The organism is Anabaena sp. CCY 0017 (genome assembly GCF_963920885.1).
In the GTDB taxonomy this organism is placed as follows: Bacteria; Cyanobacteriota; Cyanobacteriia; order Cyanobacteriales; family Nostocaceae; genus Nodularia.
Genome location: NZ_CAWUDG010000016.1, coordinates 1 through 55,575, shown reverse-complemented (window position 1 = coordinate 55,575; position 55,575 = coordinate 1). Strand labels below are relative to the sequence as shown.

Genomic DNA, 55,575 nt, shown 5'->3' with positions numbered 1-55,575 from the left:
CTTTTTGCGCGCTTTGAGGTTGTCGCTGTTTTTGTAATAAGGCTTTGGCTTGTTCTAGATTTTCTTTGGCTTTTTCTGGTTGGTTTTCTTCCATGAAGATATTTGCGATCCGCAGGTAAGCATCAGGATTTTTCGGACTGCTGCGAATTACTTCCTGGTATAATTCTGTTGCTTCTTTGATATTGCCTTTCTCTTTTAAAATATCTCCCAATAACAAGCGAACTACGTCATTAGTCGAGTTGTTAGAAATCACTTTGCGAAAAGCTACTTCAGCAGCAGGGTAATCTTTTTCTTCATAAAGTTTTACTCCTTTTTGGAAAGAGTTTAAACTTACCAAGGTTTTCCAAGAGAAGTAACCGAGAATTGTCAAAGCGATCGCCACTGCAATTATGGCGAAAATATCTGTGGTTTTAAAAGTTTCTAACATAGATTTAGGCTAAAAGACAGGCGATGGGGAACATAATATATTCGAGGTAAAACAGTTTCCAGATAAATTGGTAGAAATCAGCGATCGCACTTTTATTTTCTAAGTCTACGCCTAAACTTCTCATCCACATTCCAGCCAACACAATTAGATGAGTAATGACTAAAAATGCTGGGTTAATGTCCGGGAAATTCAGCACACCAACTAGCATGATTCCCAAATAGCAAACAGTTAGCACCCACAGCGCCAAATTAAATACTGCTTGTGGTCCGAGTTGGATGGTGAAAGTAGTGATATTGTAAAGGCGATCGCCTTCCATATCGGGAATATCTTTAAAAATGGCGATCGCAAAGGTAAACACCAAAACAAATATGGTCAGCACCCAAACCGCAGGCGGAATGGCTGGGGTTTGTTCTAATGCCCAATTAAAGTGTAAAAATAGCCCCAAATTTACAATAGTTCCCCGCACTGAAAAGATACACAGTGCCGCCCAAAAGGGAAATTGCTTCAAGCGAATCGGTGGTAAAGAATAAGCAGTACCAATAGCCAAACTCGAAGCCACCAAGCCCAACAAAAAAGGTCCAGTTAGCCAAGCTACAACCAGAGCCAAAACGCCCATAATTATGACAATTAACTGCCCTTGCTTCTGAGAAAATTCCCCTGATGCTAGCGGTAAGTGAGGTTTATTAATCTTGTCAATTTCAACATCTTCTAATTGATTCAACCCCACAATATAAACATTGCCACATAAACAGGCAATCCAAGCACCCAGAACAGGAATCAGTTGTTCATTAGAGAAACCAGTCGCGGAGATAGCAACAGCAATTAAATACAAACTCCACACACTTAGACTCGTACCAATAATCGTGTGAGGGCGGGAAAACTTCCAAAAAGCATAAAACCAATTACTTTGAAAATTAGAAGACTGACCAGAAATTTGATTCATAAAAATTGTAGATGAACGAATGGGTAGCGGCGGGTTCAAGCAGTAAGTCTGTGGGGCGACGAGATTCTTAATAAACCCGCCCCTACAGGAATGGGGAGTGGGGACTTCCAAAAAAACAAAACATCCAAGAACCTAACGTAAAAAACCTTTCTATTCCTAATTTCTCTGTGTCCTCTGCGTCTGGTGTGGTATGCGCTGCGCGCACGCTACGCGTTAGCGGAGCTTTCGCTTTAGCGATACGATTAAAATATTTTATTCCTTAGAAATCCCCTGCTTCTATTTAGTCCCAGACAACAAAGCAAAGCGAATTAACCCACGTTTATAACCGTCACTCATTAATCCCAGAGACAACGCGCCTTGAATGGTTTCCCAACCGGAAGTGAGTAAGCCGAAAAGCGCCTGGGGAGTGAAAGCCGAATCAATCACAAAATCCCAAAATGGGGCTACAGCCGTTGACCAATCAGCCGTGCGAAGATTGTTTAATGGAAGTTGACGAGCGATCGCCTCATATTCAGGTAACGAAATCACGTAGGGTAGACAATAGACCCGATAAATATCTTGTAAATGCTTTAGTTCATCCGCCGTCAATGGAGAGACATCAGTGGGACGATGACACCAAGTCACCACAATCAGCTTCCCACCAGGCTTTAAAACTCGATAGCACTCCTGCAAAAACTTCGTTTTATCTGGCATATGTTCACCACTTTCCAGTGACCAGACCAAATCAAAAGAATTGTCAGCAAAAGGCATTGCTTGAGCATCTGCGACTTGAAACCGACATCTACCACTCAAACCAGCATATTGGGCGCGTTCATTGGCTCTAGCGGCTTGTACTGGACTTAAAGTAATCCCTGTAGCCTCAGCCTTAAACTTACCTGCTAAATAAAGAGAACTACCGCCGATACCACAACCCACATCCAGAATGTTTTCTGCTGTTTCCACCTCAGCCCATTGGAGTAATTCTTCGATTAAATCAATTTGAGCTAGTCGGCGCTCTTTTTTTTGGCTCCCATCAGCGCCGTAATAGCCGTGGTGCATATGTTCCCCCCAAATCTGTTCCCACAGACCAGAGGAAGCATCATAAAATTGTTGTATTTGCTGGTATAGTGTTTCGCTCATGAAGAAAGCAGTGTTAAAACAATGCCGAATTTAAATAAACATACTGGTAGGCTACCATGTGTGTTTTTAATTGAATAAGAGTGTTTTTGCTTCCAGGGGTGTTAACTGATGTATCGTACCTGGAATAACTTGTAAGTATTTATCTTGTTATGACCGTTTCTCGCACAGTTTGCTTGGGATTTTTAGCTGTCATCACCGTGGGGACTATCCTGTTGATGATGCCTTTCTCTACTAGCAGTGGTAATTGGAATGACCCCATTGTGGCACTATTTACAGCCACCTCTGCCGTTTGTGTCACGGGGTTAGCTGTAGTTGATACTGGGACTGATTTTTCTTTTTGGGGTCAGTTGTGTATTTTGCTGTTAGCTCAAATTGGTGGCTTAGGGTACATGACAACCACCACCTTTCTGATTATGCTCGTGGGGCGGAAATTTAACCTGCGGCACAAATTAGCCATTCAACAAACTCTAGACCGACCGGGAATGCAAGGTAGCGCTCAAGTCATCCGGTCAATTATTGCCACAACGATGATTTTTGAAATTACAGGCATTTTGTTACTTCTTCCGGCATTTGTTCCCGAATTTGGCTGGAATCAAGGACTTTGGATGGCGATTTTTCATAGTATTTCCGCTTGGAATAATGCCGGGTTTGGTTTGTTTCCAGATAGTTTAATCAGATATCAGTCCTCTTGGTTAGTAGTTTTCACTATTACCATGTTGATAATTTTTGGCGGAATTGGTTATCAGGTAATATTAGAAATGTATCTTTGGGTGCGCGATCGCCTCCTCAAAAAAACCACCAATTTCGTATTTTCTTTGGATTTTAAAGTAGCATCTAGCACAACTTTAATACTTCTCTTCGTCGGCACAATCGCATTTTTTCTCATAGAGACAAAAAATAGAGTAACATTTGGTTCACTGAATTTACCCACCCAGTTACTAGCAGCTTGGTTTCAATCAGTTACTACCAGAACTGCTGGTTTTAATAGCATTGATGTCGGTCAAATGACAACGGCTGGTTTATTTATTACCATTGCATTTATGTTTATTGGTGCCAGTCCCAGTGGCACAGGAGGAGGAATAAAAACTACAACTTTAAGAGTTCTCACCAGCTGTACAAAATCAATTCTCCAAGGCAAAGAAGACGTTTTATTATATGAACGCAAAATCGCAATATCTTTGATATTAAAAGCTGTTGCGGTTTTAGTTGGTTCCGTCGCTATGGTGCTGTTGTCTACAATTTTAATTTCTCTCACAGATCCAGAATTAAATTTTATTCAACTCCTGTTTGAAGTTGTCTCAGCCTTTGCTACTGTAGGGCTTTCCACAGGAATTACGAGTAGCGTCTCAATACCAGCCAAGCTGATTTTAATTGTCACCATGTATGTAGGACGAGTCGGAGTTTTACTGCTGATGGCTGCTGTACTAGGAGACCCCCGCCCCACGAGAATTCACTATCCTGAAGAAAGTTTACTTGTGGGATAGCTGATCAGGTAGTGAGGTGTTAATTAATAGCTAATTAATCCATCGATGCCAGTAACATCAACTGATAAAATATGAATGATTAGGCAAAAAACTAAAACTTGTCACAAATTTTAGTGTATCGCTTTTACCCTGGAAGCAGGCAGTGAAAAGAAGGATAACAAATGTGAATCTGTCATCGATAGGCTTTTTTCGCAGTTTACGTCGAGATAACCACCAATTTGCGGTAATTGGGTTAGGACGTTTTGGGAGATCCGTATGTTCAACGTTACACCAATTGGGTTATCAAGTATTGGCAACAGATGTTGATGAAAAGCTAGTATCAGAGGCATTACATGAAGAAATAGTTGGTCATGCTTTACAGCTAGACTCAACTGAACCAGCTGCACTTAAAGAAGCAGGAATATTTGAATTTGATACGGTAATCATCGCCATTGGTAACTACATTCAAGAAAGTATCATTACCACATTGAATGTTAAAGAGGGCGGTGTACCTCATGTAGTGGCTAAAGCTTCTAGTGAAGTTCACCGTAAGCTATTGAAACGAGTGGGTGCAGATCATGTAGTATTTCCCGAATATGAAGCTGGTTCGGCCTTGGCGCGATCGCTCACCAAACCAGCTATTTTAGACCGATTTGATCTCGATCCAGAGAACAGTATTGTGGAAATGATTGTACCTGATGAATTTCACGGTAGAACCATTTCTGAACTGCAACTGCGTAACCGCTATGGCTTGAATTTACTAGCCGTGAGTCAGGATGGTAAATTTAAAATCAATCCCGAACCCACTAAGCGTCTAGAACGGGGTACAGCAATGGTAGTGATTGGCCATAACAAAGATATTAATCGCTTGCCAATTTGAATCAGATCAATGGAAGATAGGAATTACACTTAATATGGGTGTAAAAAACCAGTAGAAAAAAGTTTGCTTTTTTGAACGTTTATGGATTTAATACTTGAAGATTTAGCGGCAATTGATAATAAGCTTTCTCAACGATATATTGAGCTTGATCCCGGCGGATATTTCATTATCTATTTGGATCGAGGCGCAGGGTTAATTTACGCCAAGCATTTCACAAATGTGATTGATGAGAAAGGTTTAGCCGTCGATCCCGAAACCGGTAAGGTAATTCCTGCTAGGGGGAAAGTGGAACGAACTCACACAACGGTTTTTAGTGGAAGGACAGCTAAGGAACTGGGAATCAAGATTTTTGAACAAACTCAGCCCTGTCCAGTTACTCAGTTAGACCATGCGGCTTATTTAGGGCGCGAATTTGTCCGGGCTGAGGTAGCTTTAGTGTCAGGGCAAGAGTATATTCAAGATTGAATCAGTGAACAGTTAGTAGGTAATTGTTAACTGTTAACTGTTAACTGATAAAGTTAGCCTTCAGATGATGGTTGGTTGATCTGGTATACAAAGTAAGTAGCCATCGGGATCACGGTAGCGGCAATTAAAAGTCCTACTACCCAAGCAGTAGCGTTACCTTGATCCGTATCTTCGGCTTTGGTGAAAGTACCTTCTACCTGCACAGTTTCAGTAACTTGCGGTGGTCCTGGATCTGCTTCCCCAGACAGGACAGCGACCAGGCGATCGCTGGCATCCACAAATGCTTGGTTGTATTTATTACCGTCTCGAATGGGTATACCCATAGTTTCTGAAACCACACTTTCGGCGATAGAGTCAGTCAACAAGGGCTTAACTTCTTCACCAGTGACAATAGCAGTACCGTTAGTCACCGTGTCCAGTACCAACAATGTTTGATTAGCTTGTGCTGCTGGTGTAGGAAACCATTTTTCAAAAAGTTCTTGAGTAAAACTTTCTGGTGTTTCACCATAATCAAGGCGACGAATGGTCACAAATCTGACTTCGTTACCTGTTTTTTTTGCCAAATCCTCCAAGGTACTGCTGATTTTACCTTCGTTGACGCGACTAATAATGTCACTTTGATCTAAAACCCAGTTGCTTTCGGTGAGGTTGGGGATTTGATATACACCTGTAGCTAATGCAGGTGAGACAAACACGGAAGCACCCAGAACTACCATCAGTAAGGGTACAACTAGCCGAAGTAGGTATTTTTTAAGACTAAATATTTCGTTAAGGATCTGTTTCATCGGATGATCTCTTTAAGACAGGCTTGCACCAAAAATACTACAGAACCACGGTCAAAATCACCTGATTTACACATCTATTCAATTTTGCCTATATTCAGCAGTCTATTTTTCCTGTCACCATATATCTTACAGCTAGTCTTGGCGATGAGCGATCGCGCGCCAGTCGCTTTTCCTGTGTCTAAGCTAAAGTATACACACAAATGATTAAATTTACTCAAAATCCTTATTTGTAGGGTGTGTTGTCGCGTAGCGCAACGCACCATCATTTGTTTCATCTAATTAAAATAAGAAAACCTAATCAAAATAGATAGAGGTTTTTAAATTATATCGCAGGCAGGTTTTAGCTCGGATGGACTCAATGCAATTTATACTGGATTAATTGTATTCATTATGGCAAAGAAGATTTATGGTTGTGTTTAATCCATTCAGTAGTTACAAAGCAACCGCATCTAAATGGATTACTATATTTGACTCAGCATTCTACCCAGATTCTTTAGATGAAGCTAAAATACTCTATGAAAAAGTTCTAGAGCGCTTTACAGAATTGGTAAATCAAGCGGAAAGTTCTGCAAACTTACTTCAACTTATTACAGAAGATCCAGATCCGCTACGAATTCAACTTCTTAGAATATTTCGCAGATACGTATCACCTGATACTTCAGTTGAGATGATTAAGAGGAAGACAAAAATATTGAGTATAATTGATGATTTTGGTGATAGATTCCGTAATTTACATGAGGTTAGGAAAAAATTAAAAGCTCGCCCAATCCCTGATGAAGCTCTGATGGCAATTCTTTTAGAACAGAAGACACGAGGACAAAAAGGTTATGACTTGACAGAAGCTTTTTTCTCACATTTTCGTAAAACTTTTGGAGAACATTACCTAATTCAAGGACCGATTCGGGGTGGAAGAGATGTAATGCTTAATGAGGTTTTAGACAATTGGGAAACTAAAACTCCAGCTGATATTCTGATATCTCGATTAGATGGAACTCCATTGGTAGTTGGATTTGCTCGTTATGACTCTGACAGAGGAGGTTCGCAAGAAGATGATCGAACAGGTGGTAATCGAGATAAAATAACAGATATTTTTAAATATGCTGATACCTATGAAGTCCCTTTAAAAGTTTTTTTTCTGAATGATGGACCAGGATTACTTCTAGGTTCTATGTGGAATGATTACGCTAGCCTGGAAAGCAACGGTAACGGTAGAATAATGGTGTGTACCTTGAAAATGCTTGACGATAGATTTACAAAAGATTGGCTTGACAGTTAAGTTGGCTATTCCAATTTTTTATCGCAGTATCAGAGATTAACTCTAACTCAGGTGTTTCCTCAAAATATAAATCCAGACCAGTATGTAAAATTCGATTTGTATTAATTAAGCTTTGTTGTTCATATTTCGTAGGATTATTTCTATTAACGAAGTCGCCCATTGCTTCAGTTCCTTTAACTAAACGTTGAACTATTGTAGTTATAGCTAGTGATGAGTTATCAATGGCTATCCATTTTCTGCCTAGCTCTTCAGCTACGGCTATAGTAGTTCCACTTCCAGCAAAAGCATCTAGAACAAGGTCTCCTGGGTTAGATGAGGCTAGAATGATTCTTTTGATCAAATCTAAATTTTTTTCTGTGGGATAACCAGTAATTTTTATATTTTGATTGTGAGCATCCTTAAAATTCAGCCAGATATCTTGAACGGAAATACCTTGACTATTATCTAAATAAACTTTTCTTCTGGGATTTCCTGTAGAAGACCAGTAGATTTCTCCTCGTGTATCCATTTCATCTAAAGTTTGAGGAGTATACTGCCAGTGTTTACCAGGAGGCGGCAGCATTCCTCTCCAAGATTGGCCTGTTGCGCCTTTTCTTACACCTGGCGCATGAATAGGAACTTTTTTATAAATTCTTCCTGTGTGTTCTTCAACATATTGATACTCCTTCTTCGCAGTATTTTCAGTCCAAGGATCAAATTGCTGATTCCATATATAATTATCTGTTTTTGTATAAAACAGAATATAGTCTGCAATATTTCCATACTGGTTACGTGTATAGTTTTTAGGATTACATTTTTTTCTAGTAATCCAATTGCGAAAATTTTTAGAACCAAAAATTTCGTCCATTATAATTTTTACAGCACAAGCCATATTTTCATCTAAATGCACATATATGGAACCTTCGTCAGCTAAAAGTTCTCTTAATAAAATAAGGCGCTGACGGAGAAATTCTAAATATTCCGCACCTTCCATTATGTCATGATAAGCATGGTCTCTTTTTCGTGACTCAAAACTACTACCAGTTGCGTAAGGGGGATCAATATAAATTAACCCTACTTTACCAGCAAGAGCTTCATTTTTTATTAATGAACTAAGAACCCTTAAATTTTCACCATAAATCAATTGATTTATTGGGTTTTTATCTACGCTAATTATACGCCGAAGTCTTGCAGGCTGAGTCTTGAGGATCTCTTCTACAGGGATTTTTCCGTCATATTCTAGGCGGAATGAGATTGTATTTTGTTTTTTACTTTTATTACCATTTTTTTTTGTTATACCTGTTGCCATTTCAACTCCTATTTTTACTGTCATTAATTTTCATGGTGGTCAATTCCCATAAAATCGTCTAAATCTTGTTTTTTAATCCGCCAAACTCTTGGTCCTATTTTTGTAGCTTTAAGACGATTTGATGATATCCATCGTTGTACAGTCCTTTGGTGAACACGAAGAAGATTAGCCACTTCATTAGTTGTCAGAAATGAGATTTCATCTTCATTATTGTTGTGTTGTGCATCTTCGAGCATTTGTCGCTTTTGTCGTTAGAGTCGTATAGTATCGTTAATTGTAATGTTTGACAAGGCCTTGAGCCACCACACCAACGGCGCGTTTTTGGATAGATACCCTCAAATCAGGACAATCATGGTAGTCCTGCAACAAGCATAATGATTGTGTATAAATTGGGCTGAGTGAAGTTTGAGAGCGATCGCTCACCCAAGTGAGAAATGCTGCAAAATATAGATATTGGATTCAACAGATAATTAACCATGACTGAAGCCAAGTCAACGCGTACAGTATACCGGGGAAGAATTTTTCCAGAAATTCAGTGGACAGAACACCAGAAAACTCAATGGAAAGCTGAACGCCAAGCATTTAAAGAGCGTTGTCAGTCAATTTTTGCTCAGGTACAACCAGAATTAATTAAAACTCACCATAACTGGTACATGGCATACTGTTATAGCCTTTATTGAGCAAGTGATGGCGCAAGCGCCTGCCGCAGGAAGGCATCGCACTTTATGAAAACCTTCTGGAACAGCAGGAAAAGGCTCATCAAGTAACTCTGGAAGAACGAGAGGCTGAAAAAGCCTTAATTTATCAAAAGCGCCAAGAACTTGAGCAGATAAAAACTGATTTGGAACTTTTGCTCACTAAGTACACTGTTTAGTTAAAGTTAATGAATGAAACTGGGGTGTTCGGTGGGATATGATTTTGGGCAAGTTTGGTGATGAGAATGAATTATTTTTTGAAAGGTGACGGATTAGAAATATCAGTAGATGCATTTTTTGATAGGGAACAACGCGAATTGGTAAGGGAGTAATACTTGGTAATATAAGGTACTTGAATTTTCAAAAACCGCTACTTATAAAAATCTAAAAACAGGAACCTAAATTCTCTTTTTAGTGAGAATAAGCACTGGTAATTGAGATAAACAATGCGATATCACCAAATCGCGTTGCACCCCATTTCTGAACCAGTTGAATTTCCGTAGTTGTTAAGACCTGAACTAAACTCGGACTCAAATCACTCTTACTTTCTTGAAAACCCCCAATTTGCTTCTTGCTTTCTTGGTCTGTTAGTTCAATCCATACCGACGGCGAATCAAGGAGTTCGTCGATTAATATATTATGATTTGACTTCATTAAAATTGTCTCCAGATGTTAGGGTTCTGAGAGAATTGTAGTAGAAAATTAGAGAAGATTTATCTGTATTGGAAAAGTATAACGAGCGTTTAATCAGGAGATATATACACTAAAATTATTGCTATATATAGTTTTTAATAATCATTGTGGAGTTGATTAGGATTTTGTGGAGGAAGAGAGGACTAAAGTCCTCACTACGAACTATTTAGTTAGTTGGGAAAAAAGGGTTTCCCAGTGTATTACAGGTGGTCTTGTTCCTTTGTTGACTAAATTAAAGGCTTGGTTGGCTGTGGATGGATGAAAAATAGATTCTACACAAGCAGCAGCTACGTCAATGCGGCTAGCGTCTCCTGCAAGTTGGTCGCCAGTTTTTACTACCACACCCTGCTTTCCACCTGTCTTCGCCTTGAGTAAGGTGTTGAGGTCGTAGGATGTGTAAGGACCATCAATTAAGCGTCCTGGACGGATAATTGTATAGGGTATTCCTGAATTGATGATGGCTTGTTCTCCTTTTTCTTTGGCATCAAGTACACCAAAAGCATTGAGAATATTAAATGGTGGTTGGTCTTTACGGTGAACTCCCACAGAAGAGACGAAAACGAAGCGTTTGAGATGGGGAGGTGCGACTGATACTAAGTTACTGACACCTTCAGCATCTACTTTTGGGGGGTTATTTTTGGCTGTGCGATCGCGATATTCTGAGTCAATTAAAATTTTTCCCCATTCTAATAAGTTGGGTTTGGGGTCAAATTCCCATCTTTCAGAAGGAAAGGCAGTTGTCCCAGTACAACAGATAATATAGTTGATATCCTGGATGGCTGGGGCGAGTGTGCTGATATCGCGGATGTCACCAACTGCAATTTCTACCTTTTCATTAAACATTTTTGCGGCTTTGGCGGCGTTGCGGGTGAGGATACGAACTCTCATCCCCTTTTCTAGCAAGTCGGCTGTGACAAGTTGACCTACTCCACCAGTAGCACCAGCAACTAGGACTAAATCTTCAATTGAGGCTGTTACATTAGTCATAAACTGACCTTAAGATAGTTTAATGCTAATTTAGCCAATACTTTGAGTGTAATGTTTCTGCCTAGAGAAAGCGATTCGCACACAAAAACCAAAAACCCGGTCATAATAACCGGGCTTCTGATTCAGGAGGTGGGGATATGTTCCCCGATAAGTTATAAGAAGTTCTGTATAATTCGCCGTACTGATAAGTAATACCACTACAGCCAAGACAATTCCGGAAAACTAGGAAAATTTTTTTCGCCCAAACTCTTGAGTTTTCCTCAGCCCTCAGACCCAATACCCATTACCCTGGAAAATATACTAAAATCAATGACTTGAGTCATAAAGAGAGCAATCATGGCATCCATCCGCGAGTTGCACGAACAATTAATTAAAAAAGAATGTTCTGCTGTTGAAATTACCCAAGAAGCTTTAGACCGTATTCAAGCCTTAGAACCGAAATTACACAGTTTCTTACACGTAACGACAGAGAAGGCGTTAGCGCAGGCTCGTGCTGTGGATGCCAAAATCGCTGCTGGTGAAGAAATAGGACTACTGGCGGGGATTCCCATCGGCATTAAAGACAATTTGTGTACTCAGGGGATTCCTACTACTTGCGCTTCTCGAATTTTAGAGAATTTTGTGCCGCCTTATGAATCAACTGTGACACAAAAGTTGATTGATGCCGGGGCTGTAATGATTGGCAAAACCAATCTAGATGAGTTTGGCATGGGTAGTTCTACAGAAAATTCTGCCTACCAAGTTACTAATAATCCTTGGGATATCTCACGGGTTCCCGGTGGTTCTTCTGGGGGTTCGGCGGCTGCGGTAGCTGCTGATGAATGTGTTGTGTCTCTGGGTACGGATACTGGCGGTTCTATTCGACAACCTGCGGCTTTTTGTGGTGTGGTGGGAATGAAACCAACTTACGGGTTGGTGTCTCGCTATGGTTTGATTGCTTACGCTTCATCTTTGGATCAAATTGGACCATTGGGACGCACAGTAGAAGATGCGGCTATAGTATTGAATGCGATCGCAGGTTACGATCCCAAAGACTCTACTAGCCTAAAAGTGGAAATCCCCAACTACGCCTCCAGCTTAAAACCAGATTTCAAAGCTAGAGGAAAGCTGCGAATTGGGGTGATTAAAGAAACCTTTGGTAATGGTTTAGACTCTGTGGTTGAAGAAGCTGTAACTAAAGCCATAGATCAATTACAAAGTTTGGGAGCCGAAGTTCATATTATTTCCTGTCCCAATTTCCGCTATGGCGTACCTAGTTACTACATCATTGCACCGTCGGAAGCATCAGCAAATTTGGCTCGTTACGACGGTGTAAAATACGGTTTCCGGGCTGAGGATGCAGATAATCTGCTATCTATGTATACTCGGACTCGTTCCACTGGTTTTGGTACAGAAGTTAAACGCCGGATTATGATTGGCACTTACGCCCTTTCGGCTGGTTATTATGACGCATACTATCTGAAGGCGCAAAAAATCCGAACTTTGATTAAACAAGACTTTGAAAAAGCCTTTAAAATGGTTGATGTCTTAGTTACTCCTACTGCTCCCACCACAGCATTTAAAGCGGGAGAAAAAGTTAGTGATCCTCTGAGTATGTACTTGAATGACTTAATGACTATTCCCGTCAATCTCGCAGGTTTACCGGGATTAAGTGTACCTTGTGGTTTTGATGAACAGGGATTACCCATTGGATTGCAGCTAATTGGCCAGGTACTACGAGAAGATCAACTATTTCAGGTAGCTTATGCTTATGAGCAATCCACTAATTGGCAAGTGAATCAGCCGCAACTTTGAGTGCTGAGTGCTGAGTGGGTAGGGGCGGGTTTAAGCAGTCAGTCTGTGGTTAGTCGAAATTCTTAGTAAACCCGTCCGTACAGGAGTGGGGAGTGCTGATTGGGGATTGGTAAAAAATTCTCCCCTGCCCCATGCCCCCTGCCCCTCTGCCTCTTCCCCTGCCCCCTGATTATGGTTTTGTTTTTGTGTCTTGAGTAGGGACTGCGTTTTGTGGTTGTGCTTGAGATTCGGGTGTTAGTTTGGAATTAAGGATATAAATCAGTCCCACAGAAGCAAGTACTAATAAGAGCGCGTAGGGGACAATAAGAGGTATATGTATATTTAGTTTTTTGGCTGAATCTTGACTTTCATTGTAAGAGTATTCAGGAAAATCATTGATTTTAAAGGTATGCGCTAAAGCCTGTCCATCCAATCCGATGACTTCACCATAACGTCGGATAAATCCCTGTACATAAATAGGTTCAGGTAATGCTTGAAAATCCCCCGCGTCTAAGGCTTTCAATATACTTAGACGAATATTTGTGTGTATAGCTATTTCTTCTATAGTTATGGATTTTTCTTCTCTGACTCGAAGTAAATGCTGGGTTATTTCTTGCAATTGCTCTGCTTGCGCTTGAGTTAAAGGCTTCACAATCTTCTCCTAACTAATGGCTAAATATTTATTATGCCCAGTAATATTACTTAAGCACGTAAATGTTTTTACTATGCAGATTATTTCAATAAGTTTAATTCTAATAGGATAATACTGAACCTTTTATTGTTAATAAATATTTATTTTATTTATAAATATTTGTTAAAGTATAAATTCCAGTACTTAAATATGAAAAAACCTCAATTTTCAATGCAATTGTCTTTGAAACTGCTACTCCCTGTAGTAATGGTTGGTGTCATGGCTTACTCTGCCATCTGTCTACTGCTTTTTGTGAAGCAGCACAAATTTATTTTCTTTCCCTCTACTGTGATTGAAAGAACACCAGAGTTTTTTGATCTTTCATACGAGGATGTATGGCTACCTGTAAAAGTTAGCAATGGTCAGACGAAACTGATTCACGGTTGGTGGATTAAAGCCCCGCGACCAGATGCTGATGTGTTGCTGTATCTGCATGGTAACGCCATCAATGTTAGCGCAAATGTTGGTCATGCCAATCGGTTGCATAAACTAGGATTTTCTGTGCTTCTGATTGATTATCGCGGGTTTGGTCGCAGTGAAGGCGACTTTCCTAACGAAAAGCGAGTTTATGAGGATGCCGCAGTAGCGTGGAATTATTTAGTTAAAGAGCAGCAAATTTTACCTAACAAAATTTTTATTTACGGGCATTCAATGGGGGGTGCGATCGCTATTGATTTAGCTCTTAAACAGCCAGAAGCGGCTGGATTGATAGTGGAAAGTTCCTTTACCTCAATTAGGGAAATGGTGGCTTACAGGAACTTGTTTCGGATCTTCCCCGTCAATTTGATTTTGACACAGCGCTTTGAATCGCTGCAAAAAGTACCGCAGCTAAAGTTACCAGTGCTATTCATTCATGGTACTGCTGATACAACTGTGCCATCTTTTATGAGCCAAAAACTTTATCATGCTGCTCCCGAACCTAAAAGACTGTTTTTAGTACAGGCAGCAGATCATAATAATACAGCCACTATTGCTGGTGATGATTATATGCAATGGATAAAGTCTTTTGTGGAACTAGTTAGGAATGACAATTTTGTAAGTAAAAATTAATACATTTATTTTATGTAATTATTTTTCCTACGGTGTTATCTATGAATCTCAAGACGTGATCCAGGCGATAGCGAAGCGCTGCTGCTTTCAGCAGATCGCCAAATTTATCTCGGCTTTACCAAAACTTTTTATTTGTACAATCATGCTTGAAGAGAAAATCTAAATTCCACCTGAACTCAGTAAATTTACGATTTTCTAGAAAAACATATATAATTAATACAGAATAATCCGGATTATAAAGCAGAGAAAGCGAGAAATTATACAGATTAATTACTTTTTGACTTCAATATCAGGAGCAACTTTAACCATGACTATGACACCTGTGTATTTGTTTACTATTCCTGGAAATCCTAGTATCAAAATTTCTCAAGATGAATTGCGATCGCTATTAGGTGAAATTGAAGCTGAACTTCATAGCAGTAAAGTTTATCTTCGTGCTATGGCGACATTACAGAAATTGCTGGGTGCTTCAGGAGAACCAGTGAAGATTTTGTTGAAAGCGGTGGGTAGAGAAGCTATTAGTTTGGCTTTTCAGCAATTCGCACAACAAGAAAAAGCTACAGAGGTTCATAGTGTTTCACCTTCACCAAGTGTAGAAGCAAAAATAGCTCCTGATTCACCCAGTATAAAAGTAGCACCGCAAACCAGCACCGCATATATTAACGAAAAAGAAGTATCACCAAAGGCTACTGTAAAACCAGAGAAAAGTTCGGAAATAAACTCTCCAGGTGCAGCACTGATTAATTGGTTAAAGCCAAATAGAAAATCAGACCAAGCTGCACTAGCCAAGCAAACGGCGGCCGAACAACGTAAAGAAATTATGTGCAGAATAGGTCAACAACTCAAACAAGCACGTGAGTCTCAAGGCCTGTCTCTGTGTCAACTTAATATTTATACTCATGTGCCAATTCATCGGATGGAAGCAATAGAAAATAGTAATTTTGACTTATTGCCAGAAGATAATTTGGTACGTGGATTTATTCGAGTTATGGGAAATGCTTTAGGACTAAATGGCACAAATTTAGCGGCTTCTTTACCCGCAACCGATACAGTGCAATCAATTTTACCTTCTTGGTATGGTTCTACGAAACCTGCTGGAGGATCGGGGATAGATATTCGTCCCATACATCTGTATGTAGGTTATACAGCGCTTGTGGCTGGGGCTGTAGGAGGGGTATCCTTGATTTCTCAACAAACAAATACTGGTAAAGTTCTGAATCCAGATATAGTAACTTCCCCATCTTCGTCTGTGTCTCAATCATCACAAAACTCTGAAGTAAATACAAAACCAGGGTTAAAGTCTAATAATGTTGGTTCAGATATTTCCCCACCAGAATCTTTTTAACTAAAAGTGCGGAGTGCTGAGTGGGTAGGGGCGGGTTTAAGCAGTGAGTTGGTGGTTGTTGAAATCCTTAGTAAACCCGCCCTTACAGGAGTGCTGAGTGCGGAGACAAACCTATTTGTTTTAAAAATCTCAAGCAATCAATAATGCCGTCACAACTTTCACGATTGCTATAGCAAAGAATTAAGAAACTTCCACAACTGCAAATCAGTAAAATCTGGAATTGCCATAAATGTGCCAACTTGCTGCAAAACTTGCGGATCATGGGTAGAAGCAATGCCAATGGTACGAATACCAGCACCCACTGCGGCACGAATTCCAGAGGGAGAATCTTCTAAAGCGATCGCTTGTTCTGCGGCAATTCCCAACTTCTTCAAGGCAACTTGATAGGGTTCAGGATTGGGTTTACCTGCTATACAATCATCAGCTAAAACAATCGTGTGGAAAGCTTCCTTAATGCCTAAAACTTCCAGCATATATTCTGCATTTTGTCTAGGAGCATTAGTTACTAAAGCCCGTTTTAGCTGATGTGTTTTTGTCCATGCTATGAGTTCAGCAAATCCACCTAATGCTTGCAGATGGGGGGCGAGTTCGCGAAAAAGTGCCTCTTTTTCATCTGCAAAGTTTTCACCTTCAGCTACTGTTAATTGTGGCAAAATATCTTTAACAATTTCTGGGTTTAGCCGTCCACTAATCCGAGATTTATAGAATTTTTCGTCAATTTTAAGATCGTAACTCAGCAACATTTTCTGCCAAGCTTGGAAGTGAATGGGATCAGTATTAACAATAGTACCGTCTAAGTCAAAGAGAATTGCTGCCAGCATGATTTGGTAAACTGTAAATAATTATTAAGTTAACTTACATAGTTTACAGGGTTTTTTGTCCTCAATCATTGTGCTGGCGTGAATACAGGAATAAAACAATCTGAAATTCTGATATCTATACTAAAAAAAGGATGTCAGTGCATAATTGTCAAATATCCCATGTAAGCAAATGTTAGCCGCTACAAACTTTTTTCGCGTTGATGATTTATTGGTGCAGATTTACAAGTCTGAAGTTGAAATGGCAGAGAAAGTTGCCGAAATCGCCCAAAATTATTTACAGCAAGTTCTCCAGCAACAGGAAACCGCAGCAGTACTGTTAGCCACAGGAAATTCCCAACTCAAATTTCTTGATGCTTTAATCAAGTTGGGTGGTGTAGATTGGTCACGGATTACCTTATTTCATTTAGATGAATATTTGGGGATTACAGCTGATCATCCGGCGAGTTTCCGGCGATATCTGCAAGAACGTGTAGAGAAGCGGGTTTCTCCCCGACAATTTCATTATATAGAAGGTGATACATTGCAACCTCTAGCAGAGTGCGATCGCTACACCAAACTATTGCAAGCCCAACCCATTGATTTATGTTGTCTTGGTGTTGGTGAAAACGGACATTTGGCTTTTAACGACCCCGCAGTAGCCAATTTTCAAGATGCTTACAGCGTCAAACTGGTGAAACTAGATACAGCCAATCGCCAGCAACAAGTTAACACAGGTCAATTCCCTAATATTGATAGTGTTCCGCAGTATGCTTTTACTGTTACTTTGCCTTTAATCTGTTCAGCCAATAAAATTATTTGTCTAGCACCAGAAAAACGAAAAGCCCAAGTAGTAAAACAGATGCTCAAAGGGTCAATTAACACCAATTGCCCAGCCTCAATTTTACGTCAACAATCCCAAGCAACCTTATTTATAGATGTAAATTCTGCCAGTTTATCGCTCCCTTAATCCCCTTTCCGGCTCCCTCTCCTTACTAAGGAGAGGGTTGGGGTGAGGTTCTATGGCATTGGTTTATGACCGAGTTTAAAATGAGATAAACAAGCTTCTAAATAGGTACAGTCTTCACACTTCAGTTCCTTTCCAGGATTTGCACAACCACAGGGAGGATTGACAAAGCAATCAGCAGTATTTTTGGGTGTGGAGTATTTTTTCAAAATATAATAGAAAGTAGCTTCTTTTAGACAAAAAATAATATCTTGTACCATAAAGACGATTTGCCGAAATGTATTTAAGTGATGAGTAATGATAATTTCTTGAGCATTCAAAGCTTAGATAAAGTTGAAACCACACACCACTGATTTCATGCAGAATTTTTATTTTTTACCAAAAATGTGAACATAATGGCATGATGAAAGTTTGAGAATGTATACACTATTCCTTGCACATTCTCATTCTCTATACGCTAGTAAATAAAAACCTCATACTTTAATGGTGTTTTATTTAAAACTTAGGTAATATTTTATTATCACTCAGCTTATTACTTTGGATATAGCGATTCTCAGGGAAATTAATAAATGAATTGCCCCTAATCTCTAAATATCCTCTAAATTACTCACATTATGCGAGTTAATTGATCTTCCCAATAGGTGCGGACGTTATCATATTTACCAAAAAGGTTGCCGACATAAAGATCGTATTTTCCCTCTTTGACAGCTTGTGAGTAGGTTTGTTCTCCAACTGATGGCATGATTTTTCCTTGTGATAAATTACAGAGTTTCAGCTTCAATGAAGAGTACCTTGCCACTTACCAATGCCGTAAAGTTTTTGCCCAGCCGCGCATAAAGGTTGATGACCACCTTCCACATCCACTATAGATAAACGCTGGTGTCCCAAGACAAAGTTATCCTGTGCAATTACCCCAATATCATCAGGCCCTCGATGAGCCAAAGTTGATAACATTTCTTGGAAATCATTGCTATTTGTTACACTTGCGCCGAAAACGCCAAGAATGCCACACATAATTAGTCCCTATGATTAAATCTGGTTGTGTTGCAAAAAGTCGGTGATCATTTTTTCGTTGTTTAATCACCTCTTGCCAACCAGATCCAATAAATTTAACGCTCGATAATGAGCATTTTATCTATCAGATTTACCCAGTGTATAACAAATTGTAACAACAATTACATTTTGCCTTTCTCTCAGTAACTGAGTTTCTGGCAACTTGGCATAAAAATTTGGATATTGTGTTGAAAATTTAGGCTTTTCAGATTTTTTGAGACTTCTACAAGATATATTTAATTTGGCAAGGCAAAATTAAACTTATATTACGTAATGCAAATATAGAACCTCACCCCCAACCCCTCTCCTTACTAAGGAGAGGGGAGACTTTATTAACTAATGCCAAATACTGAACCGACACTGGATTTAAATGAATCTCTGGCATCCCTTAAAGTTTGAGCCAAAGGATGTTTTGCTTGCAAAAATACCCGCGCACAATTACGTCCCGGCATTCCTGAAATTGAACCACCTGGATGAGTTCCCGCACCCGTTAAAAATAGATTTTCAATAGGTGTTTTGTAGTTAGCTAATTCTGGCAAAGGACGGAAAAACACCATTTGATCTAAAGTCATATCAATATGGTAGTAATTCCCTTTGTAAGAACCTAACCTTTCACCCAATTCGGCTGGACTTTCCACACGACGGGCGATAGTTGCTGCTTTCACATTTGGGGCATAATTAGCTAACTTATCAATTACTTTGTCTGCAACTTGATTCTTCAGTTCATCTGTCCAACCTGTACCTCTTAAACCAGTACCTTCAGCACCTGCTATTTGATAAGGCGCAAAGAATTCAATCCATAACGTATGTTTACCTGGTGGTGCTAATGTAGGGTCAAGGGCGCTAGGCATCACCGCATACATGGAAGGGTTAGCATCGGGAATCTCGCCTATGGTACATTTACTGTGAGCCTGTTCAACGTGAGCCATTGAATCTGCAATTAAAATAGATCCAATGAGATACTCATCTTTGTGGTCATGGTGCGGAAAATGCAGAGGTTCGTCTAAAGCCAAGTCTATTTTCAGGATTGTTTCGTTATTATTAATGATGCGACGTTCTAACCTTTCTCGTAAATCAGGATCAGCATCATCTACTTCACTGGTATCCATTAGCTGTAAAAATAGGCGTTTAGCATCAATATTGGAAATAACGCCATATTTAGCACGGTATTCTTCACCACCGCCAACCCTGACACCAACAGCTTTACCGTTATCAATTAATACTTTTTCTACCTGTTGGTCTGTTAAAATTGTCCCACCTTTACTAGTAACTAATTTAACTAATGCTTGGACTAACGCCCCAGTTCCCCCACGAGGTCTAGTCATACCAGGGTTGTGACGCATAGCCATCATCATTACACCAATGGCTAGGTTTTTTTGTGAAGGTGGCGCACCCAATTCTGAAGCTAGTCGAGACAGTGGGGCTTTTAAGAATTCCTCATCAAACCATTCATCAAGAATATCCTCAGCACTATTTAGCATTGTGCGAATAAAATCCAAACTTTTGGCTGGCGAACCGACTACCGAAAATAAATCTTTAAATTTTTGTACATTGTAGTTTCCAAAAATATCTATAAATGATTTTGGTGGCGCGTTAAACATCGGAACCATTGCACTGATTGCCCTTTGCCAATAATCTATAAACTCGGCATATTTTTTAGCATCGCGTTCATTGTAACGAGCGATTTCTGCACAAGTTTTTTCTACTGATTTGTGAGCTAAAAAATACTTTCCATCTGGATGGGGACAAAAAACAACTGGGTCACAATCTAAATATTCTAAGCCATATTTTTCTAATTCTAATTCTTCCACAACTGGCCCCAAATGAATAAATTCGTGGTCAATTGCACACAAATTAAATTTAAATCCAGGTGCTTCTTGAGGTAAGCATTCTTCGGTTGTAGCTGCACCGCCGGGAACCGAACGCTTTTCTAGTAGCAGGACGCTATAGCCAGCCTTTAGTAAATAACCAGCACAAACTAGCCCGTTATGTCCTGCGCCAATAATAACAACATCATACTCTTGCATATTTGTAATCTGGGAATATAGTAATAGACCATTATAAATGGTGATCAAAAAAAAATGACAATTATCAGAACTTAATTAGCATTTCTCACCCTGACTCAGATACAGTGATACCATTTCTTAATCAGAAACAGCGCCGAATTGCTTTCTTCCTTCTCTCCTCTTCCTTCTTCCTTTGTGTACTTTGCGTACTAAAGCCCTGGGGGCATACGCTGCGCGAATGCGGTTTGTTACTCATGAATTTATTGCAGCGTATCGAGACGATACAGAATTAACATAAGAATTAATTGACCACAGATAAATTTGGATCACAGTAAATGCTTCAAATCCATAGGACTACTGAAGCTGGTCAATAAACTCAAATTGTGATGCCGATATTTGCTTCACATTAGCTTCAATCATGAGTATTATACTATCCTGTTCAACCTCCATATTTATAATCCGATAAGCTATATCTTCCCACTTCAAAAAAGGTAGACTTGCTAGTTCTTTTATCTTCTGCATGAATGCTAAAATTAGTTCTACAGAAATGCCTTCTCCTTCAGTACAAGTGACACTTTCCAACAAGATGGGATGGTAATTAGTCCGGGGGCGAAAAGTTAGATTTACACCTAGTAAACGCGTATTTTCTTCTAATTTTAGTAGCCCTGTGGCATTGAAACCAATTTTGCCATCTCCAGGTAAAAATATATCAGTATGTTGGGGCTTAAAAGTGACAATTTTGCCATTTACATTTAAAGGAAAGTTTTCTACCAAACTACGAATTAGCTCTGAGGTCAAAGCCAGGTTTATATCTGTTTTTGTTAATACAATACGCGCCACCGCATTGACTGGTTCATTCAGTTCAATTTGACCGAAAATAGCACTTAAAGGATTGACGGCAACATTATCTGTTTGCAGTTGAATTTCCTGCACCCGAATATCTGGTTTTATTACCAGTCCTTGACCTGAAACTGAAACTTTCTCAGCTTGTCCCTGAACAATTTTCAAGACATCAGTTTGTACATCTACATCAATTTGTTCAGCTGTATCTAGTTTTTCCGATACTCTTCGTTTTGCTTCCTGTGATACAAACTGTTCTTCTATGCGTTGCTTGTCTGTCATGAAATTTGGCGTTACTCAGTTTTATATATTGGTACTTTAAACTCTGGAGACTCAGAAACGTATCTACACCAAGATGTATGCAAATATGAGTATTTGAACCACATCTGTCGTCAGGACGCAAATCCTTGCGCCCCTATCGTGTGGTCTATTTACCTGGAAATAGCTGGAAATAGCTGAGAGTGGGAGTATAAACTTTTGGTGTTTAAAGCAGTAATATTACTTATTCTAATTCGTTCTTTACTCAACAACTATTTAAACTGCTTATCCTCACCTGGGGAAATTGCAATAAGTTCTGACCACCTCAAAGATGTAAAATTTTTGTTAAATTCATCAAGCATCTAGAATTTGTCCTCTTTTTATAAGGTTCTCAGCATGATATCAAAAGCATCTTCCGCGCTTCCTAATTTTTGTGAAGGAATTCAATATTTTGGTGAGGCATTACCAAACTTTGAGACTTATGGTATAATGCCAGCTATAGATTCTGGCAAGAAGGCGATCGCAGATCCTACAGATCCCGCAGCTGTCTATCAAACTTTACTTGCTGCCGATGCCCTGCGCTACCTGACGCTGCAAGTTACAGCTAGTAAGGCATCTGGACACCCAGGCGGTTTTGCCAGTCAAGCAGAAGCTTATGCAGCCCTAGTAATGCTGGGTCATAAGAATATTATCACCGAAGTGGGACACCATGCCCCTGGATTCTATAGTGCCATGTTTTTGGATCGTTCCTTGGAAGACATGGGCATTTCTACAGTACAGCAATTGCGCGATCGCTTCCGAGAAAAGCACGGACTCTTAGGACACCTTTCCGGTTTCATCCCTGGTATTCTCGCACCGGCTGGACCTCTAGGACAAGGACAACACTTTGCTATGTCCGCCGCTTTGCTGCATCGAGATAAATTATTCCCCTTTACAGTGGGTGATGGTGGATTGGGTGAGCCTTATATTGTCAGTGCGATCGCCCACTTTAACACAGCATATCCCAGCGTCACCAATTTCTTACCCGTCATGGTGTGGAATGGTTACAGCCAAGAACATCATAGTATGGTTTCCCTCAAAACCAACGCCGAAATGAAAGCCTACTGGCAAGGAAACGGTTTTGCGGAAGTCGTATTAGTGGATGCGAAAGACTTTGACGACCAAAACCAACCAGAGGATTATGTAGATAGTACCGTCTTTTCCTTCGAGCAGCGCCTAGCCTTCACCAAAGCCGTACTTTTGGGAATCGATAAAGCCGCCCATTCTGCCTTAAATGGAAAGTTAACGGTATTCATCATTAAACAACTCAAAGGCGCAGGAGTTCACGCCCTGGGTTCCCAATCTCACAACCTTTATCCGAAAGATACCCTAGATGCGCCGCACATTATCAGTGCATTAAAAACCCGTGCTTTATCAGTAGAAGCTTGGGAATTAGTCCGCACAAATGCCGAACGCGCCGGAGGAGGTCCCGCAGCCAAAACAGTAGTTACTGAATTTGAATTACCCTTAGCAGATTTAGGACAATTACCCTTAGAAGAATATCCAGTAGGTGGAGATCCCAAAGTTGCTACAACTGTAATGGGTAAATTAGTGGGATTTGTGGGTAAAAAAGATAGTAACTTCTTAGTCACCAACGCCGACGGTAACGCCGCATCAGGAATTGGTAATATTAATGAGGCATTAAAAATCATTCACCCCACCACCGATGAAACCTATCATCAAGCACCAAACGGACAAGTTTATGAACCATTGAGTGAAGATGCTTGTGCAGGTTTAGCGGCTGGATTAGCGTTAATGGGTGCGAGAAGTTTATGGTGTTCTTATGAATCTTTTGCCATCAACGGATTACCAATTTGGCAAACAGTCATCCAAGCAATGGCAGAATTGCGCCGTCAAACTCCGTCAACAATAACATTATTTACTGCGGGTGCATTAGAGCAAGGGCGCAACGGTTGGACACACCAACGCCCGGAAATTGAAGCTTACTTTGCGTCACTGATGCGAAATGGAAATGTCTTCCCATTATTTCCCCCTGATGCTAATAGTATCCAAGGCTGTTATGACTGGGCATTGCAAACAAAGAATAAGGGAATTGTGATTACAGCCAGTAAGTCACCCTTACCAATTCGCACTACCTTAGAACAAACTCGGCAAGGTTTAGAAGATGGTGCAATCTTATTACAAGAAGTGCCAGGAGATAAACAAGTTGTGTTTGCAGTCATTGGCGATATGACCTTAATTCCTGTATTTGAAGCGGCGGCTTTCTTAGAAACTGAAGGTATTGGAGTGAAGATTATTTCTATTATCAATCCTCGCCGTTTGTATCGTCCTGATGATACAGCTTGGGAAACTTGTTCAGAAGCCGATGGTGGTTTTATGGATGATGCCAAGTTTGCCGAATTATTTGATGGAAGTGCCTTAATTGGTGTAACTGGTGGTGCTGCGGCGATGCTGGAACCAATTATGTTACGCAGTAATTGCAAGCGTGATACTTTCGCCTGGAAGCGTGGGGAAACTACCGCCAGTGCGGGAGAGTTGATGGCGTTTAATGGGTTGACTGCTGAGGCGTTGACTAAGCGGGCTATTGAGTTAGTGCATTAAGGATTTTTAACCGCAGATGTACGCAGATAAATTATTGTTGAAATGCGTATATTTGCGGTATTAATTATGTCTAATTCAAGATATGTATATAATGATTAGCTTATATGTAAACTTACAAGGTAAATATGAAACTTAGTCTTGGAAATCTACTTACACTATCAATCTTGATTGTTTTTATATCCAGTTCTTGTTCACAGCAAAATCAGCCTAATCAATCAGTAGAAACCGTAACACCTATTCAGCCAAAAATAGAAACGATAACACCGATTGAGCCAAAAGTCGAATCTTCTCCAGTTAATCCAGAAATTACATCTACTTCCAAAACAATAACTAAAGAAGAGGTTGTATGTGCCTATAAATCTGAAGTTGCTGCTCAAGAATTTGTTAACAATGTTAAACAAAACTTTAATACTAGCGATGTTGAAATTGAGGCTAGAGGTAATTGTGTTATTTACAAATGGTACAAATAGACGATTAGAACATTCAGTTTTAGTTTTCACAGTTAACTAGACAAATTAAATTTATTTCTCTTAATTTTATAATCAGCCTAGTAGTGTTTTAGATATTTATTAGCGTGATTTATGGATAATTTTCTTAAACAAGTTAGACGTTTTATTGGTTTTGTCCCTTTTACAAGAGATGCAATAGCCATGTATTTTTGTATGCTAGACTATCAAACACCAGCTTATGCGAAAGCTACAATTGCAGCTGCATTGACTTATTTTATATCACCGGCTGATGCTATACCTGATTGGATAGTAGGAATTGGTTTTACAGATGATGCCGGCGTTATTGCAACTGCATTAGCAACTATACGCGCTCATGTAAAAGATGAACATTGGAAAAAAGCAGATGATTTTTTGAATTATTAATTATTTCACATATACAATTGCTAAATTAAAAATATTAGATTAAAATAATGATGATATTTGAACATTTTGATTTTGCAAAGAAAACAATTTTATGAACTATGTTGAACGCCTAGCAATCCTTCTAGACCTATATAGACTAGAACCGTCTGATAAATTTTATCAAGAAATTGAAAATCTAATGATAAGTTATCAATCTAATCCTCCTGATGCAGTTAGAAAAAATATGGAAAATATAAGCAGTGAATCTATGCAAGAAATCAGGAAACATCCAAATTGGATGAAACCTGAACCACTAACAGATGCGTTTAGTCATTTTATCAATTGCCCAACAAATAAAACATTTGAGATTTTGAAACTAAAAATGCAAGAGTATAAAACACATTTTAATACTAATAACTAAAGTTTTAGTTTTTAACTTTTCTAAAATAAGAGTTTAAACTAAAATAATCAATGATTCTGAAATTAGGTAAACATCAAAAATCATGCTTAATTCTGAGTTTAAATACTCTTTTATCGGTATTTGTCAAAGGTCTATATGTTCTGGACAGTATGCTTTTTCTGCCGCCAGTTGTATTGATATATCTATCATATCTATATCTGCTGATTTTTCAGGTGTAAGCTTACCTTGATTTATTAGCTCTAGACCAGTTAGAATATTATTCTTTCGTATCTCTTCTTTACTTATACCTTTGGTTAATAATTGACAATATTCCATACCTTGCTGTCTTGATTTATCCCGACCATATAATTCATTAAAAAATTTTTTTTGTCTTGTATTTATCTCATTACTTTTACTACTATTCAAAAGTCTATTTAGTTCTTTATCAAATTCTGAATTTGCATTAGAACACCCATAGGTTATTATTAACAATAATAGAATCATACTGAAACGTGCTAAATATTTAGTCAACATTTTTATTAATAGATTCATATAAGCAATGTAATAATATTAACATATTCCTGATTAGGATAAATAGGGTGTAACATAAGTTAAAACTTATACATCTTACTAAACCCCAAATTTAATCATGACCACAGATGCAGAATACCAAGGAAGAATTACCAGCTATGACTGGGATGATTTAATGAGATTATGGTCAGAAATTAAAGCAAAAAATACTGCAAATTTTTGGGATGCAGGTAAAGCATTAGAATATTTAGTATTACGCGCATTTCAACTTGATGGTGCTGAAGTAGCTTGGCCTGATAGTGTAAAAATTAAAGGAAAAATAGTAGAACAAATTGACGGCGTGGTATACACAGACAGCCTAGCTTGCCTGATAGAATGTAAAGATACCACAGAAGAGGTTAATATTGAACCAATAGCAAAGCTACGAAATCAACTACTCCGAAGACCAGCAACAGCTATTGGTAGCGTGTTTAGTCGCACTGGATTTACAGAAGCCACCGTAACTTTAACAGGGTTTGTTGCTCCTCAAACTATTCTATTGTGGGGAGGAGAAGAAATTGAATATTCACTACAACATAAATTTATCTGTAAATCCCTAGTCAAAAAATATCGTGTTTGTGTTCATAAAGGTATCCCTAACTACGACATTATAACGGAGAGTTTTTCATGACACTAGCATATATGATTGCAGAAAGTGAAACAAATATAGAGATTTTACAGAAATTACTGCCAAAAAATCTGATTCAAGATATTCAATTTATAGCAGGTGAAAGTTCTTACAGAGCGCGTTCTTTAGCTACTTCACTTCTAGCGACTCGAAAAATACCAGTTGCTCTTGTCATGGATGCAGATACAGATAACGAATCTCAAGTATTTGAAAAGCAAGATTTAATTAATTATGTATTAAATCAAGCATCTTCTGGTACTCCCTTTCAATTATTTTTGGCTGTTCCTCAATTAGAAATTTTATTTTTACAAGATAAATCATTAATTGAGAAAATAGCACAAAGGAAATTTAATGATTTAGAATGGCAATTTGCCCAAAGTAAACCTAAAGAATTTTTAGAGACAGTTTTAGGAAAAAAACACTCAATAAATGAGAGAATATTTAGCAATATCAATGAGCAAGAAATTAAGATATTACGACAACACCCATTAATACAAGAAATGATAGTTTTCTTATCATCTCTGACCTCAGACGTGATGATAACACAGCGATGATGGGTTAGCGATCGCGTAACCCACCAAAGCAATAAACTAACCTAAAATGGTGGGTTAGGTTGCAAACAAAAATCTTCACGTTGAACATATTATTCTCTGCGCCTAACCCAGCCTACATCCTTTGTGTGTTTAGGTTGCAAAGGTCAATCATCATGTTTACCAGATTATCCGGTGCGCCTCAGTTATAATAAATTAATACTGAAAATCTTACTGAATTTAAGACTTAAGGTTAGTCATAATGCTGCAAATCATCCAAGCAACCTGTACAAACGGTGAACTTGTTTTGAGTGAAAAGCTAAGTTCCGAATTAGAAAGTAAAACCATACAAATTATGATTCTCGAACCAAGCGAATCTACTCAAGCAATAGATTCTGAAGAATCAAAAATACAGCAATTTGTAGAGCGAGTTAATAACTACTCCTTTCCACTTCCCCCAGACTACAAATTCAATCGAGAAGAAATCTATGACAGATAAAATTTTTCTCGATACCAATCTCTGTATTTATCTCTATGCTAAAAAATCTTTATTGGTAGACAAATCATTTGCTGATTCCACACAACCAATGTATTCTTGAGCCATAGTTAAAGCCGAAATATCTGATTTTTGGGGTTGATTTGATAACCCTTGTTTGTCGATTTTCGCTAGTAAAAATTCTACAAAATCCAGCGTCTCTTGTTGCCTATCAGGAGGTAATATCCTTACCTTATCTATAATGATTTCTTCAATACTCATTTTATTTGTCCTCTAGGATAAATAAATATAGTTCAAATTTTATCACATAACACTATAATTAGCTAATAGTGTAAATAGTGGCTGAGGTTGCAAAGGTCAATTATCATGTTTACCAGATTATCCGGTGCGCCTTAGTTATAATAAAATAATACCGAAAATTTTACTCAATTTAGGAGTTAATGATGGTAATAAAATTTGAAGAAATATATAGAGATATTGATACTTTACCAGAAGAAGCTCAAAGCTTACTACTTGATTTTATTCAGTTACTCAAAAAGCGTTATCCAAAACCCGAAAATCAACACATAGAAAATGAGAAAACTTTCTCATCTACCCAAAAATAAAAACCACATCCACTAGACACATTTATCGAAAAACATGGTGCTTGGGAAGATGAACGCACAGCAGAAGAAATAGTCAAAGAGATTTACGATAGTCGGAGTATTTCTAACACAGAAAGCAAATGAACGTCTACAAACCATGCTCTTAGAAGGATTAAACTCTGGAAATGCAACAGAAATGACTGCTCAAGATTGGGAAGATATCCGTCAAACAGTCAGTGAAAGAATTAACAAACGTCAAAGCGCAATTTAGCCGTGATGTTTGAACTTAAAAAAAGACCTCAAAAAAAACGCTATGAAATTTCAAGTAATATTCACTTATGATTCAGAATATCTAGGTTACGTTGCTGAAGTACCAGAACTTCCTGGTTGTGTCAGTCAAGGTAAAACCTTAGATGAAGCAATTGAAAATATCAAAGATGCAATAAAAGGCTATCTTCATGTATTAGAAAAACATGGTAAACCGTATGTACCTAAAGAGTCTCAATCTTTTGTAGGAGAAGTATTAATATAAATGGGACGTTTATCAAATATTTCGGGTAAACAAGCAGTCAAAATTTTTCAAAAATTTGGCTATGCTGTAGATCATCAAACCGGAAGTCATATCATACTTTAGCACGAATCAAAACCCATTTTATCAGTTCCCAATCATAAAGAACTAGCACCAGGGTTACTCAGAAGTTTAATTAGACAAGCAGAAATTACAGTAGATGAATTTTTAGGAAACAAGTAATACCTTTAGTGGGTAACTATCACCCAAACTATTTTAACTAATTTCAATAGGTGAGATATTTTTCCATTCTTCAGACTCATTTTGTTTTTGAATAGATTTAGTTATTTATAATAATTTGGTACGTCATAGTATCTATTTACGCTGATTGCTTAGATACTGCTCAAAAGTAGTATATTCACCATTGGCGTATTCATCACGTACTAACTGAATCTCTCTTGCAGTTGCTTCATCTTCTTCCCAATTTTCTTCTTCAGCTTCAGCAATAGCTTGATCAAGAATCTCCCAAAGTAGCTTTTTTTCTGATAGGTTTAGCGCACTTAAGGAGTTAATGAGTAACTCTATAGGAATAAATAAATTTAGTCCTGCTTGTGACATTGCTTTGATTATCCTAATGTCTATCTTTATATTTTATCAGATAACTATTAGGCGATCGCACAAAATCTTATAAACGCCTTTCCCACTGTTGCGGATCACGTTTAACATGAAAACAAGCAATAATTGAAATTCTTTCATCTATAATAATATAAAATAATCCATAGGGGAACTTCCGAATTAACTTTTTTCTAATTTGTTCGTGAACAATTGGACAAGCAAAAGGATTGCGCTGAATTGTAGAAAAACTAGCATCAACAACACGAATAAATTCAGAACCTAATCCAATCATTTGCTGTTCATACCAATTATAAGCATCCTCCAAATCAAGTTCTGCTTCTGGTGTAATTAAAATTTTGTAATTCATGTATTAACTAAGAATTAAATTTTTGTTTTACTTCCTCCCAGGTAGACACTTGATGAGGATTTTGATCATAAATTTTTAAACGTCTCTCTAATTCCTGTTTTTGAGCATAACTAATATTTACATCATCAGCATCTATAGTGATACTATCCCAAATATCTTGGACTAATTGAATTCTTTCCGCAATGCTTAATTGCAAAATGTTGTGAGGTAGTAAATTTTCCATAAATTTTATCTCTTGAATAGACAATATTTTTTATTTTAACTCATCATTAGCAAGTAGGTTAGGTTGAGAAGCAAAACTCACCTACCATAACCAGTCTGTAGCGATCGCATGACCCACTAAAGCTATAACCTAAGCTAAAATTGTGGGTTAGGTTGCAAACAAAAATTTTCACTTTGAACAGATTGTTCGCTGCGCCCAACCCACCCTACATTCTGTGTGTTGCTTTAAATAAAGTGCAAAATTGAGGTGTACGCATTGATTAAACAAGGAACATGGACGCAGAGAAAAAAGCAGTTATATCACCAGTCAATTTACAAACGCCAGCCGATGCGGAACTGGAACGCCAGCTGCGGGAACTCAAGTTTAGACAGGAACTCAGAAAAGACTGGATTCTATTTATTGTCCGGGATGTTGTGATTTTTTCTGTAGCGATCGCCTTCGTTTTTTCTATCTGCGGCTATTCCCTATTCATCCTGATTAACCGCTAACTCAAGTTCCCCTCCTAGCGGGGTTTCCCACTAAAAGTTATAGCCGATTCCCAGTAACAAACCGATATCAGTGCGATCCAAAAATGCCGCATTTACAGTACCTGTGGCGGTAAAGCGATCGCCTAAAGGCAAATCTACACCACCAGACAACAATAAACCAACATCAGAACCGCCCCCAGTATTAATAGCGACACCAGCACCTAAATAAGGAGAGATTGATAACTGTTGTCCACCCAAGGGATCTGCGGAACGGGGAGAAAAATCTAATGTTACGGGAACTAGAAACATTGTATCGCCCCCAAATATCACCGATGGGCGCACCGAAATCTTATTTGTCAGCCCAATTTTGCTGATGACTGCATAGTTACTTTCGCTAAGGGTAGAATTTCCACTGATGCCAATGTTACCAGCAACGCCCACATAACTAGAACCACCACGAGTAGCTGCACCTGGATCTATAGGAGTGTTCTGTGTTTGTGGCTGCTGAGTTACTCCCAAGTTAGGTGGAATGAGGACTTCGTTAATTGCATGGATGACACCATTACTGGCTTCTATGTTCGCCTGAATCACATTCGCATTATTGACTGCAATTTGATTGGTGGCTCTATCCAGCTTAATATTTACAGGTACGTCCTCAAAAGTTTTCAATTCTCCATCTGAGAGTTGATTAGCACTTACCTCCCCCGGAATCACATGATATCTCAAAATCTGAATCAATAATGCTCTGTTTTCCGGTTGCTGTAACTCCTCTAGAGTCCCCGCAGGTAAAGCCGCAAAAGCCGCATCTGTGGGCGCAAAAACTGTGTAAGGGCCTGGCTGTTGCAGAATACCAGCTAAACTTGCTGTCTGCAATAAAGAGGTCAAGCTGCTAAAAGATTCACTCGCAGCAGCAATCGAAACAATATCTTGAGCAGTTTGAGTTTGTTGAGCAACTCCAACTATATAGTTAGTCGCCATAACATTACTAGTCAAGGCTTGCATTTGTCCCTGTCTGACTAAAGCTTGATATAAAATAGCCGATGCTTCAGCACGAGTTAAAGGATCTAGCGGGTTGAGTAAATTGACATTGGGATAATTGACTACAATATTAGCTTCTGTGGCTGCGGCGATATTATTCAATGCATAGTTGGGGATGGCTGAAGCATCTGTATAGTAAGTATTCACTACACCTAATGAATTTTCGCTCGTTTGCAAACCCAAACCATTTGTTAAAGCAACTATGGCCTCAACTTTGCGAATTTGCTGATTTGGCAGAAATATATTTCCCGGATAACCTGACATAAATCCCGTTTCGTAGGCTTCCTGAATTGCCGAACTAGCCCAAAAGCCAGCACGAACATCTCTAAAACCGTTTGGACTTATTTGCCTCACAGACTCTTGATTAAAAGCTTTTTGAATCATGGCTGCAAATTCAGCCCGACTCACAGGTTGATTTGGCCTAAAAGTGCCATCAGGAAAACCAGATACGATGTTTCTTGCAGCTAAAGCCTGAATAAATGGACTTGCCCAATAATCTGAACCAATGTCAGACAAGTTAGCAGCTATAGCAGGCGAGAGAGTCCTAGGAACCCTAGTTTGAGCCGAAACTATTATGGGATTGATTGTGGCAACTGTCACTCCCAAGGCTAACAAAGTTGTGCTGACCGATGACCAACGCCGGAAACTAATCATGAAAATATCCTCCTAAAAAAATGAACATTATTGTCTATGAGTCTGAGTAAACAAGCCTAGAAACACAAGTTTTGGTTGATTCCAATAGCTCCATTATGAATGCAATATTTAACTGATGGGGAGATAAAATTTTGCGGACATAATCATTTGTGCCTAAAACATCTTGGTGAATTTGTCATTTCTTTGATAGTGGCAAGTTAGCATAATCTGAAGCATTTAATGGCCATTTTGCCAAATGACTGAACAAGGATAATACCACTAAATTCATACATTCTGGCATCTAAATAGGATTAAAAAAATGCTTTTTCATCAATATACAGTAAATAATCTCAGATTTAACTCAATTAAACAACTAGCTTAGGGTTTAAATATTATTTTTTTGATATTCCTCTGGATAGTTGACGACAATCAGAAAATATTATTGAGCAAAAGCTTATTAGTTTATTAAGTCTGATTATTTAATTAAATTGTCTTCTATTTAGTGAACAAAAAGATCCCCTACTTATTAAAGAAGTCGGGGATCTGAAACTCTTGTTTTTTATTCATATAAATTACAAAATTTTCCAAAACTAACTTAATTCAGTTAACTGTAAGATGAGTTTTTATGCATAAGTTAATACTCCGATATACTAATTTATGCTGCTCAGTTTAGCGATGTCATCAAATACACAAATTTTTGGCTTCTCTAGGGGCAAAATATTTTGATAGCAGACACAATTTCCGGTAAGCTAATGACGAGGCTCAGTTTATACAGACTGAACTCTGAAGACAAGCACTAAATTCGTTCCACATCCTGAACAGGGGACAAAAATTCAGTCGTAAGGGCGGTAATGCAAACCAAAAAAAAATTAGACCAATTATGGATTGTACGTTGTTTTGCTGCATTGCTACTCTTTGGTCAAGTACTGCTGCATTTACTTCAAGGAAAAACTTACTACCGGAAAATTTTACAACACATGGTGACAGCCGGCCCAGCTTCGGTGGCTCCGGTGATCCTGGTCAGTGGGTTTGCGGGGATGATTTTTACTATTCAAACTGCTAGAGAATTAGCCAGGTTTGGGGCGTTAGATGCGGTTGGGGGTGCTTTTGCGTTAGCTTTTTGCAGAGAATTAGCACCACTGTTGACAGCTAGTATTATCGCCGGACAAGTAGGTTCGGCTTTTGCCGCAGAAATAGGTGCTATGCGAGTTACAGAGCAAATTGACGCACTTTATATGCTCAGAACAAATCCCATTGATTATTTAGTGCTTCCTAGAGTAATTGCTTGCATTTTGATGATGCCAATTATGATGGTTTTTGCTTTAGTTGTCGGCATCGCTGGCGGAGTTTTTGCCGCATCACAATTTTACAATATTGATTCGGAAGCTTTTTTAGAGTCGGTGAGAACTTTCTTAGAACCATCAGATTTACTTATGGTTTTAGTAAAAGGTCTGATTTTTGGAGCTATAGTTGCCATTAATGGCTGTAGTTGGGGACTAACTACCAAAGGCGGAGCCAAAGAAGTTGGAGAATCGGCAACAACAGCAGTTGTCACTACTTGGGTATTAATCTTTATGACAGACTTTTTTCTCTCTGTGTTGATGTTCGATAAGTCTATCCCTTAATTATAGTGTTACATCTGAGTCTACTGTGCTAAAAAATAAAAATGCTATGGTCAAGTTTTTTATCAGCTATATGTAATCATTTACCAAGAAGTTTGAGTCTGAAAATATAACTAATTCTCAAGTAAAAACAGTATCAAATTGTACTCAAAACTTTGGTGTGTAGCAATTAATTCCATAGGAAAAATGGCAGAAATTATAATTTAACGAGCCATCAATAAATTTGATTGCTATATTGTACTAAATAACTATTCTGGTGAGGATGGGGAAAGCTGTGCGTAATGATTTATATGGCTTAGATATTAGTCATAAAGAATTGCGAAAGTTGACTAATTTACCTGTGAAAGACGAATTAATTATTATTAGCAATCCGTTAATAAAAGTTGCCACAAGGATTTTAGATAAGCTCAAGGGTTCTGAGGGAGCTACTGTAGTTTTTATTAGTTGTTCTATTTTTGTCTTTAGTTATTTGCTGTTTGATTTGATTATTAAAGTATTTGCTACTTGGGTGACAATTCCATCCTGGGTTTTGTTAATAATATTAACTTTGTGGTGTGGTGGAGTGACACAGATTGTTTTGTATTTATTATGGTGGAAAAAACTGAAAACTTTGGCTCGTAATATGACAAATTCTTTAGAAATACTTTTAAGTGATGTTGATAGATATAATGCTGTGATCAAAGCTATAGATATCAATGATCAAATAGAAGCAGCTGGCAACCCAGGAGTAGTTATTGAAGAAAGAGAAAGAGTGATCGCCGCTTTGAAACTGACAAGAACCGATTTAATTCGGGCTTTGAAGACAGAAAGGATTTTAAGAGAAAACAAGAATTTTATTCTCAGGAATACAGAACTATTTGCGAATAATTTAGCAACTTTAACGGCAATGCAAGTTACAGAAGAAGCGAGCGAGCATGGTAGATTGCTCAATGAAGCTTTGCAAATTGCCTTAGATGTGCAAATTGAAATGAAAAGGCTGCAAACCCAAGGCTAGGCAATAAATCAGCTTTTTGACTTTTGACTTTTGACTTGACGGCGGTACTAAACCTTGTCCATCATGAAAAGTGGAGTTTTTGTCATTGCGACGTAAGGAAGCAATCTCACCATCTTGACTAAAAACTACGGGTCTCAACCTAGACGAGGTTTAGCTCCCCAGGAGTGCATCAACGGTCTAACATAAAGAGGTGTGAATTTAGCGATCGCCTATAGGTATGGACTGGAAAGAAATTAGAGGTAACTGGGTACTCATTCCCCCAAAGCCCATTGGGATGATTCATTTTCTGGGAGGTGCATTTGTCGCCACCGCACCCCATCTCACTTATCGCTGGTTACTAGAACAACTGGCAGATAAGGGCTATGTTATTATTGCTACACCATTTGTGAATACATTGGATCATATTGCGATCGCCAAAACTGTACTGCTGAACTTTGAACGCACCATAGAACGATTACAAGACTCTGGGGCTTTACGCCAGCTCTATCTTCCTACCTATGGACTAGGGCATAGTATGGGTTGTAAACTACACCTACTCATCGGGAGTCTGCTACCTGTAGAACGTGCGGGGAATATTTTAATTTCCTTCAACAACTACGCCGCCAAGGAGGCTATCCCCTTAGTCGAACAGTTAAATTCTACTTTTATGGTTGAGTTTACACCCTCGCCATTAGAAACAAACCAGATGATACAGGAAAGTTACAATATCCGGCGCAATTTATTAATAAAATTTAGCAACGATACCATTGATCAATCAGCACCTTTAACCAAAATCTTACAAGCCCGCTTCTCTGATATGGTGACAACACAAACTTTACCAGGCACTCACACGACACCTTTAGGTCAAGATATCAAATGGCAATCAGGAACATCATTTACTCCTTTAGACGCTCTAGGGCAATGGTTTAGACAAGAAGTTTACCGAGATTTAAACCAGCTAAAACGCGCCATTCTCTTATGGATAAATCCGTTGTCGCCTCCTTAATTTAGATATTTAATTATCTCTATTCATCTTGCGTAGAATCTACCAGAGTTTTATTTTTGATTAATTTTAAAATTAGTTTTTTCTATGTTTCAAATTCTGGTAATTGATGATGATATTTCTATTCAAACACTCCTGAAGAGGATGTTAGAAAAACAGGGCTATAAAGTAGTTGCTGCTAGTAATGGAGAAGAAGGAATTGCTAAGGCGATCGCTTACCATCCAGCCCTAGTGATTTGCGATTGGATTATGCCAGGATTAAATGGTTTAGAAGTCTGTAAGCGGATGAAAACAGACCCTAGTTTATCCACGACGTTCTTTATTTTTTTAACATCTTTGGATTCCATCCCTGATCGTGTCAAGGGATTAGATGCTGGCGCTGATGATTTCATCTCCAAACCTATTGAACAAAATGAATTGAAAGCAAGAGTTAGAGCCGGATTGCGCTTGCATCAGTTAAGCCAGGATTTACACACGCAAAAGCTACTCTTAGAAACCGAATTAGCAGAAGCCGCAGAATATATGCGATCGCTTCTACCTTTACCAACAACCGAACCCTTCACCATCAATTCTCGATTCATTCCTTCGCGACAACTCGGCGGCGATTGTTTCGATTACTTCTGGCTAGATTCTGACTATCTAGCTATATACCTACTAGACACAGCCGGACATGGACTTAAAGCCGCCCTTCCTTCAATTTCCGTGCTAAATCTCTTACGTTCTCGTGCCTTAAAAGGTTTGAATTACTATCAACCCAGTGCTGTACTCAAGGCTTTAAATCAAACCTTTCAAATGAATTATCAAAATGATAAATATTTTACTATTTGGTATGGAGTTTATAACCGAATTAATCGACAATTAATTTATGCAAGTGCTGGTCATCCACCAGCCATATTAGTATCAGGTACATCTCCCAAAAAGACTACTACTCAACTATTGAGAACCCCTGGTATGCCTGTGGGGATGTTTCCAGAAGCCAAATATGTGGATGCGTATTGCAATATTGATCAAGCGAGCAGCCTTTATATTTTTAGTGATGGTGCTTACGAAATCACGAAATTAGATGGCACACTTTGGAGCTTGGATGCTTTCATTCAAATACTTGTTAGCTTACAATACACCATTGATAGCCAACTCGATCAGGTATTGAATTATCTAATTGCTTTAAACTCCAAAGAGGCATTTGACGATGATTTGTCAATTCTAAAAATTAAGTTTGATTAATCATTTTTTAGAGAGTAAGGACTGATTAAACTCATCTTCATTTGAAAATATCTCAAACACATTATCCATACCCGTTAATTCAAATAATATTCTGATTTGTTCATTAATAGAACAGAGAACTAGCCTTGTATCTGCTGCACGTAATGTTTTGAAAGCTAATACCAAAGCCCCCAAAGCAGAACTATCCATAAAGGAAACATCTTGACAATCAACTAAGATGATTTTAGCACCACTTTCTATAAGTTGAGTAATATATTGCTCCCGTTCTAGTGAATTTGTAATATTGAGAATTCTACTCAGTTGAACGACTTCGATTTGTTGATTCATAATACTTATGCCCGGATTGTTTTAAAAATGTCATGATTTTGTTAGTATTATATACCAACAAGCCTGATTTAGAAAAAACTAGGAAAATAAAACACAAATTATTCAATAACTAGTGGTACATGATAAAGCCTAGGTTATAAATAAAAAAGTATCAAAGATTTCATTTCCTCAAAATGTGGACTTGATTTACTAACAAACTGTTGTCTGTCTATTTTATCTAAATTACCCCAATCTAGTTTTAATTTCTTCAGCCAATTTGTCCAGTGAAACTTCTATCTGCTCTCCTGATTTTAAATCTTTAAGAGATGATTTTTCTGCTGCTGCTTCCTCAGAACCAATAATGACGCAAAATTGAATTCCTTGTTTATCAGCCAGTTGAAATTGCTTACCCAATGGGCGTTTATCAAAATTAGTTACAACATTAATTCCAGCCTTCCGCAGGTTTTGAGATACTTCTAAATAAAGAGGCATTAAATCTGGTTGCATATTCACCACCATCACCTGGGCTGGTGTCGCAGACAAGGTATTAATAATACCCGCTTTGAGCAAGCGACTAATTAACCGAGTTAAGCCAATAGAAATACCCACCCCAGGCATTTTCTCGCCTAAAAAAGTCCCAACTAATTCTTCATATCTACCGCCAGAACAGATACTACCTAAAGCTTCATGTCCTAATAACGTTGTTTCGTAAACTGTACCCGTATAATAATCAAGACCACGAGCAATAGATAAATCAATACAAAAACGATTTTCAGATACTCCCAAGTTACGCACACCTGAAATCACAGTGGCTAACTCTGTTACTCCCAAATTAAATTGTTCTGCATCTGGGAGATTTTCAGCCAAATGCTTAAGCTTATCTAATACCTGGTCAATTGTGCCATGAATGCTAATAAAATCAATGATTTTTTGAGTTTGTTCAGCGATAACTCCTTCTGTTTCTAAAGCTTGCTTAACTTTAGCTTCGCCAATTTTTTCCAGATTATCAATAATACTAATACAAGATTTAATTTTAGTTTCAGCAATTCCCACTGATTGGAAAAATCCTGTCAAAATTTTACGATTATTAATCCGAATTAGAAAATCACCGATATTCACAGCTTCAAATATTTCTGTGATAATTGCGGGCATTTGAGCATCGTAGAGTAAACTAAGTTCACGACGAGCAACTACATCAATGTCACACTGACGAAACTGGCGAAACCGTCCATCTTTTGCCCGTTCTCCCCGAAAAACTACATCAGTTTGGTAACGCGCAAAGGGAAAAGTTAATTCATTTAAATGACGCGCAATATAAGCTGCTAAAGGCACAGTTTGGTCAAATTTTAAAGCCCTAGCTTCTGAACCTGTTTCGCCGGCTTTTTCTTTCTCAGCTTGGCGATTTGGTGGCAGTATAGGCTCAATACCATAAATGATGTTATCGCCTTGATTTCCTTTGGCTTGGAGAACTTCTAAGCGTTCGACTGCGGGTGTTTCAATGGGTGTAAATCCATAGCTTTCAAAGACCCGGCGAATATTATCTAATAAGTGTACTTCTAAGCGTTTTTCACTGGGGAGAAATTCTGGAAATCCACTGGGTGTTGAAAAGTTGATTTTTTCACCTTTTGCCATGTTTTTAATTTGTTAATTATGGGTTTTAGCGATTAAATTATAGCGCTTGTTGGCTGAATTAAGAAAATTTAGGAGGAAATAACCGCAAAGTACACAAAGGAAGAAGGAGGAAGAAGAAGGATGAATGAGACAGAAATATGCCAATTTAATTTACTTGTAACGGCACATTCAGGAAGGTTCATGCACGATAAACATAATAATTTATGAAAAAATTATATTCGTTGTTCTTGTACTAAGGTACGTTGATAGACTTGATGATTTTGGAACCAATGCCAAGTGCGGAAACGAAAGTTATTACAAGGACTTAGGAAAATTGTTTCATACAAATATGCGTCGGGCATTTCTTTAAAGGCGAAACGGAACATCATTGTGGCATCGTCTACTTCCCAGGCATAACCATCTAGGCGTTCGGTGTCAAACCATACTTTTTTATCACGATATATTCCCGGTAAAAGATGTTCTTCTTGTCTACCATCAGTCCATTGATAGCGATTGGTTTGGTAGTAAGAAAAGGGGGGATTTTCGATAAATTTACAGCTTAAATGAGAAGTGTATTTATCTAAAATTTTTCCTTCTGTATCAACTAATGTATAAACACCTGACCATTCTCCTTCATGGCGTGCCATTACGGGCATTTCTACTTTAATGATAGACATTTGAGATTTCCTATAATGTGGGCTTGACTCAGGATTAATTCTTATTTTCCCTAGTTTTTCATTGGTTATTAAACCACCAAGGGTCATGACTAGAGTTACTCTTAATCAAAAATGCCTTTTTTCGCAGGAAGCGTTTGATTGACGCTGGCCCCATGCGTGACCCACCAAGACCGGAGAATTTGAAAGCATTTTTTTCTCCCTCGTACATGATGGCAGTCAAAGCGGCATCATTGATACTGATAGCACCTGCATCAATATGGTCAGCTACTGCTAAGGCTTCCGCTTCGGTCTCGGCAAACACCGCAGCACTGAGTCCATATATAGAGTCATTTGCTAAGTATACCGCTTCCTCTACTGTGGGAAATGGCATCACTGGCATGATGGGGCCAAAAGTTTCTTCGGTCATCACTTTCATGGAATGGTTGACTTGGGTGATAACTGTGGGACGACACCACCAACCCCCACCTAATTCTTCTACTTTACCGCCACAATGAATTAATGCGCCCTTTTCGATCGCATCTCGCAGATGGTCGTGAATAATTGCGGCTTGTCTTTCGGCAATGATGGGGCCAATTTCTCCACTGTCAACTCTGGGATGGGCTAACTGCAAACGATGGGCTTTGGCTACCAGTTGATGATAAAACTCTTCAAATATCGATTCTGCAACGTAAATTCGCTCAATTGAAAGGCACGACTGTCCAGTATTGACCACTGAACCCCATAAAATTGCTGAGGTGGCTAATTCTAAATCGGCTGATTCTAAAACAATAGCCGGGTCTTTCCCCCCTAATTCTAAAAAAGCGGGAATAAATCTTCTCGCTGCGGCTTCTGCTACTTTTCTGCCTGTGGCGACACTACCTGTAAAGCAGACTAAATCTACATTTTCTATCAGAGTAGCACCTGTTTCTCCTGCTCCCTCAGCAAAACTTAGTACGTCACGCAAATCTGGGACTGTATTCAAGGCTGTAATCAATGGGGCGACGAAGCGGGGGGCGATTTCACTGGGTTTAACGATGACGGCACAACCTGCCAATAATGCCGGAATAGTATCAATTGTAGATAGCAATAGGGGAAAATTCCACGGGCTAATTACTCCCACTAAGGGGTAAGGTACTGATGCTTGTTGCAGGCTGATGAAGGGAATGGCTGTATTTTTGGCTGAGGTTTCGAGTAATTCTGGCGCTAATCTACACCAACGGTCAATGCTAGTCAGGAAAGAGTCTATTTCTAATACCGATGTTGACAATCTTCCTGTATCACATACTAACGCTTCTGTCAACTGTTCCCGCCGCAGCACTATGGCTTGCTTCCATTCCAGTAAAGCGTCAATTCTCGCTTCTATACCTATGTTTTGCCAATGAATTTGCGCTCTCCGGGCGCGGTTACATTTGTGTACCAACAGCCTGGGGGATGGGGGGAGAATTACATAGTCATATTTTCCAGTTCGGGGGTTACGGATTTCGATTGGTTTAGTCATTAGTCATTAGTTTTTATGTTTATTCCCCCTATTAGTTACAAGTTAAATTATGCCCAATTCGGCTAAACGTGCAATGATTTTTGGTTGCGTTTCGATCAAGTGTTTGCGGTCTACTTCTCCCTTCAGCATGGTATTGGCTGGGTAAAAATGTGAATGTACGTAACTTTCGGAGTATAGCTCAAAACGTTGACGTGAGGGTAATTTATTTAACTCCGGACGGCGGCGATCGCGTCGTAATGCTGCCAAGTCAATTTCGGCAAAAGCTGCCATCCTCTCGCCTGTAGTTGTCTGCGCTGGGACTTTCCCCCGATCATCAATGATTTTAGAACCACCGTCAGCCGAAGCTAGAGGAATGGGAATATTCTCTATGCCTGCCGTATTAGCTGAGACTACGTAAGCCATATTTTCTACTGCACGAGAGATTTTTGCTGCATTTTTAGGAGTGACTGTATTAGCTTATACTTCAGATGTGGAGTGTAAAAGGAGGTTAGGACATTGTTGATTCCTGAAATTGTTGGGGTGAGGGGTGATACCCCTGAATAGCCAGATGTATCTTACCAGAAGTTGGGGATCTTTGGGTTCGTAATTTATTTAGTTGGTTGAAATGGCGTATATTTGCCCCCCAATGCTTCTACAATAGTGCGGGTATTCGCCTCCATCATTTTGATATAAGAATCTGCTTCGCTGCCTTTTTCGCCAATGGAATCAGCGTATAGTTCTCTGGGTGCTAATTTTACACCTGCTTCTTGAGCAACGGTTGTAATTAAAGCTGGGTTAATTGTAGTTTCGGCAAAAATTGCTGGGACACTGTTTTTTTTGATTGACTCTACTAAACGTGTTACTGTTTGGGCGCTGGGTTGTTCTTCTGTGCTAATCCCAATTAAAGTGCCGGCGATCGCCATCCCATAAGCGTTACCATAATACTGAAAAGCATCATGAGTTGTCACAAGTTGACGTTTGTCTGTGGGAATCGTTTGAATCTGTTGATTAATCCAGTTATGCAACTGCTGTAATTCCTGAGTTAATTGTGACGCTCTTTGAGTAAATTCGGCTTCATCTGGGGGAGATAATTTAATCAACTCATCCCGGATGACATTTGTCATGGCGATCGCATTCTCCGCACTTCCCCATACATGAGGATCTGGGACAACTTTTCCTTCATATCCATCTAGCTGTAAAGGTTTGACAACTTCCCCCACTGGTATCTTCCGCACCTTCTCACCAGCCGCATTCATTAAATTAATCAGTCCTGGTTCTAAGTTGTAGCCGTTATACAAAATTAAATCGGCTGTTTCTAAAACCCGACTGTCTGCTGGTGTCGGTTCATAAATATGAGGATCAACTCCTGGTTGGAGAATACCAGTTAACTGAATTTCCTCTCCCCCAATTTCTTCAGCTAAATCAGCAATAATGGTGCTAGTTGCAACTACTCGCGGCTGGCCATCTATCCCCCCAGAGGTGCGGTTAGTGTCTATTTGATTACACCCCCCGATGGAAACTCCTAACAAAACTCCTACCACTGCTTGCCAGCAGGATCTGGCTTTTGACTGAGTAATCGCTTTCATATACTTGTTACACTGGTTATCATATTTTTCTCATTTTTCAGGTTACACTATTTTCATATTCTTTTCATTTTTCTTGGGATTCCTCAAAATGAGAACCGTTAACTTGCCCTTAAACCCTGTCTACCCCATGCAAGACACCCTCATACCCACCACTGCAAGTATTAATATTGCCCATGTCGGGGTGCATTACCGGACAGATGAAGCTTTAAGAGACGTTAACTGTATTGTCAAAGCAGGCAGAATTACGGGGATTTTTGGACCGAATGGGGCGGGAAAAAGTACCTTAATGAAAGCCATGCTGGGCTTAGTTCCTCTCAGTAGCGGCACAGTTCTGTATCAAACCAAACCTTTGATGCAGCAATTAGAGAAAGTTGCATATATCCCACAGCGTAGCCAAATTGACTGGACTTATCCAGCGACAGTTTGGGATGTGGCGATTATGGGGAGGGTAAAAAAGACAGGTTGGTTGCGTAGCTTTTCCGCAATGAGTCGCCAAGAAACCAAAAATGCCCTCAAACGGGTGGAAATGTTTGACTATTGCGATCGCCCCATCGGAGAATTATCAGGGGGACAACAACAAAGAGTATTTTTAGCCCGTGCTTTGGCACAGCAAGCAGACATATACTGCTGTGATGAACCATTGGTAGGTATTGACCAAAAAACCCAAGCGGTGATTTTTGAAGTCTTCCATGAACTGGCGGCGGCTGGTAAAATTGTCCTGGTAGTTAATCACGACTTAGGCGAATCCATCACCCATTTTGATGATTTAATTTTACTCAATCGTGAATTAATCGCTACAGGTTTACGGCAGCAAGTCCTGACAAAGCAAAACCTCTATCGTGCCTATAACGGTCAAGTCATGTACTTTGATGATGCTGCTTAAATTTAGCCTATATCTGCGATTCGTATAAATACTTATGCTTGTATAGCTTTTCCTAATCATATAAGGTATATCATAGCCCCCTCCTCGCTTGCGGGGAGGGGGTTGGGGGTGGGGTTCTTGTACTGCATTAAAGTGGGAAATGCTGTAATAAGTCAAAAACATACAGATACCTGATTTTACCGTCAGGTATATTAAGTACTGTTATATTTAGAGATATGCTAGAAAAACTAATACTTGAAAATTTCAAAAGCCATAAATCTACAGAACTTAATTTTGATAGTTCCCGATTACATGGACTCGTAGGAAAAAACAGTGCTGGCAAAACAAGCGTTCTACAAGCATTGCATAATCTCAGTAGGCTGACTGGTCAAAATTCATCATTTGCCAGGATATTTCAATATGAAAGATCACCTAATTTCATTACAACAGTTGGGAAAACAGATATGTCTGTGACTGCGAGTGGTTTTTGGGGATATAACAATCGGCAGAATTGGCAGGCTGCTTATGCTTGGAAACAGGACAATAATGATAAATGGTATCCAACAGCATCATGCAATATAGATGAGAAAGAATATAGTGAGCAAGGATGGACAGGATCATTAAGTAACTCTCCAGATGCAATCCGTAATTCTTTAAAATATGCTGTTTACCTGAAATTAGTTGCAAGTAATCTTGCTAAACCAGCTTATAGTGATGAAGTCACAACGAGAGTTGAGTTTGATGGTTCAGGATTAGCACCCACTTTAGATTTTTTGCGTGATGAAGCTCCAGATAAATTTCAATTAATAGAAGAAATGTTAAGTCGAATTGTGCCAAATGTACGTAAAATTGGCATAAGAAGGGCAAAAGTTCCAGTCATTCGCCAACGTTTAATCGAAGTTGATGGTAGGTCTATTTCCTATGATGAAACTCAGGAAATCACAGGTCAAGAAATTGTCCTAGATATGAACACAGGTGAGCGGATTCCAGCCCACGCAATTAGCGAAGGAACAATGCTAACTTTAGGTTTGCTCACTGTATTGATGAATCCTAATCAACCTAATTTAGTGTTATTGGATGATATTGAACAAGGACTTCATCCCCAAGCACAACGTCAGTTAATGACTGTTTTTAAAGAAATTATTGCCCAAACTTCTAATCTACAAATTATTTTTTCTACTCATTCTCCTTATATTATTGATGAAATTAGTCACTCTCAAGTCCATATATTAAATAACAGTAACTCAGGTTTCACAATTGCCAAACGTTTGGATGAACATCCTGATGTAGAATGGGCAAAAGAAACCTTAACAACTGGTGAGTTTTGGGATGCGGAAGGGGAAGATTGGGTGGTAGAAGGAGAAGTAAGTGCTTGAGTTTATTGTCATAGTTGAAAGTGGTGCAGATGCTAGAACAGCTACTAAATTAGCCGAGCGCATTTTAAAGGCAAAAGTTGATTGGTTAGATGATTTTCTTATTCGACATATTTATCACTGGACTGGTTTAGAGGAAGGAACAGAATTCTCTTGCTGGAAAGACATTACAAAAATTATTGATGATGCAAAACAACAACTAAAATATAAAGAACCCAGATTTCTAGGTCATTATAGTGAGGGAGTACGTTTTCAAGCCGATGGAGCAAGGGCTACGAAGACTCTTAATTTAGTCCGTTTCCTGCAAAAAACACGAGAGATTAAAGCTGTTTTATTAATCCGTGATGTTTAACAGATTATCTTCAAGAAGTTGAGCAAAGATTGGCTGCAATTATTTTATCTGAGTAAGAACTATTTATGATCCAAGCATTAATTGAACCATTGCAATACAGCTTTATGCAGCGATCGCTCGTGATTGCGATTATAGTCGGCTTGCTGTGTGCCGTTGTGGGTAGTTATTTAATGGTGCAAAGACTAGCATTACTGGGTGATGCTATCAGCCATTCAGTATTGCCAGGATTAGCGATCGCCTTTATGCTAGGGGGAAATATCTATTTTGGCGCATTTATAGCCGGTGTTGTCAGTACAATAGCGATTGCCTGGATTCAAACGCGATCGCCAATTAAAGAAGATGCTGCAATGGGGATAGTTCTTTCGGCATTTTTCGCCCTCGGTATCACCTTAATTACTGTTATTCAAAAAAGTCAAAAAATTGATTTAAATCACTTTCTTTTTGGCAACATTCTCGGCGTGACATCTGATGAAGTAAGAGACACCGCCATCATCGCTGCTATAGTTTTAATAGTTATTTTCTTACTATATAAAGAACTGCTATTTTACACCTTTGATCCTGTAGGCGCACAAGCCGCAGGTTTACCAGTCAATCGGCTCAACTTTGGACTCATGCTGCTCATTGCCTTAACCATAGTTGCCAGCATGAAAACCGTAGGAGTCGTATTAGTATTATCACTGTTAATTACACCCGGAGCAACAGCCTATCTCTTAGTTAAACGCCTACATAAAGTCATGATTTTAGGCGCATTCATTGGGGTAATTTCCAGTATTAGCGGAATGTACCTCAGCTACTATTATAATTTACCCTCCGGTCCCGCCATCGTTTTAGTAGTATCAGGACTATTTCTGTTAGCATTACTGTTTAGTCCCAGACATGGGATTTTTACCCCAAGTATAAATCAGAAATAGCGCAAATCGGTTACGATATAAATATATATACTATATACTTTCCCACAGTTAATTATTTATGCTGCGAGAAAAGCTAAAAAGAGAACTGGACAAATTCAACGAAGAACAACTCAAACAAATAGCTGACTTTATCAAATTCATTGAGTTTAAGAGTAAAGAAAATACTGTGCCTACTCCTTTTTGGCAAAGGGCAACACCAACAGAACGGGCTAAAGAGTTTCGTAAATGGGTTTCGCAACTGCCTAAAAACACTCCAAGTCTACCTGATGAAGCTTTTAGCCGTGATAGCATTTACGAATAATGACGGGATATCTGCTTGATACCAATGTTGTTATGCGTTTTTGCAACCCGAATGATGTGCATCATGATCTGGCAACAAATGCAATATCTTGTTTGCTGACACAGGAAGACGAATGCTATATTACAGCGCAAGTGCTTGTTGAGTTTTGGGTTGTTGCTACACGACCAGTTGAAGTGAATGGTTTGGGCTGGACTGTAGAACAAACGAGAAGCACAATAGACCAACTTCTTGATCGTTTCCAATTACTAGAGGAATCTGCTCAGATTTTTCCAACTTGGTTAAGTGTGGTGACTACTAACAAAGTCATGGGGAAGCGGACTCATGATGCTCGTATAATTGCTGTCATGCTAGCACATGGAATTACACATATTCTCACCTTTAATCCGAGTGATTTTAGACTGATGCCAGACATTATAATTGTTCGTCCGCAGGAACTAGGTAAAAATTGAGGTACTGGGTAAGCTTGTCTGTAGTCCATTAATAAATCAGTTTGGGTAACGTCACCATACTTTTTTCTCAACTGATAAATTATTAAATACTAACAAAAAATACTGCGTCGTGTGAATTTCTCAGCTAATCTAACAATAGCAGTTTATTCCCCAACATAATGACCGCCAGTAGTCCCACGATTTTAGCCCTAGACTTTGATGGAGTAATTTGCGATGGACTAATTGAATATTTTGAAGTCGCCTGGCGCACATACTGTCAAATTTGGTCGCCTGTAGACGATACACCACCAGATGATTTAGCCTTAAGATTTTATCGCCTCAGACCTGTGATTGAAACAGGTTGGGAAATGCCAGTTTTAATCAAAGCCTTGGTAGATCAAATTTCTGAAGAAAAAATTCTTCAAGAGTGGGCGAAAATTACACCACAAATTTTATTAAACCATAATCTCCAGTCCCAAACAATTGGTGCAGCATTAGACAATTTGCGGGATGAATGGATTACCAACGATTTAGACGGTTGGCTAAGTCTGCATAAATTTTATCCTGGTGTAGTCGAAAAAATTAAACTTACCATTGCTAGTGAAACCAAACTATACATTGTCACCACCAAAGAAGGACGCTTCGTGCAGCAGTTATTACAACGAGAAGGCGTAAATTTACCACCCACAGCAATTTTTGGCAAAGAAGTCAAGCGCCCTAAATACGAAACTCTGCGAGAATTTATTCAGAAAGCCGAGAAAAAACCAGTTAGTCTGTGGTTTGTAGAAGACAGAATCAAGACATTACAGTTAGTTCAACAGCAAACAGACCTGGAAAATGTCAAACTTTTCTTGGCAGACTGGGGCTATAATACCCAAACAGAAAGAAAAGCTGCCCAAGATGATCCAAAAATTCAGGTATTAAATCTACCTCAGTTTACCAAAGATTTCACTGGGTGGTGATCATTTACCCCAAATAGAACTCAAACATATTAGACATCTCCCACAAAGAACGTAGGGTGGGTTACGCTGATGCTAACCCTCCATCATTTATGAAATTTATAGTGTATTTCAATATCTTCCTAATACATCCAACAAATTGAATATTTTTTATTTGCAAGTACGTACAGAAAAATTACCAATAAACTAACGATTTAATTATGCTTGATTTAACAAAATTGGCGCGACAAATGCAGGGTTTAAGTCAGCATCTTACCTTAGAAGCTGCTGCTAGTCGCCAGCGTTTAGAATTGGCACAACAACACCTGCAAAAGGCTTATGAGTGTCAAGAAGATTTAATTGATACTCAGGAAAAATGGCGCGATCGCATTATATTTGCTAATGCTACACCAATTGAGCCACTAGAAACCTGTATTGATATCCCCGTCCCGCCGAAAGTCCATACAGTCATCTCTACCGACGGTTCCCAAATTGCGCCCAATCATCATGAAATTGCTTATTGCTATCTGTTGAATATTGGCAGAGTCGTTTTACACTACGGACAAAATCGCCAACCGTTACTGGATAGTTTACCAGAGGTATTTTATCGCCCAGAAGATTTATATATGTCTCGGCAATGGGGAATTAAAACTGAGGAATGGATGGGTTATCGCCGGACTGCTTCCGAAACCACAGTTTTAGCAGAATTGGCTTGTGCGTCGAAAGGGGAAGCACCAGCTTTAGCAATGGTTGATGGTTCCTTAATTTACTGGTTTTTAGAACAGCTACCAATGGATGCACGCGATCGCATCTTACCCCCAATTCTGGAAGCATGGCAACAGTTGAATGCCGCGAAAATTCCGATTATGGGCTATCTCAGCGCCTCTCGCAATATCGACTGTACCAACTTCTTAAGGTTGTTAGCTTGTCCTCATCCAGTCCCCGATTGTAAGAGTTATTGTCCAGACCAACTAGAAAAAGTACCCTGTAAACTTTTTGATACTTTGCGAGATACTACTCTCTGGGGAAGCAAACTACAACCAGGACAAAGGGGACCATTGTGGCGCAGTAATAACCGGATTTTAGAACTCTATGGAGAACAAAACGTTTACTTTTGCCATGTCCACGTAGGTAGTGAAATTGCCCGCATAGAAGTTCCTTCCTGGGTAGCTGAGAATACAGATATGTTTAACCAAGCACTGGGATTAATGCTGGCGCAGGTGCAGAAAGGCTATGGCTATCCTGTGGCTATAGCAGAAGCCCATAATCAAGCAGTGGTAAGAGGGGGGGATAGAACTCGGTTCTTCGCCCTGTTAGAAAGACAAATGATTAAAGCCGGTTTGAGAAACGTGGGAACTTCTTACAAAGAAGCCAGAAAACGCGGCAGCATTGCTTAATTATAAAAATTCTACATTTTTTGGGTAACTCTAAAAATCAAAACTGCCATGTCGGTGTAGAAATGACACAGCAGGAGTTAATTTAATTGAGTTTAATTAGGACTTATGCTTTAACTGTAGCTTGTTGTTTACGCTTACGAAGAGAGGTAACACCAAAAGCACCTAACCCTAAGAGACCAATCATAGAAGCAGGTTCAGGGACAGCTTGGGGAGCGTGGAAGTCGGAAATGGTAACAGTTGCACGACCCAATAGGTTATCCTTCGTCCTAACGGCGAAGCCGAATATATCTCCCTCGTTCACTAAAAAACTAGAAACACCATTTTGGATACTAGAGGAACCAGAGGTTAATTGTGTAAATACACCATTGAGAAGGTAGCCAAAAGGATCGCGGGCAAATCCAAGAAAGCTAGCTCCAAGCAAATCATTAGTGTTATAGCTCCAATCAAAGCTAACTTCACCACTACCAACAGCAGTTGTTGTATAAGCAGTTTGACCGCCGAATCCGAACGCGAATAGACCTCGGTTTCCACCTCTTACGCTAATTGATGCGGGAGCGTTAGTTGTATTTACAGATCCATTAGTATTGAAGTTAGTGACATCCCAATTGATTGGATCATAACTTCCTGAAAATCCAGATGAAGCCTGAGCCGTTCCTGCTACTGACAGTGCAATTACTGCTGCTCCGGCTGTAGCCATTGATAACTTTGTCAAGACATTTACTGTAGCCATCATGTTATTAACCTTTAATAATGAACTTTGTGTTTTCTTGGTTCAGTCATGCTGATAGTAATACGTATTTATAATGTTTGGGAAACTTTATTTAGCTACTTCACAGAAAAAATATACTTAAATAATGCGATAAATGTGGAAGGCAAAAGTTAAAAATATTCCGCAATCAGGTTTTCCAGCACATTTGAAGACATTCAAATTCTGAGTTTATACTTAAAGAAATCGTGAATCAGTAATAATACTCTGTTGCTTTTTTAGCGCTTATAGGTTTACTTCATCTCGTCTCATGGACTATGTAAATATACGATTTATAAATTACTGCACAGATACAGAAAGTCATGGTCACGCTAAACACCACACCGACAATAACACTCACAAGCCTATAATTAATTCATGACCATTGATCCATTTTCCCCACTTTTAGGGCAGTCACAAGCCATAGAATTACTGACTCAGGCGGTCAAACAAAACCGAGTCGCGCCAGCTTATCTATTTGTGGGCATAGATGGTGTGGGCAAAACTTTAGCCGCACGGTGTTTTGTGGAATTATTATTTTCTGCCCAAACGCGGAATATCGATTCATTACAAAGTCGTTTGCGTCAAGGTAATCATCCTGATTTGTTTTGGGTACAGCCGACATACCAACATGAGGGAAAACGCCTCACAGTCGCAGAAGCAGCCGAGAAAAAACTCAAGCGCAAAGCACCACCTGTAATTAGACTAGAGCAAATACGGGAAATTACAGAATTTCTCGGCCGTCCCCCCTTGGAAGCACCGCGAAATGTGGTAGTGCTGGAGTCAGCCCAAACAATGGCAGAATCAGCTGCTAATGCTTTACTGAAAACTTTGGAAGAACCAGGACAGGCGACGTTGATTTTGATTGCACCATCTTCTGAGTCGGTTTTAACTACCTTAGTGTCACGCTGTCAACGCATTCCTTTTTATCGCTTGGATACACAGACTTTAACTCAGGTACTCACCCAAACAGGACATGAGGAAATTTTGCAGCATTCGGCAGTGTTGAGTATAGCAGCTGGTAGTCCAGGCAGTGCGATCGCATCCTATGAGCAATTACAAATAATTCCTGAGACATTACTCCAAGATGTCACCAAAGTGCCTTCATCTTACCGCCACGCCTTGGGGTTAGCCAAGACAATTGCTCAAGATTTAGATACAGAAGCACAACTATGGTTAGTCGATTATCTTCAACAATCCTACTGGCAACAGTGGCATCAACCAGAAATTATTAAGAAGCTAGAACAAGCCCGTAAATATTTACTTTGTTACGCCCAACCGCGCCTAGTTTGGGAATGCACATTTATCGCACTGTTGAAGCATCTGAGTTGATAAGTAGCTCAAACTTAAAAAACGTCATATCCAGAATATCCAGATCCCCGACTTCTCAAAGAAGTCGGGGATCTATATATAGCGTCAGGACTTGAGTCCTGTTTTCGGGACTGTACTTTGCAAGGCGGCTTCTCGTAGAGTAGAGGCCTTCTCATCGGGTACGTAGCGAAACAAAGTACAGCGCGAAACAAAGTACAGGTGTCTGAAATCTGGGAAAAATTTCACTCAACCACTGATGCTGAAGCCCCTTCATTTGATTGAGGTAAGCTAGGCAACTCTAAACAATATCCTGCACCATACACTGTTTTGATATAGCGAGGGTGACGGGGGTCTGGTTCGAGTTTCGTTCTCAAGTGGCGGATATGTACCCGAATGGTTTCAATGTCATCATCTGGATCATAACCCCAAACTTCCCGCAGAATTTCGCTGGGGGAAACTGTCTGACCGTGGCGTTGCAGTAAACAGTGGAGTAGCTCAAATTCCAAATGAGTCAATTTTACGGTTTCATTGAACCATATCGCCTCAAATCTTTCTGGAACCAGGGTCAAATTCCCATAGTTGAGAATTTCGCTGTGTTTTGCGGCTTGGGGGATGCGGTCAGTCCGCCGCAATAAAGCCCGCACCCGTGCTAACAGCTCTTCTACTTCAAAGGGCTTGGTGAGGTAATCATCAGCACCAGCATTGAAACCTTCGACTTTATTCTGAGTTTGGCTTAAAGCAGTGAGCATCAACACGGGAATTTCGGCTGTGCGGTCATCTCGCCGTAGGCGTTGGCAAACTGTAAAACCGTCTACTCTGGGCAGCATCAGGTCAAGCATAATCAAATCGGGTTGTAGCTGTAGCGCCAGCGCTTGACCTTTGATACCATCTTCAGCTTGACTGACATCGTAGCCAGCCATTTCCAAATTCACGGCAACGAGTTCTGAAATGGCCGCGTCATCGTCTATAACAAGAATCCTGGGCATTATTTAAAAAATTATTACTACTTAATTAAGGATAAATAAGAACCTTGGATAGATACAAAGATTTCTATCTTGATTATCAAAAACATTCAAATCTAGCATAAATTTTAAAACTAAAGGATGTGGAACCAGAACTAAGGTAATCTAAATTCCATATATGTTGTGTTATTCTGCCTACAATCCGCCCCTGTTTCTCAAAAATGGTGTGGCAATGACTCTTTACACCGCTTTGTGGGGAGAGCGTTATTGGCAACAAACTACTCTCCTGGCCGAGCCGCCGTACCATACAACTGTGCTGATTGGTGGGCAGGGTGTGCCAATTTTTAGTTGGGTGGCGATACCAAAAAATGCTCATAGTACTATTATTGCTACTTATGGGATTACAGGTGAGCTAGATCAACAATGGTTTTTGAGACTTTTGGGGCTGAAAGCTTATGCTCAAGGATATGCCGTAGTTTTATTTGATTGGCGCGCCCACGGCAAAACCGCCGAGTTGTCTCCGACTTTGGTTTCCGATGGTTTGTATGAGGGCGAAGATTTTGTGCGGATTGCGGCCGCAGCAGCAAAAATGGGATGTCCGAGTAAATTTTGGTTTACAGGGTTTTCCTTGGGTGGACAATTAGCACTATGGGCTGTAAAAACTGCTACTGACCTGATTCAAGGCGGTGAATTTTTAGGATTACAAGATAGTGATATTGGTGGTGGGGTGGCGATTTGTCCCAGTTTGGATTCCAGGCGATCGCTTAAATATTTAGTCAAAAAACCTATTAGTAGATACTTAGAGAAGGCGATCGCCAGTAATTTAAAAAAACTAGCATGGCGAATACATGATTTGCATCCTGGCACAATTGACCCAGCAGCAATTGAACGAGTCAATAGTATCTGGGCTTTTGACCACGAACTAGTAATTAGCAGATTGGGTTTTGACTCAGTAGAAGCATATTATGAAGCCAGTAGTGCTTTACAATTGTTGCCGCAGATTTCCAAACCAACTTTAATTTTATATGCTGCCGATGACCCCTTGTTTCATCCAGACATCATTCCTGAGTTACAAGCAGCTTGTGCTATTAATACAGCGCTAGATTTGTTACTTACTCCTTATGGTGGTCATGTGGGTTATGTAAGTAGCAAAGCAGGTCAGCGTCAAGCCGAAGATCCAGACATTTGGTGGGCTTGGAATCGGACTTTACAGTGGCTAGATAACCAGCGAGAAATTAAATCATGATGGGATGACAAACACCCCAGTAGTCAAATAAATGTAAAAATATGTATTTTTATGCTGCTTTACACTTAGCTTTTAGTCAGTTAACAGAGTAATAAATTGGAACAATTGAGGAGAGGATAACACAGAAATAAGTTTCAATTGCTATAATAAAAATAGATTAATTAACATTTAATTTATCATGGAAAATATTACTATTCAAGTTGACCCTGCAATTGCCAAAGCGTACAGAGAAGCAGAACCAGAAAAACAGCAAAAAATCCAAATGTTTCTTAATATAATGCTGAAAAAAGCAGTCAGTCAAAAACCACTTTTAGATATCATGGAAGAAGCGAGTCAACAAGCAATTTCTAACGGAATGACTCCAGAGATTTTAGAATCAATTCTCAATGATGAAAAATAACCGTATCGTAATTGATACAAATGTAATTGTAAGTGCATTAATATTCTCTAAATCTACCACAATGCAAGCTTTTAGAGAAGCCAAACAAAACGGATTAATCTGAATTTCTGCGGAAATTTTATCAGAATTAATTGATGTACTTAGTCGTAAAAAATTTGACCGCTATCTATCGAGAGAAATTCGGGAAGACTTTTTAGCCAGTTTAGCCAGAGAAACAGAATTAATAACAATTAACGAAACAATTGATATTTGTCGAGATCCTAAAGATAATAAGTTTTTAGAATTAGCCATCTCTGGAAATGCCACTCATATTATCACAGTAGACAAAGACTTATTAGAACTGCATCCTTTTAGAGACATCTTGATTGTTACACCTAGTCAGTTTTTAGATAGTGTATCTTCAAATTAAACGCCAAAAGCATGAAATAGATACCACAGAATTAGAAAGATAAATAGAATATTTTGTGTAATCCTATCTTGAATTGACAATAGTCTAGCCAAAAAAAGCTATGGTATGACTTAACAGAGGAAGAGATTCAGATAATTGAGGAGAGCGTAAAACGATGATCTATAATTAAAATATCTGTATTTATAAAAGATTAAACTAATGAAACCAACAACAATTTATTTACCAGAAGAAACTGAAGCTAACCTACAAGAATTAGCCACTCAAACAGGAAAATCTATTCCTGAAATTATCCAAGAATTAATCACCGATTATCTGACTGAAAAACCTCAAAAATTACCCAAATCAGTGGGAATGGGTGCAAGTGGAAGATCCGACTTATCCTCTAAAGCAGAACAATTATTATGGACAGAAGAGTAATAGCAGATACCAGTGGAATTATTGCTTTTTTAGATAAGGATGACCACTACCATTCCCTAGCGGTTAATATTGTCACCAATTATCAAATTTACATCCCTGTAACCGTTTTGCCAGAAGTTGATTATTTAGCTACCAAATATCTAGGAGAAAGAGTCGCTAGAAGTTTTATAGAAGACTTAGGCGATGAATATTTTAATTATCTTACTATCGAGTTAGACGATATTAATAAAATTACAAAACTTATGGAAAAATATCAAGATTTACCCCTGGGATTTGTTGATGCTAGTTTAGTTATTTTAGCAGAACATCATCAAATAAAAAGAATTTTAACCTTAGACAGAAGACATTTTAATTTAATTCAATCAGAACAAGTTAAATATCTAGAAATCTTGCCATAATTTTTATTATAATCAAACACCAAAACCATTAACTAGATACAAAAGAATCTAACCGTATCGTAATTGATACAAATGTAATTCTCAGTGCATTAATATTCTCTAAATCTACCAAAATGCAAGCTTTTAGAGAAGCCAAAATTAATTGTTTGTAGTGAGGACTTTAGTCCTCTCTCTCTCCTCTTTGAGATGCTAGTCGGTAAATGTAGTCATGAAAGATTAGGGCTAAAGCCCTTACTACGAACTTAAATATATAGCGTTTCCTAATCATATAAGGTATATCATAGCCCCCTCCTCGCTTGCGCTACCGTGTACACACAAGTCTTATCAAGTTGCCTAAGAGCGTTTCGATCCCCCC

Annotated in this window: 64 protein-coding genes and 4 pseudogenes (1 of these 68 only partly in view); 39 read left to right on the top strand and 29 right to left on the bottom strand. The window is 39.0% G+C overall.

Going from position 1 to position 55,575, the window contains the following annotated elements; all coding sequences use genetic code 11:
- The 3 genes from ACM0OW_RS18080 to ACM0OW_RS18070 all read right to left on the bottom strand — a co-directional run.
- A protein-coding gene (locus ACM0OW_RS18080; protein ID WP_414551537.1) for a tetratricopeptide repeat protein crosses the window boundary here: on the bottom strand, positions 1-427 show its 5' portion. It extends 50 nt beyond the left edge of the window; 427 of the gene's 477 nt are visible here — the first part of the coding sequence; its start codon is at positions 425-427; its stop codon lies beyond the left edge, outside the window.
- Positions 428-431: 4 nt separating this feature from the next.
- Positions 432-1,370 carry a homogentisate phytyltransferase gene (locus tag ACM0OW_RS18075; protein WP_414551536.1) on the bottom strand — a complete coding sequence of 313 codons (939 nt, stop codon included), beginning with the start codon at positions 1,368-1,370 and terminating at the stop codon, positions 432-434.
- 276 nt (positions 1,371-1,646) lie between these two features.
- The gene (locus ACM0OW_RS18070; RefSeq protein ID WP_414551535.1) at positions 1,647-2,489 is read right to left on the bottom strand and encodes a methyltransferase domain-containing protein; all 843 of its coding nucleotides are present in this window, start codon (positions 2,487-2,489) and stop codon (positions 1,647-1,649) included.
- 149 nt (positions 2,490-2,638) lie between these two features.
- Here ACM0OW_RS18070 and ACM0OW_RS18065 point away from each other — a divergent pair, with 149 nt between their 5' ends.
- The 3 genes from ACM0OW_RS18065 to ACM0OW_RS18055 all read left to right on the top strand — a co-directional run bounded on the left by ACM0OW_RS18065 (position 2,639) and on the right by ACM0OW_RS18055 (position 5,297).
- A complete protein-coding gene (locus tag ACM0OW_RS18065) occupies positions 2,639-3,973 on the top strand; it encodes a TrkH family potassium uptake protein (protein ID WP_414551534.1) in 1,335 nt (444 codons plus the stop codon).
- Positions 3,974-4,136: 163 nt separating this feature from the next.
- Entirely contained in the window at positions 4,137-4,832 is a 696-nt protein-coding gene (locus ACM0OW_RS18060; RefSeq protein WP_414551533.1) for a potassium channel family protein, read from the top strand.
- An 81-nt stretch (positions 4,833-4,913) separates the two neighbouring features.
- Complete coding sequence (locus ACM0OW_RS18055) at positions 4,914-5,297, top strand: DUF4346 domain-containing protein (protein ID WP_414551532.1); 384 nt, start codon at positions 4,914-4,916, stop codon at positions 5,295-5,297.
- A gap of 53 nt (positions 5,298-5,350) precedes the next feature.
- Here ACM0OW_RS18055 and psb32 read toward each other — a convergent pair whose 3' ends face one another.
- The gene (gene psb32, locus ACM0OW_RS18050; RefSeq protein ID WP_414551531.1) at positions 5,351-6,082 is read right to left on the bottom strand and encodes a photosystem II repair protein Psb32; all 732 of its coding nucleotides are present in this window, start codon (positions 6,080-6,082) and stop codon (positions 5,351-5,353) included.
- Positions 6,083-6,488: 406 nt separating this feature from the next.
- Between psb32 and ACM0OW_RS18045 the strand changes: the two genes are divergently transcribed.
- Complete coding sequence (locus ACM0OW_RS18045; RefSeq protein ID WP_414551530.1) at positions 6,489-7,358, top strand: hypothetical protein; 870 nt, start codon at positions 6,489-6,491, stop codon at positions 7,356-7,358.
- Here the strand turns inward: ACM0OW_RS18045 and ACM0OW_RS18040 are convergent.
- Positions 7,333-8,670, bottom strand: coding sequence for a site-specific DNA-methyltransferase (locus tag ACM0OW_RS18040; protein ID WP_414551529.1), 1,338 nt, complete (start codon positions 8,668-8,670; stop codon positions 7,333-7,335). The two genes, ACM0OW_RS18045 and ACM0OW_RS18040, sit on opposite strands and share 26 nt — an antisense overlap.
- The gene (locus tag ACM0OW_RS18035) at positions 8,670-8,882 is read right to left on the bottom strand and encodes a helix-turn-helix domain-containing protein (protein ID WP_414551528.1); all 213 of its coding nucleotides are present in this window, start codon (positions 8,880-8,882) and stop codon (positions 8,670-8,672) included. The genes ACM0OW_RS18040 and ACM0OW_RS18035 overlap by 1 nt, the downstream gene beginning before the upstream one ends.
- A 240-nt stretch (positions 8,883-9,122) precedes the next feature.
- Between ACM0OW_RS18035 and ACM0OW_RS18030 the strand changes: the two are divergent.
- Positions 9,123-9,305 (top strand): annotated as a pseudogene (locus ACM0OW_RS18030) (hypothetical protein); the annotation flags it as partial.
- A 447-nt stretch (positions 9,306-9,752) separates the two neighbouring features.
- Here ACM0OW_RS18030 and ACM0OW_RS18025 read toward each other — a convergent pair.
- Positions 9,753-9,995, bottom strand: coding sequence for a hypothetical protein (locus ACM0OW_RS18025; RefSeq protein ID WP_414551527.1), 243 nt, complete (start codon positions 9,993-9,995; stop codon positions 9,753-9,755).
- Between the two features lie 201 nt (positions 9,996-10,196).
- Complete coding sequence (locus tag ACM0OW_RS18020) at positions 10,197-11,021, bottom strand: SDR family oxidoreductase (protein WP_414551526.1); 825 nt, start codon at positions 11,019-11,021, stop codon at positions 10,197-10,199.
- Between the two features lie 336 nt (positions 11,022-11,357).
- On the opposite strand from ACM0OW_RS18020, the gene gatA reads away from it, so the two are divergent.
- Entirely contained in the window at positions 11,358-12,815 is a 1,458-nt protein-coding gene (gene gatA / locus ACM0OW_RS18015) for an Asp-tRNA(Asn)/Glu-tRNA(Gln) amidotransferase subunit GatA (RefSeq protein ID WP_414551525.1), read from the top strand.
- A gap of 169 nt (positions 12,816-12,984) precedes the next feature.
- On the opposite strand, the gene ACM0OW_RS18010 is transcribed toward gatA, so the two are convergent.
- Complete coding sequence (locus tag ACM0OW_RS18010; protein WP_414551524.1) at positions 12,985-13,446, bottom strand: helix-turn-helix domain-containing protein; 462 nt, start codon at positions 13,444-13,446, stop codon at positions 12,985-12,987.
- A gap of 210 nt (positions 13,447-13,656) precedes the next feature.
- Here ACM0OW_RS18010 and ACM0OW_RS18005 point away from each other — a divergent pair, with 210 nt between their 5' ends.
- Together ACM0OW_RS18005 and ACM0OW_RS18000 are read left to right on the top strand one after the other, a co-directional pair.
- A complete protein-coding gene (locus ACM0OW_RS18005) occupies positions 13,657-14,535 on the top strand; it encodes an alpha/beta hydrolase (protein WP_414551523.1) in 879 nt (292 codons plus the stop codon).
- Positions 14,536-14,842: 307 nt separating this feature from the next.
- A complete protein-coding gene (locus ACM0OW_RS18000) occupies positions 14,843-15,880 on the top strand; it encodes a helix-turn-helix domain-containing protein (protein WP_414551522.1) in 1,038 nt (345 codons plus the stop codon).
- 167 nt (positions 15,881-16,047) lie between these two features.
- On the opposite strand, the gene ACM0OW_RS17995 is transcribed toward ACM0OW_RS18000, so the two are convergent.
- Entirely contained in the window at positions 16,048-16,701 is a 654-nt protein-coding gene (locus ACM0OW_RS17995; RefSeq protein WP_414551521.1) for an HAD family hydrolase, read from the bottom strand.
- A 169-nt stretch (positions 16,702-16,870) separates the two neighbouring features.
- Between ACM0OW_RS17995 and ACM0OW_RS17990 the strand changes: the two genes are divergently transcribed.
- Positions 16,871-17,647 (top strand): glucosamine-6-phosphate deaminase, encoded by a 777-nt coding sequence (locus ACM0OW_RS17990; protein ID WP_414551520.1) that lies wholly within the window; start codon positions 16,871-16,873, stop codon positions 17,645-17,647.
- Between the two features lie 50 nt (positions 17,648-17,697).
- On the opposite strand, the gene ACM0OW_RS17985 is transcribed toward ACM0OW_RS17990, so the two are convergent.
- From ACM0OW_RS17985 to ACM0OW_RS17965, 5 genes are all read right to left on the bottom strand, one after another.
- Positions 17,698-17,964 (bottom strand): hypothetical protein, encoded by a 267-nt coding sequence (locus ACM0OW_RS17985; RefSeq protein WP_414551519.1) that lies wholly within the window; start codon positions 17,962-17,964, stop codon positions 17,698-17,700.
- A 287-nt stretch (positions 17,965-18,251) separates the two neighbouring features.
- On the bottom strand, positions 18,252-18,386 hold the full coding sequence (locus tag ACM0OW_RS17980) for a hypothetical protein (RefSeq protein ID WP_414551518.1): 135 nt from the start codon (positions 18,384-18,386) through the stop codon (positions 18,252-18,254).
- A 35-nt stretch (positions 18,387-18,421) separates the two neighbouring features.
- Positions 18,422-18,658 (bottom strand): hypothetical protein, encoded by a 237-nt coding sequence (locus ACM0OW_RS17975; protein ID WP_414551517.1) that lies wholly within the window; start codon positions 18,656-18,658, stop codon positions 18,422-18,424.
- Positions 18,659-19,029: 371 nt separating this feature from the next.
- Positions 19,030-20,733 (bottom strand): beta-carotene ketolase CrtO, encoded by a 1,704-nt coding sequence (crtO, locus tag ACM0OW_RS17970; protein WP_414551595.1) that lies wholly within the window; start codon positions 20,731-20,733, stop codon positions 19,030-19,032.
- 324 nt (positions 20,734-21,057) lie between these two features.
- A complete protein-coding gene (locus ACM0OW_RS17965) occupies positions 21,058-21,825 on the bottom strand; it encodes a DUF2993 domain-containing protein (RefSeq protein WP_414551516.1) in 768 nt (255 codons plus the stop codon).
- A 372-nt stretch (positions 21,826-22,197) separates the two neighbouring features.
- Here ACM0OW_RS17965 and ACM0OW_RS17960 point away from each other — a divergent pair, with 372 nt between their 5' ends.
- The 4 genes from ACM0OW_RS17960 (at position 22,198) to ACM0OW_RS17945 (ending at position 25,674) form a co-directional block, all read left to right on the top strand.
- Entirely contained in the window at positions 22,198-24,402 is a 2,205-nt protein-coding gene (locus ACM0OW_RS17960; protein WP_414551515.1) for a phosphoketolase, read from the top strand.
- Between the two features lie 125 nt (positions 24,403-24,527).
- A complete protein-coding gene (locus tag ACM0OW_RS17955) occupies positions 24,528-24,872 on the top strand; it encodes a hypothetical protein (protein WP_414551514.1) in 345 nt (114 codons plus the stop codon).
- 111 nt (positions 24,873-24,983) lie between these two features.
- A complete protein-coding gene (locus ACM0OW_RS17950; RefSeq protein ID WP_414551513.1) occupies positions 24,984-25,274 on the top strand; it encodes a YkvA family protein in 291 nt (96 codons plus the stop codon).
- A 91-nt stretch (positions 25,275-25,365) separates the two neighbouring features.
- On the top strand, positions 25,366-25,674 hold the full coding sequence (locus ACM0OW_RS17945) for a hypothetical protein (protein WP_414551512.1): 309 nt from the start codon (positions 25,366-25,368) through the stop codon (positions 25,672-25,674).
- Between the two features lie 123 nt (positions 25,675-25,797).
- Here ACM0OW_RS17945 and ACM0OW_RS17940 read toward each other — a convergent pair whose 3' ends face one another.
- Positions 25,798-26,205 carry a hypothetical protein gene (locus tag ACM0OW_RS17940; protein ID WP_414551511.1) on the bottom strand — a complete coding sequence of 136 codons (408 nt, stop codon included), beginning with the start codon at positions 26,203-26,205 and terminating at the stop codon, positions 25,798-25,800.
- Between the two features lie 97 nt (positions 26,206-26,302).
- Here ACM0OW_RS17940 and ACM0OW_RS17935 point away from each other — a divergent pair, with 97 nt between their 5' ends.
- The 3 genes from ACM0OW_RS17935 to ACM0OW_RS17925 all read left to right on the top strand — a co-directional run bounded on the left by ACM0OW_RS17935 (position 26,303) and on the right by ACM0OW_RS17925 (position 27,880).
- On the top strand, positions 26,303-26,854 hold the full coding sequence (locus ACM0OW_RS17935) for a hypothetical protein (RefSeq protein ID WP_414551510.1): 552 nt from the start codon (positions 26,303-26,305) through the stop codon (positions 26,852-26,854).
- Positions 26,851-27,405: a hypothetical protein gene (locus ACM0OW_RS17930; RefSeq protein WP_414551509.1), complete on the top strand. Its 555-nt coding sequence runs from the start codon at positions 26,851-26,853 to the stop codon at positions 27,403-27,405. The genes ACM0OW_RS17935 and ACM0OW_RS17930 overlap by 4 nt, the downstream gene beginning before the upstream one ends.
- A 238-nt stretch (positions 27,406-27,643) precedes the next feature.
- Positions 27,644-27,880, top strand: a complete 237-nt coding sequence (locus ACM0OW_RS17925) for a hypothetical protein (RefSeq protein ID WP_414551508.1) — start codon at positions 27,644-27,646, stop codon at positions 27,878-27,880.
- A gap of 33 nt (positions 27,881-27,913) precedes the next feature.
- Here the strand turns inward: ACM0OW_RS17925 and ACM0OW_RS17920 are convergent, their stop codons facing one another.
- Positions 27,914-28,138: a DUF2281 domain-containing protein gene (locus ACM0OW_RS17920; protein ID WP_414551507.1), complete on the bottom strand. Its 225-nt coding sequence runs from the start codon at positions 28,136-28,138 to the stop codon at positions 27,914-27,916.
- A 179-nt stretch (positions 28,139-28,317) separates the two neighbouring features.
- Here ACM0OW_RS17920 and ACM0OW_RS17915 point away from each other — a divergent pair, with 179 nt between their 5' ends.
- The 4 genes and pseudogenes from ACM0OW_RS17915 to ACM0OW_RS17900 form a co-directional block, all read left to right on the top strand.
- Entirely contained in the window at positions 28,318-28,482 is a 165-nt protein-coding gene (locus tag ACM0OW_RS17915) for a hypothetical protein (RefSeq protein ID WP_414551506.1), read from the top strand.
- 292 nt (positions 28,483-28,774) lie between these two features.
- Positions 28,775-28,993 carry a type II toxin-antitoxin system HicB family antitoxin gene (locus tag ACM0OW_RS17910; RefSeq protein WP_414551505.1) on the top strand — a complete coding sequence of 73 codons (219 nt, stop codon included), beginning with the start codon at positions 28,775-28,777 and terminating at the stop codon, positions 28,991-28,993.
- Positions 28,994-29,095 carry a type II toxin-antitoxin system HicA family toxin gene (locus ACM0OW_RS17905; RefSeq protein WP_414551504.1) on the top strand — a complete coding sequence of 34 codons (102 nt, stop codon included), beginning with the start codon at positions 28,994-28,996 and terminating at the stop codon, positions 29,093-29,095.
- Positions 29,096-29,107: 12 nt separating this feature from the next.
- Positions 29,108-29,212 (top strand): annotated as a pseudogene (locus ACM0OW_RS17900) (type II toxin-antitoxin system HicA family toxin); the annotation flags it as partial.
- Positions 29,213-29,344: 132 nt separating this feature from the next.
- Here the strand turns inward: ACM0OW_RS17900 and ACM0OW_RS17895 are convergent.
- The 3 genes from ACM0OW_RS17895 to ACM0OW_RS17885 form a co-directional block, all read right to left on the bottom strand.
- Positions 29,345-29,587, bottom strand: a complete 243-nt coding sequence (locus tag ACM0OW_RS17895; protein WP_414551503.1) for a hypothetical protein — start codon at positions 29,585-29,587, stop codon at positions 29,345-29,347.
- A 67-nt stretch (positions 29,588-29,654) separates the two neighbouring features.
- On the bottom strand, positions 29,655-29,951 hold the full coding sequence (locus tag ACM0OW_RS17890) for a type II toxin-antitoxin system RelE/ParE family toxin (RefSeq protein ID WP_414551502.1): 297 nt from the start codon (positions 29,949-29,951) through the stop codon (positions 29,655-29,657).
- 7 nt (positions 29,952-29,958) lie between these two features.
- On the bottom strand, positions 29,959-30,174 hold the full coding sequence (locus ACM0OW_RS17885; RefSeq protein ID WP_414551501.1) for an addiction module protein: 216 nt from the start codon (positions 30,172-30,174) through the stop codon (positions 29,959-29,961).
- 272 nt (positions 30,175-30,446) lie between these two features.
- Between ACM0OW_RS17885 and ACM0OW_RS17880 the strand changes: the two genes are divergently transcribed.
- On the top strand, positions 30,447-30,662 hold the full coding sequence (locus ACM0OW_RS17880) for a hypothetical protein (RefSeq protein WP_414551500.1): 216 nt from the start codon (positions 30,447-30,449) through the stop codon (positions 30,660-30,662).
- Positions 30,663-30,692: 30 nt separating this feature from the next.
- On the opposite strand, the gene ACM0OW_RS17875 is transcribed toward ACM0OW_RS17880, so the two are convergent.
- On the bottom strand, positions 30,693-32,333 hold the full coding sequence (locus ACM0OW_RS17875) for a fasciclin domain-containing protein (RefSeq protein WP_414551499.1): 1,641 nt from the start codon (positions 32,331-32,333) through the stop codon (positions 30,693-30,695).
- A gap of 830 nt (positions 32,334-33,163) precedes the next feature.
- Between ACM0OW_RS17875 and ACM0OW_RS17870 the strand changes: the two genes are divergently transcribed.
- The 4 genes from ACM0OW_RS17870 to ACM0OW_RS17855 all read left to right on the top strand — a co-directional run bounded on the left by ACM0OW_RS17870 (position 33,164) and on the right by ACM0OW_RS17855 (position 37,134).
- Positions 33,164-33,937, top strand: coding sequence for an MlaE family lipid ABC transporter permease subunit (locus ACM0OW_RS17870; protein WP_414551498.1), 774 nt, complete (start codon positions 33,164-33,166; stop codon positions 33,935-33,937).
- Positions 33,938-34,196: 259 nt separating this feature from the next.
- Entirely contained in the window at positions 34,197-34,928 is a 732-nt protein-coding gene (locus ACM0OW_RS17865) for a hypothetical protein (RefSeq protein ID WP_414551497.1), read from the top strand.
- 217 nt (positions 34,929-35,145) lie between these two features.
- Positions 35,146-35,913 (top strand): DUF1350 family protein, encoded by a 768-nt coding sequence (locus ACM0OW_RS17860; RefSeq protein ID WP_414551496.1) that lies wholly within the window; start codon positions 35,146-35,148, stop codon positions 35,911-35,913.
- Positions 35,914-35,997: 84 nt separating this feature from the next.
- Positions 35,998-37,134 carry a PP2C family protein-serine/threonine phosphatase gene (locus ACM0OW_RS17855; RefSeq protein WP_414551495.1) on the top strand — a complete coding sequence of 379 codons (1,137 nt, stop codon included), beginning with the start codon at positions 35,998-36,000 and terminating at the stop codon, positions 37,132-37,134.
- Here the strand turns inward: ACM0OW_RS17855 and ACM0OW_RS17850 are convergent, their stop codons facing one another.
- The 6 genes and pseudogenes from ACM0OW_RS17850 to ACM0OW_RS17825 form a co-directional block, all read right to left on the bottom strand.
- A complete protein-coding gene (locus ACM0OW_RS17850) occupies positions 37,135-37,461 on the bottom strand; it encodes an STAS domain-containing protein (RefSeq protein ID WP_414551494.1) in 327 nt (108 codons plus the stop codon).
- A gap of 222 nt (positions 37,462-37,683) precedes the next feature.
- Positions 37,684-39,072 (bottom strand): histidine--tRNA ligase, encoded by a 1,389-nt coding sequence (gene hisS, locus ACM0OW_RS17845; protein WP_414551493.1) that lies wholly within the window; start codon positions 39,070-39,072, stop codon positions 37,684-37,686.
- 212 nt (positions 39,073-39,284) lie between these two features.
- Complete coding sequence (locus ACM0OW_RS17840) at positions 39,285-39,728, bottom strand: DUF3598 family protein (protein ID WP_414551492.1); 444 nt, start codon at positions 39,726-39,728, stop codon at positions 39,285-39,287.
- Between the two features lie 58 nt (positions 39,729-39,786).
- Complete coding sequence (locus ACM0OW_RS17835) at positions 39,787-41,205, bottom strand: aldehyde dehydrogenase family protein (protein ID WP_414551491.1); 1,419 nt, start codon at positions 41,203-41,205, stop codon at positions 39,787-39,789.
- A gap of 42 nt (positions 41,206-41,247) precedes the next feature.
- A pseudogene (locus ACM0OW_RS17830) lies at positions 41,248-41,691 on the bottom strand (nitrilase); the annotation flags it as partial.
- Positions 41,692-41,792: 101 nt separating this feature from the next.
- The gene (locus tag ACM0OW_RS17825; RefSeq protein ID WP_414551490.1) at positions 41,793-42,770 is read right to left on the bottom strand and encodes a metal ABC transporter substrate-binding protein; all 978 of its coding nucleotides are present in this window, start codon (positions 42,768-42,770) and stop codon (positions 41,793-41,795) included.
- Between the two features lie 127 nt (positions 42,771-42,897).
- Between ACM0OW_RS17825 and ACM0OW_RS17820 the strand changes: the two genes are divergently transcribed.
- From ACM0OW_RS17820 to ACM0OW_RS17785, 8 genes are all read left to right on the top strand, one after another.
- Positions 42,898-43,653 (top strand): metal ABC transporter ATP-binding protein, encoded by a 756-nt coding sequence (locus ACM0OW_RS17820; RefSeq protein ID WP_414551594.1) that lies wholly within the window; start codon positions 42,898-42,900, stop codon positions 43,651-43,653.
- A 215-nt stretch (positions 43,654-43,868) separates the two neighbouring features.
- On the top strand, positions 43,869-45,008 hold the full coding sequence (locus tag ACM0OW_RS17815; RefSeq protein WP_414551489.1) for an AAA family ATPase: 1,140 nt from the start codon (positions 43,869-43,871) through the stop codon (positions 45,006-45,008).
- Positions 45,001-45,357, top strand: a complete 357-nt coding sequence (locus ACM0OW_RS17810; protein ID WP_414551488.1) for a hypothetical protein — start codon at positions 45,001-45,003, stop codon at positions 45,355-45,357. The genes ACM0OW_RS17815 and ACM0OW_RS17810 overlap by 8 nt, the downstream gene beginning before the upstream one ends.
- A gap of 65 nt (positions 45,358-45,422) precedes the next feature.
- Positions 45,423-46,268 (top strand): metal ABC transporter permease, encoded by an 846-nt coding sequence (locus ACM0OW_RS17805; RefSeq protein WP_414551487.1) that lies wholly within the window; start codon positions 45,423-45,425, stop codon positions 46,266-46,268.
- A 58-nt stretch (positions 46,269-46,326) separates the two neighbouring features.
- Positions 46,327-46,569: a hypothetical protein gene (locus tag ACM0OW_RS17800; RefSeq protein ID WP_006197092.1), complete on the top strand. Its 243-nt coding sequence runs from the start codon at positions 46,327-46,329 to the stop codon at positions 46,567-46,569.
- Positions 46,569-47,018 carry a type II toxin-antitoxin system VapC family toxin gene (locus ACM0OW_RS17795; protein WP_414551486.1) on the top strand — a complete coding sequence of 150 codons (450 nt, stop codon included), beginning with the start codon at positions 46,569-46,571 and terminating at the stop codon, positions 47,016-47,018. Before ACM0OW_RS17800 ends, ACM0OW_RS17795 begins: the two co-directional genes overlap by 1 nt.
- A gap of 158 nt (positions 47,019-47,176) precedes the next feature.
- Complete coding sequence (locus tag ACM0OW_RS17790) at positions 47,177-47,959, top strand: HAD family hydrolase (RefSeq protein ID WP_414551485.1); 783 nt, start codon at positions 47,177-47,179, stop codon at positions 47,957-47,959.
- 197 nt (positions 47,960-48,156) lie between these two features.
- On the top strand, positions 48,157-49,332 hold the full coding sequence (locus tag ACM0OW_RS17785; protein ID WP_414551484.1) for a DNA double-strand break repair nuclease NurA: 1,176 nt from the start codon (positions 48,157-48,159) through the stop codon (positions 49,330-49,332).
- 103 nt (positions 49,333-49,435) lie between these two features.
- Here ACM0OW_RS17785 and ACM0OW_RS17780 read toward each other — a convergent pair.
- Positions 49,436-49,537 (bottom strand): annotated as a pseudogene (locus tag ACM0OW_RS17780) (PEP-CTERM sorting domain-containing protein); the annotation flags it as partial.
- Between the two features lie 918 nt (positions 49,538-50,455).
- Between ACM0OW_RS17780 and ACM0OW_RS17775 the strand changes: the two are divergent.
- Complete coding sequence (locus ACM0OW_RS17775; RefSeq protein ID WP_414551483.1) at positions 50,456-51,409, top strand: DNA polymerase III subunit delta'; 954 nt, start codon at positions 50,456-50,458, stop codon at positions 51,407-51,409.
- Positions 51,410-51,630: 221 nt separating this feature from the next.
- Here the strand turns inward: ACM0OW_RS17775 and ACM0OW_RS17770 are convergent, their stop codons facing one another.
- On the bottom strand, positions 51,631-52,374 hold the full coding sequence (locus ACM0OW_RS17770) for a response regulator transcription factor (RefSeq protein WP_089089782.1): 744 nt from the start codon (positions 52,372-52,374) through the stop codon (positions 51,631-51,633).
- A 154-nt stretch (positions 52,375-52,528) separates the two neighbouring features.
- On the opposite strand from ACM0OW_RS17770, the gene ACM0OW_RS17765 reads away from it, so the two are divergent.
- From ACM0OW_RS17765 to ACM0OW_RS17745, 5 genes are all read left to right on the top strand, one after another.
- Positions 52,529-53,596 (top strand): YheT family hydrolase, encoded by a 1,068-nt coding sequence (locus ACM0OW_RS17765; RefSeq protein WP_414551482.1) that lies wholly within the window; start codon positions 52,529-52,531, stop codon positions 53,594-53,596.
- Between the two features lie 178 nt (positions 53,597-53,774).
- Positions 53,775-53,996: a hypothetical protein gene (locus ACM0OW_RS17760; protein WP_414551481.1), complete on the top strand. Its 222-nt coding sequence runs from the start codon at positions 53,775-53,777 to the stop codon at positions 53,994-53,996.
- A gap of 103 nt (positions 53,997-54,099) precedes the next feature.
- Positions 54,100-54,405, top strand: a complete 306-nt coding sequence (locus ACM0OW_RS17755) for a putative toxin-antitoxin system toxin component, PIN family (RefSeq protein WP_414551593.1) — start codon at positions 54,100-54,102, stop codon at positions 54,403-54,405.
- Between the two features lie 198 nt (positions 54,406-54,603).
- Complete coding sequence (locus ACM0OW_RS17750; protein WP_414551480.1) at positions 54,604-54,822, top strand: ribbon-helix-helix protein, CopG family; 219 nt, start codon at positions 54,604-54,606, stop codon at positions 54,820-54,822.
- On the top strand, positions 54,807-55,220 hold the full coding sequence (locus tag ACM0OW_RS17745; RefSeq protein ID WP_414551479.1) for a type II toxin-antitoxin system VapC family toxin: 414 nt from the start codon (positions 54,807-54,809) through the stop codon (positions 55,218-55,220). The genes ACM0OW_RS17750 and ACM0OW_RS17745 overlap by 16 nt, the downstream gene beginning before the upstream one ends.
- Positions 55,221-55,575: the final 355 nt, after the last annotated feature.

Bases quoted from the DNA above. Each gene is read 5' to 3' on its own strand.
- ACM0OW_RS18075 (WP_414551536.1), bottom strand. From the start codon at position 1,370: ATGAATCAAATTTCTGGTCAGTCTTCTAATTTTCAAAGTAATTGGTTT.
- ACM0OW_RS18070 (WP_414551535.1), bottom strand. From the start codon at position 2,489: ATGAGCGAAACACTATACCAGCAAATACAACAATTTTATGATGCTTCC.
- ACM0OW_RS18065 (WP_414551534.1), top strand. From the start codon at position 2,639: ATGACCGTTTCTCGCACAGTTTGCTTGGGATTTTTAGCTGTCATCACC.
- ACM0OW_RS18055 (WP_414551532.1), top strand. From the start codon at position 4,914: ATGGATTTAATACTTGAAGATTTAGCGGCAATTGATAATAAGCTTTCT.
- psb32 (WP_414551531.1), bottom strand. From the start codon at position 6,082: ATGAAACAGATCCTTAACGAAATATTTAGTCTTAAAAAATACCTACTT.
- ACM0OW_RS18045 (WP_414551530.1), top strand. From the start codon at position 6,489: ATGGTTGTGTTTAATCCATTCAGTAGTTACAAAGCAACCGCATCTAAA.
- ACM0OW_RS18040 (WP_414551529.1), bottom strand. From the start codon at position 8,670: ATGACAGTAAAAATAGGAGTTGAAATGGCAACAGGTATAACAAAAAAA.
- ACM0OW_RS18035 (WP_414551528.1), bottom strand. From the start codon at position 8,882: ATGCTCGAAGATGCACAACACAACAATAATGAAGATGAAATCTCATTT.
- ACM0OW_RS18025 (WP_414551527.1), bottom strand. From the start codon at position 9,995: ATGAAGTCAAATCATAATATATTAATCGACGAACTCCTTGATTCGCCG.
- ACM0OW_RS18020 (WP_414551526.1), bottom strand. From the start codon at position 11,021: ATGACTAATGTAACAGCCTCAATTGAAGATTTAGTCCTAGTTGCTGGT.
- gatA (WP_414551525.1), top strand. From the start codon at position 11,358: ATGGCATCCATCCGCGAGTTGCACGAACAATTAATTAAAAAAGAATGT.
- ACM0OW_RS18005 (WP_414551523.1), top strand. From the start codon at position 13,657: ATGCAATTGTCTTTGAAACTGCTACTCCCTGTAGTAATGGTTGGTGTC.
- ACM0OW_RS18000 (WP_414551522.1), top strand. From the start codon at position 14,843: ATGACTATGACACCTGTGTATTTGTTTACTATTCCTGGAAATCCTAGT.
- ACM0OW_RS17995 (WP_414551521.1), bottom strand. From the start codon at position 16,701: ATGCTGGCAGCAATTCTCTTTGACTTAGACGGTACTATTGTTAATACT.
- ACM0OW_RS17990 (WP_414551520.1), top strand. From the start codon at position 16,871: ATGTTAGCCGCTACAAACTTTTTTCGCGTTGATGATTTATTGGTGCAG.
- ACM0OW_RS17980 (WP_414551518.1), bottom strand. From the start codon at position 18,386: ATGCCATCAGTTGGAGAACAAACCTACTCACAAGCTGTCAAAGAGGGA.
- ACM0OW_RS17975 (WP_414551517.1), bottom strand. From the start codon at position 18,658: ATGTGTGGCATTCTTGGCGTTTTCGGCGCAAGTGTAACAAATAGCAAT.
- ACM0OW_RS17965 (WP_414551516.1), bottom strand. From the start codon at position 21,825: ATGACAGACAAGCAACGCATAGAAGAACAGTTTGTATCACAGGAAGCA.
- ACM0OW_RS17960 (WP_414551515.1), top strand. From the start codon at position 22,198: ATGATATCAAAAGCATCTTCCGCGCTTCCTAATTTTTGTGAAGGAATT.
- ACM0OW_RS17955 (WP_414551514.1), top strand. From the start codon at position 24,528: ATGAAACTTAGTCTTGGAAATCTACTTACACTATCAATCTTGATTGTT.
- ACM0OW_RS17950 (WP_414551513.1), top strand. From the start codon at position 24,984: ATGGATAATTTTCTTAAACAAGTTAGACGTTTTATTGGTTTTGTCCCT.
- ACM0OW_RS17945 (WP_414551512.1), top strand. From the start codon at position 25,366: ATGAACTATGTTGAACGCCTAGCAATCCTTCTAGACCTATATAGACTA.
- ACM0OW_RS17940 (WP_414551511.1), bottom strand. From the start codon at position 26,205: ATGAATCTATTAATAAAAATGTTGACTAAATATTTAGCACGTTTCAGT.
- ACM0OW_RS17935 (WP_414551510.1), top strand. From the start codon at position 26,303: ATGACCACAGATGCAGAATACCAAGGAAGAATTACCAGCTATGACTGG.
- ACM0OW_RS17930 (WP_414551509.1), top strand. From the start codon at position 26,851: ATGACACTAGCATATATGATTGCAGAAAGTGAAACAAATATAGAGATT.
- ACM0OW_RS17925 (WP_414551508.1), top strand. From the start codon at position 27,644: ATGCTGCAAATCATCCAAGCAACCTGTACAAACGGTGAACTTGTTTTG.
- ACM0OW_RS17920 (WP_414551507.1), bottom strand. From the start codon at position 28,138: ATGAGTATTGAAGAAATCATTATAGATAAGGTAAGGATATTACCTCCT.
- ACM0OW_RS17915 (WP_414551506.1), top strand. From the start codon at position 28,318: ATGATGGTAATAAAATTTGAAGAAATATATAGAGATATTGATACTTTA.
- ACM0OW_RS17910 (WP_414551505.1), top strand. From the start codon at position 28,775: ATGAAATTTCAAGTAATATTCACTTATGATTCAGAATATCTAGGTTAC.
- ACM0OW_RS17905 (WP_414551504.1), top strand. From the start codon at position 28,994: ATGGGACGTTTATCAAATATTTCGGGTAAACAAGCAGTCAAAATTTTT.
- ACM0OW_RS17895 (WP_414551503.1), bottom strand. From the start codon at position 29,587: ATGTCACAAGCAGGACTAAATTTATTTATTCCTATAGAGTTACTCATT.
- ACM0OW_RS17890 (WP_414551502.1), bottom strand. From the start codon at position 29,951: ATGAATTACAAAATTTTAATTACACCAGAAGCAGAACTTGATTTGGAG.
- ACM0OW_RS17885 (WP_414551501.1), bottom strand. From the start codon at position 30,174: ATGGAAAATTTACTACCTCACAACATTTTGCAATTAAGCATTGCGGAA.
- ACM0OW_RS17880 (WP_414551500.1), top strand. From the start codon at position 30,447: ATGGACGCAGAGAAAAAAGCAGTTATATCACCAGTCAATTTACAAACG.
- ACM0OW_RS17875 (WP_414551499.1), bottom strand. From the start codon at position 32,333: ATGATTAGTTTCCGGCGTTGGTCATCGGTCAGCACAACTTTGTTAGCC.
- ACM0OW_RS17870 (WP_414551498.1), top strand. From the start codon at position 33,164: ATGCAAACCAAAAAAAAATTAGACCAATTATGGATTGTACGTTGTTTT.
- ACM0OW_RS17865 (WP_414551497.1), top strand. From the start codon at position 34,197: ATGGGGAAAGCTGTGCGTAATGATTTATATGGCTTAGATATTAGTCAT.
- ACM0OW_RS17860 (WP_414551496.1), top strand. From the start codon at position 35,146: ATGGACTGGAAAGAAATTAGAGGTAACTGGGTACTCATTCCCCCAAAG.
- ACM0OW_RS17855 (WP_414551495.1), top strand. From the start codon at position 35,998: ATGTTTCAAATTCTGGTAATTGATGATGATATTTCTATTCAAACACTC.
- ACM0OW_RS17850 (WP_414551494.1), bottom strand. From the start codon at position 37,461: ATGAATCAACAAATCGAAGTCGTTCAACTGAGTAGAATTCTCAATATT.
- hisS (WP_414551493.1), bottom strand. From the start codon at position 39,072: ATGGCAAAAGGTGAAAAAATCAACTTTTCAACACCCAGTGGATTTCCA.
- ACM0OW_RS17840 (WP_414551492.1), bottom strand. From the start codon at position 39,728: ATGTCTATCATTAAAGTAGAAATGCCCGTAATGGCACGCCATGAAGGA.
- ACM0OW_RS17835 (WP_414551491.1), bottom strand. From the start codon at position 41,205: ATGACTAAACCAATCGAAATCCGTAACCCCCGAACTGGAAAATATGAC.
- ACM0OW_RS17825 (WP_414551490.1), bottom strand. From the start codon at position 42,770: ATGAAAGCGATTACTCAGTCAAAAGCCAGATCCTGCTGGCAAGCAGTG.
- ACM0OW_RS17820 (WP_414551594.1), top strand. From the start codon at position 42,898: ATGCAAGACACCCTCATACCCACCACTGCAAGTATTAATATTGCCCAT.
- ACM0OW_RS17815 (WP_414551489.1), top strand. From the start codon at position 43,869: ATGCTAGAAAAACTAATACTTGAAAATTTCAAAAGCCATAAATCTACA.
- ACM0OW_RS17805 (WP_414551487.1), top strand. From the start codon at position 45,423: ATGATCCAAGCATTAATTGAACCATTGCAATACAGCTTTATGCAGCGA.
- ACM0OW_RS17800 (WP_006197092.1), top strand. From the start codon at position 46,327: ATGCTGCGAGAAAAGCTAAAAAGAGAACTGGACAAATTCAACGAAGAA.
- ACM0OW_RS17795 (WP_414551486.1), top strand. From the start codon at position 46,569: ATGACGGGATATCTGCTTGATACCAATGTTGTTATGCGTTTTTGCAAC.
- ACM0OW_RS17790 (WP_414551485.1), top strand. From the start codon at position 47,177: ATGACCGCCAGTAGTCCCACGATTTTAGCCCTAGACTTTGATGGAGTA.
- ACM0OW_RS17785 (WP_414551484.1), top strand. From the start codon at position 48,157: ATGCTTGATTTAACAAAATTGGCGCGACAAATGCAGGGTTTAAGTCAG.
- ACM0OW_RS17775 (WP_414551483.1), top strand. From the start codon at position 50,456: ATGACCATTGATCCATTTTCCCCACTTTTAGGGCAGTCACAAGCCATA.
- ACM0OW_RS17770 (WP_089089782.1), bottom strand. From the start codon at position 52,374: ATGCCCAGGATTCTTGTTATAGACGATGACGCGGCCATTTCAGAACTC.
- ACM0OW_RS17765 (WP_414551482.1), top strand. From the start codon at position 52,529: ATGTTGTGTTATTCTGCCTACAATCCGCCCCTGTTTCTCAAAAATGGT.
- ACM0OW_RS17760 (WP_414551481.1), top strand. From the start codon at position 53,775: ATGGAAAATATTACTATTCAAGTTGACCCTGCAATTGCCAAAGCGTAC.
- ACM0OW_RS17750 (WP_414551480.1), top strand. From the start codon at position 54,604: ATGAAACCAACAACAATTTATTTACCAGAAGAAACTGAAGCTAACCTA.
- ACM0OW_RS17745 (WP_414551479.1), top strand. From the start codon at position 54,807: ATGGACAGAAGAGTAATAGCAGATACCAGTGGAATTATTGCTTTTTTA.